Genomic DNA, 57,245 nt, shown 5'->3' on the forward strand with positions numbered 1-57,245 from the left:
GCTCGCACTTAGAGTCAATCGCGCCAATGGACAGTGGAATGATTATTGGGAAGAAAGAAAAGCGGCATGAAAACCTACACTTTTAATCGCACCCATTATCAGCGGCATTTTGGGTTTTGCGTTTTCTGTCGTCTTCAGATGCGTTGAGTAGGCGACGGTCAATCTCTTCACGGTGTACGCTGACATTTTTCGGTGCGTCAATGCCAATGCGGATACGTTCTTCGCTGCACGATAGGATTTTGATTTCGATGTCGTTGCCGATTATGATGCTTTCGTTAGGTTTTCTGGATAAAATGAGCATGTGATTCCCCCTGGTTGCTCCCTGTTAAATGTGTGACTAATCCTTGTCTGGTTGGGTGAGGAGCAGGGTGGAAAAAACCGCAACACCAACACAGACTGTGAGTATGAGGCGAACGTACAGGCTCAAATGCATTATTGTTATGATTATCGATTTGAGGCTTTGTTTGATTGCCCCATGCTCGCTCGGCTAGGCCGAGATTATGCGCTCTGTTTTGTCTTGTTATGATTATTTTCCAAAACAGAGCACGCTTATGAAAACACAGCCCCAGCGGAGTAAAAACCACGATGAAAGGCGGCATATTTTGGGTGCAAATTCTGTGCTCATTTTGCCTGGTAACGGCTTACGCTCAGACACTGTATCGAGGCAGGGCTTTGTGTTACAGTGGGCGCGCTCTAAAATTTGCTCAGGTTTTAAACCAAAAAACAATAAGATTTATTTTAAGGAGAACCCCTCTTGAGTATTTCTGAAGAAAAAATCTCAAGTGTTGATGACAGTGCACCCGATGGGGACTTGCTTCACTGGACGAATGACGATAATCAGCATGCGTATTACAATCAGCCGGCAATTAAGCAGGTTCTTCCAGGTTTTGCAGTGTTAGGTGGTTTGGATAGCGGCTGCGATATTGATGCGGTGTTTGACTATATTGCCAGCGCAAAACGTTTATTGGAGGTGGGCGCTGGGTACGGTCGTGTGGTCGATGCACTGCTGCGCCATAGCTTCACAGGTGCGGTGGAGGTGGTTGAGCGAAGTGATGTGTTTTGTGAAGAGCTCAAGCGTTTTGGTGATAAAATCACAGTCCATCATCAGGACGTTAGAGGCTTTAAGCCTGATGAGCCTTATGATGTTGTTTTATCCATGTGGTCGGGCATTTCAGACTTCCCAAGTGCTGAGCAGCCTGGTCTGGTTCAAACCCTGTCTGGTTTTTTGTGTGTTGGTGGCAGATTGATCTTGGATACCTCTGTGGCGGGGCAAAAGCCTTTGAATGCTCGTTTTGCTGCAGAGCAAGCCTATTCGATCTTAAAAGATGGTTGTTCGGCTAAGGGTTATATTCCTTCCGAGGTTGAAATGCTGGCGTATGCCAAAAAGGCCAGTTTGGCTATGGTTCGGCATTTTACGTATATCACGGCTGCGCAACGCCAGCGTAAGTTGTACGTGTTTGAGCGCGTGTAGTATTTACTTTTTACTGAGCTGGATGCAACCGTTAAGAAAGGGTGACTTTTTGGGTAGGGTTTTGATTTGGCATTGGGCCAGTGCCGTTTGAAAAGCGGGGTCTTGTTCGATCAGCGCATTGGGTGTCGCCATTTTCATGTCGGCGCTGGCATCGTAGTGAGCAAAACTGAATTGTGCCGCCTTCGCCATTTCATACAGTACGGTGTCTGAGATTTTTAAATCGCCGTCTTGAATGTCTTCCAAGTACTTGCTGAGCAAAGAACGCACATTGTAGAGGTCCGTGAGCGTGCTCGAACGGCTGCTGGATTTTTGCGAAAGTTTAATCGCGGTGTGGTAGTGAAAAGAGTAATAGGCGGGACCTGAATAGCTGTCAAGCACGTTGAGGCTGGCTGGGCCCATGATGATCGGTGCATAGCGGCAGCCGTACTCTTCTTCAAACACGCGTCGCAGGCCGTCCAGAGGCAGGGCGCTGTTGTCAGTCAGGGGTTTAAAGCCTGGCAAGGCGCCCATGCTCATGAACAGCAGATGGCTGGCAATATCGGCCACAAAGGGGCAGGGCTTGATGCCACGGCGTTCTTGAATGCGTGAAAATGTGAGGTCCAAGCAAAACTGGCTACGCCAGAATTCGCTGCTGTTCCAGGCGAGATTCGAAATATAGGTTTTGAACTTATGCCATTCTGGCCGGTGAATGGACTCGATCCATTTTTTGCTGAAAAACAGGACCTCAGTGGTCCAAGGTTGCTCAAAGCTTGGGTGGCTGGCAATGTCTCGAAAGACCGGCCAGTGATCGACCAGGTTTTTGGGGGTGTCGGATTTAATAGCGTATTTTTTTTGAATTTTATTGAAGGCCGCAATTTCGCTGACTTTGGGCAATAAAAAGGTGCTGCGTGCGCCCGCCGTCATGCCCCATAGTGGGATGGGTGTATAAAATAGAAATTTCTTTTTATAGTATTCTAGAACACCCCAAACCCCCATGACCGTGCCTGGTTCAATGAGGCTGTAGGTGATGACCCGGTTTTCGGTGGGAATAAATAGCTCCATGCTATTGTTGAGCACCAAGGTCAAAGGGTTGGTGTCTTTGATGTAGTTGAGCTTTTCACGCGTATCTTGGCTGATACGGGGATCATTGATGTCTACCAGTTGCCCATGAACGTCAGGCAGAAATAATTTGCCATGGATGAGTATTTCACTGCCGTAAGGGTATTTTGCAAGAAAGAGCGTGTGCTGAGCATCGGGCTTGAGCTCATCGATAATGGCTGCGAGCTCAGGGTTGACTGAGGCTACGGTTTGACTGATTTCGGCCCAGGTCACTTCTTTCAGGGAGGCGGTTGAACTCATAATATTCCATTTCAAGCTCGGCGAGGCCCAGCCTAACATAAGGTTCAAAAGTTTTGTAGGCAAATTTGCTCCCCTTTTTGGGTGTCGACAGGGTGTGCTTGATCCGCTTACAATAGCCAGCTGTATTTTTCTAAGGAAATCCCGCTCCATGAATCCTAACGCGCGTGCCATTACGACACTGTGTTTTGCTGAGCTTGTCGAGCGTTTGAGTTATTTTGGGCTGTTTGCCGTCATCATTTTAAAACTTGATGTGGTTTTTCATTTGCACGATGCCAGAAGCTTTGCCATTTTCGGTTTGTTTACGGCTTTTTCATACACCCTGCTGGTGTTGGGTGGGTATATTGCGGATAAGTGGTTTGGCGCGCGTTGGTCTATTGTATTGGGTGGTATTTTGTTGATTGTGGCCAACCTTTGCTTAGCCACGAACACGCCTGATCTTTTTTACATGGGGCTTTCCTTGTTAACGGTTGGCACTGCGCTGTTTAAGGTCAACTGTACCAGCTTGGTCGGGGTGTTATGCGTGCAAGAAAAATCTGCGCGCGAGCAAGCCTATACCTGGCTCTACACGTGTATGAACATCGGCGGCACCTTGGGGCCCATTGTTTACGGTTTGATTATTGCCTTGCTGGGGTGGTCTGAGTGTTTTTGGTTGAGTGCTGTGCTTATCGCTGTGGCGCTCGGCTTTTTTTGTCGCAACGATGCAATTAAAGCCTGCGAAGGTCCGGGTAAAAAATCATTGTTGCCTTATGGTGTGCTGATACTGCTGGTCGTTTGTGTGTGCTTGGGTTTTTTGTTTCATACCTTATCGACGGCGACCATGGTGCTGATGTTTGTTGTGGCTGTCGTTGTATTGCTTTATAGCGGTATGCGAACAAAAGCCGGGCATAAAAAATCATTTGCAGCCTTGCTATTGTTGTACTTGGCGTGCGTGGCTTTTTTTGCCTGCAGTCTTCAGGTGGGCAGCTCAATTACCTTGTTTATTCATCGTGCAGTGTCTTTGTCTATTTTAAGTTTTCATATTCCTACGCCGTGGTTTACGGCTTTAGATCCTTTGTTTGTTGTGCTGATGGCGCCGGTGTTTATTGCGCTTTGGCGAGCGTTGGCGAAACGAGGTCGGGAGCCTTTTGTGAGTACCAAGGTTGCTATCGGTATTGCATTGGCGGCTATCGCGTTTTTGATCTTGTACCTGGCCTCACGTGCGAGTGCGCATAGCACAATGTATACGAGTATTTTTTGGTTGGTCATGGCCAATCTGTTTTTGGGTGCGGGGGAGATTTGCTTGAGCCCCGCGGTGTTATCCTGCCTACATGATTACGTGCCACGTTCACTGTACAGCACAATGACGGGCGCATGGTTTTTGTTTATCGCCTTGGGCGGCTATTTTGCGGGCGAGCTTTCAAAGTTGACCACGGTATTTTCTTATGGCCAGGCCTTCTTGCTGGTGGCGGCTTTCGCGGCGGTCTCGGCCGTGCTGGTCTTGCTTATGAAGCCTTTAGTGGTGTCTTTGGGTTCGCGATAGACGCCTTTTTGAAAATCCGCTACGCTATCCGGCAATGTGGTATTAGGAGTATTTCAGGTGTTAAAAAATAATATCGTCGGTCGTTTGTTGCACGCGTGCTTTGCGGTTGCAATTGTGTGTCAGTTGATGAGTTCGAAAATTATGCACCATGCGGCATTTGCTCGGTTTTTAGATCTAACACAGGGCCAGGGGTTTTTGCTGCATAAAACCATCGGCCTATTTGCCTTAGGCTTTGTGCTGCTGTATTGGCTTTGGGTGCTGACGTTGCGCCGCGATAAGTTGCACCATCTTTTTGCTTGGCTCACTCGTAAGGGGCGCGCCAAGGTGGCTGCCGACAGCTTGTCTATCCTTCGAGGGCGCTTGCCAGAAGATTCTGAGGGTGGTTTGGCCGGACTGGTTCATGGCCTGGGTTTGCTTTTGGTGACCTTTGTCGGTCTTTGTGGCTTGATTTTATTTTTCTTTTTGCCTTTGCATCAAGCCTGGGTGCACGATGTGAAAGAAACCCATGGCGATTTTGCTTCTTGGATTTGGTGGTATGTGGCCGGTCACACGATGATGGCCATCTGGCACTCTTTCGCGAAGCGCCGGTCTTCATCGTAAACCATTTGCTCAGTTGCCCTAAATACAGTAGTATTATGGGCGTGAAACCCATCATAAGGATATGATCATGGTACGCCGCGTTATGTTCATCGCGCCAGGTGAGCGACAAGATAAGCTCGCTGCAAACTGTGCGAAAGAAATTCATCGTTATTTTCCTGATTGGTATTTGTCTGCGCTGGGCGGCGAGCAGCTGCGAGCAGCCGGTGCTGAAGTGTTCATGGATTATGCGCGCATAGAAAATGCACGAAGCCTGAATACCTTGTCTATGGTGCCGCAGTTAAACAGTGTGATTGTATCGATTAAGCGCCGCATACTGCAGGCGCACCCCGATTTATTGGTCGTTATCGGCATGACACCGCAATTTCTCGCGATTTCTCGTTTTGCCAAAACGCATGGTGTTAAGGTGTTGGGTGTGATGTTGCCTAAACGCTGGTGCTGGCGTGCGAGCGACATGGCGCGATTAATTGACTCGGTAGATCATGTGGCGTGCGTGTATCCTTATATCAAAAATGCCTTGAAAAACACCGGCGTGGCGTCGAGTTTTATCGGCTTGCCGCTGCCACCACTAGAAGCCTCGACGCTGAGTCGTGATCAAGCCCGCGAAGCGTTGAGCTTGTACAGCGACAAACCGGTGGTGGGTTTGATGCCGGGCAATACGCTCAAAGAATTGAAGCGTTTTTTACCGATGATGTTAAGCGTGGCCGAAGATCATCCGGAGTGTCGTTTTGTTTTAGCTTTGGCGCCGAATTTGTCTAAGGCGCATTTGAAGAGCTTCAAACCCGATCTTCGTGAGCTCGGCGTTTGGATCGTGAAAGAGCAAACGGATGTGGTGTTAAAAGCCAGTGATGTGGCACTTTGTACGAGTGGCCGCATCAGCTTGGAAGCGGCACGCATGAAAACACCGGTGATTGTGGTGGAGAAATGTTTTGGCTTGAGAAAAGACCGCTTTGTGACCAGTGGCATGGCCTCACTGTGCAATTTGCTGGCCGATAAACCTATTGTGCCAGAGCTGTGTCAGCAAAAAGCTAATGCGCGTGCGATGTCAAAAGTATTGGGTGAACTTTTGGATAATGCGGTGTCGCGTGAGACGATGGTTGCGCATTTTGAAGCCTTGTCTGACACTTTGCAAACCAAGCGACCGGTAGCGCACAATTTGGCAGCCCTGGTTGGTAATCTACTTGGCCAGCCTTTGTCTACCGTGGAAGACTCAGCCTTGGCTTGCGAGTTGGATTCGATGTAATACGCTGGTTTTATCGGTGTCACCAAAAATCTGCAAGTTTGCAAGTTCTTTGCCTTTCGCGTTATAAAACACCAGGCTCGGTGGTGCGAACACATGGTAGCGTTTTGCGATCGCCAAAGCCGCTTCGCTGTTGTGTGTTAAATCAATACGAATCACCATCATAGGCTTCAAGGCTTGTTGAACGTCGGTTTGACTGAAAACCTGTTTGTCCATGAGTTGACAGGCCACACACCAGTCGGCGTAAAAATCAATCATTACGGCTTTGTGTTCCATTTTGGCTTGAGCCAGTGATCGATTCAGTTCGGCCTTTGTTCTTGCTAGTTTTGCATGTAGTGTCATTTTTTCAGCCTGTAAAGGACGCAGTGGATTGCTGTGGCCTAAGCTTGCGCCCGTGAATAAGGCGATGGCATAGGCCAGTGAGAGCAAGCCCAATAGCCCTTTTAAAAAACGAAAACGCGGGTGTCGCAGGGCGATCCGCGCGCAATAAATTGAAAAGGCGAGCGCAAGCAGGCCGTAAAGTATTAATGTGATGGATGAGGGAATCACGCGATCCAGCAGCCAGGCAGCCAATGCGAGCAAAATAAAGCCTGAGAGGTGCTTGACGGTGTTCATCCAGCCACCCGTTTTGGGCAGGATTTTTAAACCTGCGAGGGCGACCAGCAGCAGTGGGATGTTCATGCCGATCGCTAAGCTAAATAAACTCATGCCGCCCAGGGCCAAATTACCCGTGTTAGCAATATATAGCAGGATGGCAATCAACGGTGCGCTCACGCAAGGTGATAACACCAGCGAGGTCAGCGCGCCGAGTGTGACCGCGGTCACTAGGCTACCGGCTTTGGTTTTGCGTGTTAAACCTTGTAAGCGATTATCTAAGCCTTGAAAAATATTGAAGCGCAAGACATCAAATTGTGCGAGTGCCATCACAAGGATGATCAAAGAAAACAAGCCGATTAACCAGGGTGTTTGTAGTAAGCCTTGCAAACTGTGGCCCAAGCTTGCCGCAACGATGCCTAGAACGCTAAAGCAAACGGCCATCGAAAGCGTGTAGGCCAAGCCCAGTGTGAGCGCATGCCAAAAACCTTGTTCATGGCCGGTGATGATTTTCCATAAAATCGGCAGCATGGGTAATACGCAAGGTGTGAAGCTTAGTAAGATACCTAAACCTAAAAACGATAACAGTATCATCAGCGTTGAGCCTTTAAAGCTTTCAGGGTTGTGGGCGTTTATCGTTTGGTCTTTTGCATTCTTAATGATGGCGGTGTCGGTATTGAGATTAAACTTCACGAGTTTGGTCACGGGCGGGTAACAATAATTTTTACCTTGGCAGCCTTGATAGCGGACATAAAAACTCACAGTGCCGTTGCCTGCATGTTTAATCGGCAGATAAGCATTCGCATAAAAGCTAAATACGGGGTGCCCGTCAATCTTAAGCTGTTGAATGCTGTCGTTGGGCGGAACGGTCGCTTCGCCGATTTGCCCGTTGGAGTTTTTGGCTTGTGTGACGGTGATACGTTGTTGATACAGCATGAACCCGGGTTTGATTTCCCAGTGCAGCATAAGCAGTGTGTCGTTAACTTTTTGCGCTGAGAGTTGAAAGGCTTGATCAGCGGAGAGTTGTTTTTGTGGCAGTGGGCTGAATAAATCCGTTGCCCAGGCTGTCAGTGGTAATATCAATACTAATAAAATCAGTGCGCGGGTTTTGTTCATGAAGCAGCTCGCTTTGTGTTACGAATATGAATAAAAATAGCCGGCAAACACAGAATCACCAAGCCTGCGATTAAAAAACTTTGATAGACGGTGCTGCTGCCGGTTTTCAATTGTGAGGGCGGCATAAAGCCTAAAATGATACCTGCAATGCTTGCGATGATGCCGGCACCAGCCACAAGCCAAACAACACTTAAGCCGCCGGGTATACGATACGGGCGTGGTGTGTCTGGTTCTGAGTAGCGCAAGCGTATGACGGCTGAAAACAATAAAATATCCATGATGAAAGTCATGATCGCAGACAGTGCCGTGAGCAACCAGTAGGAGCTTGCCACCGTTGGCATGAATAAAAAGACGCAAGTCAGTAGTGTGGCGATGAGGGCTTGAAGAATTAAAATCACGTGCGGCACATTGTGGCGGTTCGTGCGTTTTAAGAGCCTTGGTAAATGGCCGTCATGCACGGCAGCGTGCAAACCTTTGCAGGGCGCGATCACCCAAGTGTTAAGCGAGGCGGCTGAGCCCACAATGATTAAGCAAGCAAATACCGGCACCAACCAGGCTAAATGAAAGCGGCTGAGAAACACGGTGAGCGCTTGCATGATGCCGGTGACAATGCCGATGCTGTGATTTGGCACAATAATCGCAATCGCTAATGTGCCAAACACTGAAGCAATAATGATAATAAAACTGGCCATGAGAATGGCGCGAGGAAAGTCGCGTTGAGGATTTTTCGCTTCATGAATATGAAACGCAGCCACTTGCATACCGGCATAGCCTAAGATTACGCTCACTAATAAGACTGCACTGTGAGGCGTAATGGAAGGAAAGAAGCTGGTCTGATTAAATTGTATATGAGTTGGTAAGCCCTTAAATAGCCAGATTAAGCCCAAGAGAATGATCAAAACGGTGGGCAGCAGTGTGCCAAAGATCAAGCCGATACTCGATACCCAGCTCGACACTTTAACGCCGTAAAGATTGATCCAAGTCGTGAGCCAAAAAATACTGAGCGTCATGATAATCATATAGAGTTTATTGTGCGCTAGTGCGGGCATGAAAATATACGACACGGTGGTGGATATAAAGGTGAGGTTCATGGGAAACGCCACCACGGTGTTAATCCACTCTAACCAGACGGCTAGAAACCCAGAGCGTGCACCGAAGGCTTGGTTCACCCAAGCATAGGTGCCGCCGCGCTTGGGAAAGCTTGCGGCAAGCTCGGCACAAACCATGGCTGAAGGAATAAAAAACACCAATGCGGCGAGAATAAAAAAGAAGGTGGAGGAGAAGCCGTATTTTGCCATGATCGGCAGCGAGCGAATATTGTAAATCCCTGCAACAGTGATCATGGTCAGTGCAAACACACCGAGCTGTTTTTTAGGTAGGGGCATGGTTTTTCTCGTGTCAGTGGCGCAAAGTGTGCGCGAAATCAGCTTGCGGGTCAACTTGGATGAACCCCAGAGCATTGTCAATCAGTATCACTTCGGTATGATGACGGCAAATCATCAGGGGGTGGTATGCCATTTTCAGTGAAGTTTTGCCGTTTTCGTTTTTTCGTTTTTTCGCTTGTCGGTTTGTCGGCTTCAGGCTTTGCCAGCGTGCCGATCGCTTCGCCCTATATTAATCTAGGCGGCTTTGCGCAATGGTATATGCCAGGGGGTGGTGATCATTACGGCGTGAACCATCAAAGTTATTTTAGGCGCGCGCGCTTATTTGCCGATGGCAAGATGAATGCGCATTTTAGTTATAAAGTGGAATACGATTTTGCGTATTACGGTGAGTGGCGAAATATTTGGGTGAACTACAAGCGCGGCGATAATAATCTGCGTGTGGGTCAGCAAAAAGTGCCGTTTAACAGTGTGTACGATCAGAGTCCCGAGCATCGCTGGTTTGCAGAAATGGCCTTGCCGGTGCAAGCGTTTAACCCGAACTTTCGCCGGGGTGTGGCGTATCGTTTTAATCATCGCGACTGGCAAGCGGCTGTCAGTGCCTTTGCGCCGGGCACGCAATCACAAGCGAAAATCAATCACCCTTATGGTTCAACCCAGCGGTTTGTCTGGGCGCCTTGGCATGAAACCGGGCGCGTATTGCAATTGGGCCTGGGCAACTGGTATCAGCGTATTGATCATCGCAGATCGTTTGGCTATGGCACGATTCCAGAGGCTACCGGTTATGTGCCTGTGGCCACGATTAGAACTGGCGCCATCAGCAATGTGAACCACTTTGATGTGGCAAGTGCTGATGCGCAGTGGGAATACCATCGCTTTGCGAGTGAGATGGGGTATCTGTACAATCACACCAGCCGTACTGGCGCGCCTAATCTTGATTTTACAGGTTGGTACGCGCAATTTGGTGCGTTTATCGATGATAATACCTTCACCTATTCATCTGCTGGCGGCGTGTTTGGCGCGCCAAAATCGATGAATCATACCGTGCAAGCGATTGTGCGTTTGAGTGAGTTGGATTTAAACAGCCACGATATTCACGGCGGTAAAGAGCTGGATACCACAATAGGCTTAAACAGCTATTTTTATAAACACCTGCGCCTAGGGCTAAACTATGTGTTTGCCGATGTGCGCGACTCACAAACCACCACAAACGGTGGCGATAATATTGTTATCGCCAATCTGCAATTAATGTTTTAAGCGGTTGAAGACCATGTGCTGGCCTGCGATGCCTCGCTGAGTGGTTCGTCATTTTCTTCGTCAAGGGTTTCGGCGCTCAAATCGACCTGTCGCTGGGTTGTAGTGGCATAGGGTGATCGCTTTTAAAAAGTTCTTCTTCAGGAAGGCGAGTAATCGGCGTCATTGGGTTCTGTTGATTGAATAAACTCGCGGCTTCTTGAGCCTCAAGTGCTTTGAGTGAGTCGAAGACATTACCTTGATTTTAATCGGCCGCTTAGCGTAAGCTAGCGGCATTCTTTTTTCCCTTTTGTGTGACTATGGTCGTCTGTTTTTGGCTGGGCGTGGCAAGCCTATGGCTTTGGGCTTGCTTGCCTGCATTTTTTTATGGTTTCGTCTTGTGTGTGCCGGCAGCGTTGGCGCTGTTTCAAAACCCTGCCTGGCTTAAAGCGTTTGGGGTTTTCGCTTTGGGTGTGGCTTGGGTTTTAATCGTTGCGCACCCTGCAATGCCTGCGCGCATTCCGCCTGCAGATTTGGGCAAGCCTGTGTTGCTGAGTGGCTGCGTTTCAGGCTTGGTGAGTGATTACTCCGATCATGCCAGCTTTACTTTTCAAGCCCAGGCCGTGGCCGGTAAGCCTTTGGCGGCCACGCTTCACTTGAGCAGTTGGGGGCGGCGATATCATTTCAAACCGGGGCAGTGTTTTAAGTTGATGGTAAAGCTTAAGCCAATACACGGCAGCTTAAACCCCGGTGGTTTTGATTATGAGCAATGGGCCTTTGAGCAAGGCTTCTCTGCCACAGGCTATGTGAAGCGGGTGCTGGCTTACGAGGGTTTTGGTTCTCGTGATGAGTTGACACGCTGGCGGCAAGCCTTGCGTGATCGTGTTTATCAAGTGTTAGCTCACACGCAGGCCGCAGCACTCATGGTGGGTATTACGCTGGGCGATAAAAGTGGTTTGTCAGCTGCGACGAAGCAAGCCTTTCAGTTGACGGGTACGAGCCACATGCTGGCCATTTCCGGTTTGCACGTGGGCTTTGTGGCCTTGTTGTGTTTTTGGCTAGTGCGTTATGCACTGTGTTTTGTTCCAATGCTATTGCGCTATTGTTCCCGGCAGAAGCTATCGGCTATCGCAAGCTTACTGTTTTCTTTTTTGTACGTCGCCTTTTCAGGCTTTAGTGTGTCGGCGGTGCGCGCCTACATCATGCTGATGCTGGTGATGTTGTTTGTTTTGCTCGATAAAAAGCTCGAGCCTTGGCGTGCTTTTCGTCTCGCGTTGTGGTTTGTGCTGATTGTGATGCCTTTGTCGGTGCTGTCGCCGAGCTTTTATTTATCGTTTGGGGCTGTGTTCATCATCCTGTTGTATGTTGCCAATCGTCTTTTACCTGTGAAAGGGTGGCGCGCGGTATTGAGCCTGCAGTGCGTGATTGTGCTGGCCATGCTGCCTTTGAGCGTGTGGTATTTTCAGCATGTGTCTTTGATTTCGCCGCTGGTGAATCTGCTTGCGATACCTTATATGGGGTTTGTGTTATTGCCCTTGTCCTTACTCACCATCATCGCGATTAATTTTAGCTTGCCGTTTGCAAAGCTAATCGCAGTGTGTGCGAGCTTTTGTGCGAACGTGTTGCTTAAGACTTTGATGACGGTTTCGCAATGGCCTGGGCCCGTTTGGCATATGGGTTTGCACAACGAGTGGGGCTTTGTGTGTTTGTTGTTGTGTGTGTTTGTTTTTTTACTGCCGCGTGGGTTTGTGTTTAAGCCCTTGGCTATTTTGCTTTTATTGCCGGCTTTTTTTTCAATGCCATCACTCGCGCCAAGTCAGGCAAAGTTTGCTTTTTTGGATGTGGGCCAAGGTTTGGCGGTGGTCGTGCGCACTGCACACCATGCGCTTTTGTTTGATACCGGTCCACGTTATTCGGCTGAGGATGATGCCGGTGTTCGCATCATTGCGCCGTATCTTCTGAAAGAAGGTATTCATCACTTGGATACGATTGTCTTAAGTCATTGGGACAGTGATCACTCGGGTGGTTTAAACAGTTTGGCCCCATTGTTTCACCCAGAAACCGTCTACGCCTATCGTGATTCGTCTCGCTTTGGTGCGGTCATCAGCTGTCGACGCCAACATTGGGTGTGGGATGGTGTGCATTTTCAATTATTTGCCCCTAAGCAGTCATTGCGTGAAAGTAACAACCAGGCTTGCCTGCTGAAAATTACTGTTGGCCGGCATAGCGTGTTATTGGTGGGGGATGTGGAGAAAAAGGCTGAGCAGGCATTGGTGTCGCAATACGGTGAGGCTTTAAAAGCAGACCTGACGTTGGCGCCGCATCATGGCAGTAAAACGTCCTCAAGCTGGCGCTGGTTGCGAGCTGTCTTGCCGCGGTGGGTGGTTATGCCGGTGGGGTTTTGGAATCGCTTTCATTTTCCAAGCCCTCAGGTGGTTTTGCGCTATCATGCTTTGGGCGCAAAAATTTTAAGGTTGGATCACTTGGGGTGTGTATCGGTGTTTTTGGGCCCGGCGGGCTTGGGTCATTGGCGCTTTTATCGAACCGATCAGGCTCGTATCTGGCGCCGCCAATGAGCGCTACACGTCCCTTTTGAAGTGTGATACATTACCGCCATGAAAAAACACCACGCTACAGGCCACGATGCCACTTTGCCGCCCGCGGGTTTTAAACTTTATGGGCGAATTCTTTCGTTTGCACGCGGTTATTTTTTGATTTTCTTTTTGGGCGTGATTGCCAATGCACTGTATTCCGGTGTGGATGCCACCATGACCTACATGCTGAAGCCGATTGTGAATAAGGGCTTTGTGGCGCGTGATGCGCATTTTTTGCTGTGGCTGCCTTTGATTATTATTGCGCTGGTGTTTTGCCGGGCGACATTTAACTATTTCAGTACCTATTTCATGGCCTTGGTCTCGCGCAGTGTGGTCATGAACATGCGCAAAACCATTTTTCGTCATTATTTAAAAATCCCTGCGTATTATTATGATAACAACAGTACAGGCGAATTGTTGTCTTTGATGTTATATAACGTGGATCAAGTTGCACGCATCACTTCGACGGCGATCATCCAAGTGTTTCAAGCCATTTTTTTGGTGTTGGGTCTTTTGGTGGTGATGCTTTCGGTGAGCTGGAAATTGACCTTGATTTTTTGCGTGATCGGTCCGCTGATGGCGGTGGTGATCAAAAGCAGTAATCGCCACATGCGAAGACACAATCACGGCTTGCAAAAAGGTATGGGCCATGTCACCAATATTGCTGAAGAATCGATCACCGGTTATCGCGAAGTGCGCACCTTTGGTGGTGAGCCCTATGAGATCAATCGCTTTGATGAGGCCGTGAAAAAAAATCGTAGCCGTGAGCTTAAAATTGCTGTCTTGCAGGTAGTGAATACCTCAGGCGTGCAGCTGCTCGGTTCTTTGGCGCTGGCCTTGGTGATTTATTTAGCAACGTCTCACGCGAGTACGCAGATCAGTACAGGCTCCTTTGTGGCTTTAGTCGCGGCGATGATCGCACTGTTAAAACCTTTGAAGCAGTTGACGAATGTGAATAATATTTTTCAAGCCGGTTTTGCCGGCGCGCAAAGTATTTTTCGTTTCTTGGCCTTGGAAACGGAGCAAGATACAGGCACGCTGTCGCCTGCGCGTATTCAAGGCAATATTGAGTTTGATATTCAATCCTTTATTTATCCTAAAACAGAGAAAGTGGTTTTGCGCAATATTCGCTTTTCTGTTCAGGCCGGAAAAACTTGTGCTTTGGTGGGACGATCAGGCAGCGGTAAAACCACCTTGGTTTCACTCTTGCCACGTTTTTATGAGTTAGCTGATACCTCAGATATTAAGCTCGACGGTCAAAGCGTTAAAGCGTTTACCTTGAGTGTCTTGCGCGAACAAATTGCGGTGGTGTCACAGCATGTGGGCTTGTTTAACGACACCATTTTTCACAATGTGGCCTACGGGGTGATGCGTGAAAAAAGTGAGGCCGAAGTGATTGAGGCTTTAAAGCTTGCGCACGCTTGGGAATTTGTCGAGCCTTTGCCAGAGGGTATTCATACTTTGGTGGGTGAAAACGGTTTATTGTTGTCTGGTGGGCAGCGTCAGCGTCTGGCCATTGCGCGTGCGATTTTAAAAGACGCGCCTATTTTAATTCTAGATGAGGCCACGTCAGCGTTGGATAACGAATCCGAACGCTTGATTCAAAAAGCTATGGATCGCTTAATGGTGGGGCGCACGACGATCGTTGTGGCGCACCGCTTATCAACCATTGAAAAGGCCGATCAAATCATGGTGTTGGATGCGGGTGAGCTCAAAGAGCAGGGTACCCATGAAAGCTTGTTGGCCCAGGGCGGCTATTATCGCAAGCTTTACGATATGCAGTTTCAGGATTAAGTGATGCTGCGCGGTTTGTTAGAGCAGTCACTGAATCGTCTTTGGTATGGCCGTGCAGGCTTTCTCGCGTATCTACTCTGGCCGTTTTCTTGTGTGTTTTCTTGCGCTGTGTTTTTTCGCCGTGTTCTATTAAAGCGTTTGGCTTTTCATCCGGGTGTGCCGGTCATTGTGGTGGGTAATATTACCGTCGGTGGTACGGGTAAAACGCCGATGGTGATTGCGCTTGCTCAAGCGTTGCGCGAGCAAGGGTTTAAACCCGGTATCATCAGTCGTGGCTACGGCGTGACCATCAAGCATTCATTTATCATGTGCGCAAACGATACAGCCCAGCAAGTCGGTGATGAGGCACGTGAAATGTTTGAAGCCAGCGGCGTGCCAATCGCTGTCGGCCCCGATCGCTGTGCCTCGGCTCGGCTTTTGTGTGAGCAGGGTTGTGATGTGATTGTCAGTGATGATGGTTTGCAGCACTACCGTTTGGCGCGGGATGTTGAGTTTGTGATGATTGATCCTGCTCGAGGCTTGGGTAATGGTTTGTGCTTACCGGCAGGCCCCTTGCGTGAGACAGCTAGTCGTTTGAGGCAAGCTGACGCCGTGCTGTCTTTGGGCGGCGACTATCCGGGGGCGCATTCCTTGAGCTTGGAGCCCGTGGCGCTTAGGCGTGTGGATGGCCAAGCCGATGTGTTGTCATTTGAGCAAGCCCGAGAGCATCGTTGGCAGGTTATCGCCGCGATTGCACACCCGGCAAAATTTCTAAAGACGCTAGATAATGTCGGTATCGGGTATGATTTGGTCAAAACTCTGCCAGATCATGCGAAATTTTCCCCCGAGGACATTGACTTGGCCCCAGGTGCATACGGTATTATGACGCGCAAAGATGCGGTCAAGTGCCGACCGCTCGCCAATCAGCATCATTGGTATCTTGAGGTGTCAGCCAAGCTTGATGCTTTCGTGATGAATACGCTGCTGAAGAAACTGAAGAAAAAGGGTGGGTAGAGTGAATCGATTGAAGCGTGTCGTGATTTTTTGGGGCGTGATGTTGCCGAGTTTGGCTTTTGCGCAATCGGCTGATACGGCAACGCCGAACAATGCCCAAAAACCCGCCATGATTAAAAGCACTCAGCCGTTGGTGACCCTGCACTTACCGGCCAATCCAACAACGGGTTATTCTTGGTATCTTGTGAAATACCCCCATGCCTACTTCCAAGTCTTAAAACATCTGTACCTTGCGCCGAGCACAAAAAATGTTGGAGCGGGTGGTTATGATGTTTGGCAGTTTAAAGCCAAGCCGGGTGCCTTTGTGGTGCCGCGTGTGTTCAAAATTCGTATGATGTATGCCCGCGCGTGGGAGGTTGGCGATAACACTCCGGTAAAAACATTTTACGTTGTGACGCAGTCCTAATAAACGATCAAGATAAAGGTTAAAGTGATGGAAAAAATCTGGCTAAAAAGCTATCCGAAAGGCATGCCGGAGACGGTGAATGTATCACCGGACGTCTCTGTGATTGATGTGTTTAAGCAAAGCGTGAAGCGTTATGCTAAATCGCCTGCGGTGAGTAATTTTGGTGTTGAGCTCACGTATGCTGAGCTTGATCGTCGCAGTGATCATTTTGCCGCCTTTTGCCAAGATGAGCTCAAGCTTCAAAAAGGTGATCGCTTGGCGATTATGATGCCCAATTTGATCCAGTACCTTGTGGCCTTATACGGTGCTTTCAAGGCTGGCCTTGTGGTTGTGAACGTCAACCCGATGTACACAGCCCATGAGGTCGTGCATCAATTAAACGATGCGGGTGCTACGGCTTTGTTGGTCTTGGAAAATTTCGCACACACGATAGAAGAGGCCAAGCCTCATTTAAAAACGGTGAAGCATTTTATTGTCACCGCTGTGGGCGATGAATTTCCTTGCCTTAAGCGCTCGGTGTTTAATTTTGTTGCCCGCCACGTAAAACGCATGGTGCCAAAGTACAGCTTGCCTGGCAGCGTCGACTACCGTCATGCGATGAAGCGTCATGCGGTGAAAAGCTTTCACTGTGTTGAGCTAACGGGTGATGATCTCGCATTTTTACAGTATACCGGCGGCACGACAGGTGTGGCCAAGGGTGCGATGCTGACACACAGCAATATGGTGAATAATCTCACGCAAGCAGCAACCTGGAGTGGACATTTCTTAAAGCCGGGTAAAGAGATTTTGATCACAGCCTTGCCGCTGTATCACATCTTCTCTTTGCTGGCCAATGCGCTCACGTTTATGCGTTTTGGTGCCCTGAATGTGCTCATCACCAACCCGCGCGACATCAAAGGTTTTGTGAAAGAAATGAGGCGCTATAAGTTCACGGCGATCACGGCGGTGAATACCTTATTTAATGCCTTGGTGCACAATGAGGAATTTAAACAGCTGGATTTTAGTCAGCTGCATTTTGCGATGGGTGGTGGCATGGCGGTTCAGCACGCGGTGGCTGACGCTTGGCAGAAAGTCACCGGTGTGCATATCTTGGAAGCTTACGGTCTCACTGAAACCTCCCCGGCAGCTTTAATTAACCCGGTGTATTGTCGCGCCTATAACGGCAGTATTGGCTTGCCGATTCCCTCGACTGAAATTAAGGTCATCGACGAAGAGGGGCGTGAGTTGCCACCAGGTGAGCCGGGTGAGCTATGTATTCGTGGCCCGCAAGTCATGAAAGGCTATTGGAATATGCCTGAAGAAACCAAAAAAGTGTTGTCTGAGGACGGTTGGCTGCGCACAGGTGATGTGGCTAAGATCGATGAAAAAGGCTTCGCGTATATCGTGGATCGTAAAAAAGACATGGTGGTTGTGTCCGGTTTTAATGTGTACCCGAATGAAGTGGAAGCCGTGATTGCTGAGCATCCTAAGGTGCAGGAAGTTGCGGTCATTGGTGTGCCACACCCGGTGACGAGTGAAGCCGTAAAAGCCTTTGTGGTGTTAAAGCCGCATCAAAAACTAACCTCGAATGAGTTGATCAGCTTTTGTCGTCATCATTTAACGCCGTACAAGGTGCCGAAAATTTATGAGTTTCGCACGGAGTTGCCTAAGAGTAATGTGGGTAAAATTTTGCGTCGCGCACTTCGAGAAGAGACTACATCGGCATGACAAGGCCTTGGCTTGCTCATTATCCGAAAGACATACCTAGCGTTGTGGATACTGCCTGCTTTTCATCGCTTGCGGATTTATTCAAGGATGCGGTCGCGCGGCATGGCTCGGCTATTGCTCTTGAGAGTCTCGGTCATACTTTAACGTTCCTTGAGCTTGATGAACGCTCCACCGCATTGGCGGCCTATTTTTCCTGCACATTGGGCCTTAAGTCCGGTGATCGTATTGCCTTAATGTTGCCAAATTGCATGCAAGCGGTGATTGCGATGATTGCAGCATTCAAAGCAGGCTTGGTTGTGGTTAACGTGAACCCTCTCTACACTGTGCGAGAGTTGGTGCATCAAATGAACGATGCGAAACCAAAGGCCATTATTGTCTTGGCCAATGTGGCGAATACCCTGGCTGACGCGCTACCGCAAATTCATATCGAGCATATCATTATTAGTGAGCTGGGTGATGCTTTTCCTGTGCATAAAGCTTGGTTGGTCAATGCGGTGCTTAAATATATCAAGCGCATGGTGCCCCATTTTTGCATTCGCTCCACCATTAAATTTCGCCAAGCCTTAGCGCGTGGTCGCAAACAGCGCGCAGCGTTTAAGCTTGCCAAGCTTAATCAAAACAGTTTGGCTTTCTTGCAATACACAGGCGGGACTACCGGTGTTGCAAAAGGTGCGATGCTTTCACACGGTAATTTGGTCGCGAATGTGATTCAGGCGTACACCTGGATTCACTCGACGATTAGCGGGCAGGGCGATGTCGCGATAACCCCTTTGCCGCTTTATCATGTGTTTTCTTTGGTTGCGAGTTGCTGGGTCTACTTGCATGCGGGTGTGCACAATGTCTTGGTGACCAATCCTCGCGATTTACCCAAGCTTGTGGATTTATTTAAAACGCATCGGGTGAAAGCTTTGATGGGTGTAAACACTTTGTTTAATGCGCTGGCGAACAATGAAGACTTTGCCAAACTTGATCATTCCTCTTTAAAGCTTGTGATTGCAGGCGGCATGGCGCTGCAAGCACCCGTAGCTAAGCGTTGGCATGCTGTGACAGGTAATCATATTATTGAAGGTTATGGTTTAACGGAAACCTCGCCGATTGTTTCCATCGGCCTGCTTGATGGGCAAGGCTTTACGGGCAGTATTGGTTTGCCTGTGCCCTGCACGGATGTGGCAATATTCAATGATACCGGTGAGACATTGCCGGCGGGTGAAGTGGGTGAGTTGTGTGTGAAGGGCCCGCAAGTGATGCAGGGTTATTGGCAGCAAGAAGCGGAAACTGCGAATGTTTTTTGGTCGAATGGCTGGTTGCGTACCGGTGATATGGCTAAGCTTGATGAAAACGGTTTTATTTATATCGTTGATCGCAAAAAAGACATGATCACCGTCGCGGGGTTTAATGTTTACCCGAATGAAGTGGAAGCGGTGATTGCTTCGCACCCCAAAGTCTTGGAAGTGGGTGTGGTCGGCGTGCCTAATCGCATCACGGGTGAGTCGGTGATGGCCTACGTTGTCGCTGCGGATAAAAGCTTAACGAAAACCGAGCTTAATGCGTTTTGTCGCGATAACTTGGTGTCGTATAAAGTGCCGCGGCGTTTTAAATTTATGGATGAGCTGCCCAAATCCAATGTCGGCAAAATCTTGCGGCGTGAGTTGAAATCCTAGGCGCTTCTCTAAGCGTTTAATACTCTCATTGCTGTTGCCTGCGCATCGTATCCCAGGGGCCGTCTTCTGCCTTCTTGTTCTCTTGTGTTCCTGCGCTCGCTTTTTTTTGGTCTCCCGTTTCTCTTCTGCAGGGACGCTTTTCGCCATCCATGGCCGCTCCCTTTCGGCATCCATGCCTCCAGAGGCCCTGCAGAAGAAAAACCCTCGCCCAAAGCAGCGAGCGAGTTGCAGCGAAGCGTTGGTGGAAATAATGGCACAAAAAGGCTTGTGATTAGCTGCGATGATACTTAGCCTGATGCGCTTGTTGCTGCTTAAGATTTTCGTCCATCGGCCTTATGCATAGTTCTAAGGTATCAAACCACGCGCAAATCGTTTCGCAAGGCAAGTGCCCGTGCTTGCCGGAAACAGAGTATTCGCAAAACAACACATTGTGAAATGTCATTTCATGAATGGCTCTGATTGATTCTTGTGAGTGCAGTGTGGCGATTTTTATCGAATTGACCATTTCCCCTTGTGTGCACTGTTGAAACAAGACGCTGCTGGTTTTATCTAAGGGTTTGCTAAAACGCAGTGTTTGAAAATCCGCTTTAGGTTTTAGTGAGTTGAGGGCGGGCTTATCGAGTGAATAAGTGTGTCGTTGCGCTGAACATTCAAAATCATGTAAGTAAATACCGCCATGAATGTCGCGTTGCTGAACATCGCCTTGTGTAAAAGGTGTGATCAAGTAATAAGGCATAAAAAAGTCTCCTTGAAAGTTTTTTGAGTGGGGTTAATATCGGTGTTCTATTCTTTTTTGATATTTCCCCATGGTTTATGAAGCTTTGCACGCCTTGTATTGGCGTGTGGATGGTGTCTTGCGAGAGAGTGTTCGCAGGGTGTTATCTGATAAACAGTTCGAGGCATTGTCTCAGGCTTGGCATGCATTAAGGCAGTGTGAATTCATTGAAGACGGCGTGTCGCGTTGTCGAGTGTTCAATGTGCCTGTGTTTGAGTTTGAGCGTTTGCTGTGTGATGGTCGTCATTTAAAGCGCGTGTTGGTCAGTGGTGCGTATCAGCGAGCAGGAGCGGTAGGTTTGATGTGTCTCATTGTACAGTCTGCCTTAATAAAATCAATGCGTGATCGCAGTATGCTTGCCCCATTAATCTCGCTGTCTCGTGAATCTCATTTTTTACTGTGTCTGCCGATGTCTGATGTGCGTGAAGACAGCGTATGTGGTTTGCAGTCTGAGGTGATCGCAAGATCGTTTTATTCTCATTATGAAAAGCCTGAGCATGGTTATACCTGGATCAGTGCGTGGCCTGCGTTGCTCTCATGTTTGTATCAGCGTGTGGGCAGCCAGGGTTATTTTACGCCGTCGCGCTATAGCCTGTCGTGTGAGCGGGGTGTTTTGAATCAATGTTGTTTTCGTTATATCTCAGGTGAGCTTTTGTGTGATCAAGCCTCAGGACTTTATTTGTCTGAAGGCTTAAGTTATTCGCTATCAAGTTGGTTGACTGGTCTTTTGTTTGTTCACGCATTAAAAATCATGCTGCGAAATAAAGTGGGTGTTTCGGTGTCGGCTCAAACGTTAACGCAGGACTTATCCTATTGGCTGATGGCGTATTGCCAGGATGAGTGCAGCAGTGAATCACGATGGCCTTTGCGTCACGCCGAGGTGTCTGTGCATGAACAGGCTGACGGGTTTAGGCTTGTCGTTAAGTTAGTGTTAAGTGATGGCGTGAAAATGAATGTTGAGTGGGTGGTGGATCATGAAAACCGGGCCTTATGATCGTTATTATGATGTGATACTGCGTCAGCACACAGTGCCATTGCCGGCGATGATGGTGCTTGCACCCTCAGCAATCGATGAACCCATGGCGATTAATTGTGAGGATCACTTTGAAGTGGGGGGTGCCATTTTTCGAGCCTTGTATCCTGTCAGTTGTCAGCCAATTGAATTGCTTGAGCTTGAGGTATTGCCGCAATCTCTACGCTTTCATTGTCGATCAACAGCGCATTCTGAGACTTGCTTGACGGCGTTTGATATGATGATCCGAGCAAGCCCTGAGCTAGCTTACCCCTGCCTTGATGCTTTGCTGCATCGTCGTGCTGACAGTGACTCTGATGAGGCGGGTCAGCTCATTGATTGCACCCTAAGAAGCAGTTTATCGGGTGGGCGCTTGTTGCCAAGCTCAGTCTGTTTGGCCAGTCCCTGGGTCTGGCTTCGAGAGCTGTTTCTATTCCCTGAAAAAGACCTGTGTTTGACGCTCACGCTTAATCCTATCATGGTTTCACCAGGTGAGGCGTTTAGTGTGTCGGTGCGGTTTTCCGAGCCTTTGCCTGAGCTACTTTTGAGTTTATCAGTGAAAGATTTTCTGTTTAACGCTTTTGCTGTTGCCAATCATTTTATCAAAGTGCCCGAAATGGCTGAGGCCGATTCGGGTGATGTCTGCTTTCCTTTGCGTTTTTTAGATGAACCCGGTGCTTCTCGTCTGTCGGTGCTTGATGTATGGGATGTTTGTTTTTCTGATGAGCAAGGGCAGGTTATCTCGAACATTTCCCCATTTTGTGCGCCGAACATATCGGTGGGTGATCAGCCTGTTTGGATCTTGCATCACGATACTTCTGTGTCTGAAGTGGCTTGGTGCAGTGAGCTGCGGCTGGAGTCATTTGAGAGCTTTTCAGGCCGGGTACAAATGAAGGCGCTCGTCACACAGCCTAATGTCTTGTTTAATCCTCAGCGTTCTTTTCGGGTTCAACACAAACCGAGTCAAACAATCTTCACGACTTGCGAAGTATTCCGCCCTTTGCAGCGTATGTGGCTCGCAGACAGGCTGAGATTTTCATTGTGGTATGCACTGGCAGGCTGGTCGATTTTATTTTCATACGGTGAACACCGCGAACGTCTGCTTGCTCTGTTACGCTGTTTTTTACCGGGGAATAAGTGCTGCGCCCTCGATGAGGGTGTCGTGTCTTTTCTGATGTCACCTGAGCATCACCGCGTAGATGCGGCTTCCTTGTCTTTTTGTGTTGCAGGGTTTCGCGCACGTTTGGTGGTTAATGAGCGTGTGCTGGGTGAGGATTTTGTTTACAGGCTGGCTTTGTTTTTACGGGAGTTTCTGTTCTCAAGTGTTTTAGCTATGCCAGTTCTGTGTTTTGAGTTGCATTACTTGGGAAAAAGTCAGCTTCGGGAGTGGTTAGCTGATGTCAGCATTTGAGTGCTATTGTTTGGCGCATGTACCAAGCCTATCTTTGACGGCTTTATACCGGCGCCTGCGTTATATGGGCTATGAGATTGATGTGTGTTTTGTCGATGCGCATGAGGCTGTTTGTGACATTCATTCGATCACCTTTGATAAACACCGTCGAGTGTTGATTCGAAGCTATCGTAAACTTTCTCGTCAATGTTTGGAGGCCAGTCTGGATTATGATGTTTTGGTCTCGAGCGAACAGTGTATTTGGCAAGGTATGGTATCGGATGAGTCACTCTTTGCGCTTGCGCAATTTGAGCGAAAGCTTTCGGTGGTGAAAAATTGCAGTCGTGAGACGCTGGCGCAGCGCTTGTCTGAGCTTTTCTCTGCCCGTTTTGCGAGCGTGTCGTCTTTTCATTTAGTGTCATACGATCACTCAGGCTCGGCCTGGCAGTTTCCAGATTTTTTGCTCGGTTCTTGGCGGTTGAGTCCTTGGTTGTCGTTGAAGGTGAGCCTTCAGGCTTGCCGAGAGCCCGGGGTGTTTGTGCGGCCAATTTTTTGCAAAGCGCTCTTAAAAAGCCTGGGCGTGCTTTTTCCTTTTGTGCGGGAGTGGGTGTTTGAGGTGAGCTTTTCGTCGACGTGTGCTTGGCGCTTGGGTGAGTCGGCTGGTGTGTTATCGGGCGCCCCTGGATTTTTTGTTCAAAAAATAAACGCATTTCAAGCCTGAAAAAGGGCTGTACATTGGCGCTAATCATGCTGATAATAGATTTTTTTAATGAGTCAATGGAGGGGAGTCTCATGAAAAAGCAACATCCTTGGTTTCACGTTTTATTTATTGCGATCGCTGTTATCGGTTTGCTCACCGACAAAGGCCTAATCTTCTTAGTGGGTCTAGTGTGTGAAATCATTTACTTGTGGCGTATTTATCAGCAGAAGAAAACGCCGGCTGCTTCAGACAAGCCTGCCCATAAAGCGAAGCCTGCTGCTGCGACTCACGACAAGCCAAAGGTGGAGAAAACGCATCAGCATCAGGCTCAGAATGAGTCAAAAGATCACCTGGCGGCGGGTCATCAACAACAAGACCATCAGGGTGAACATCATGATGATCAACACCATGATCAGCAAAAGTAACTGCTTGTGTTATGTGTAAAGGCCGAAGTGATTCTTTTCGGCCTTTTTCTTTTGTGGTTTGATAAATGAGTGAATTAGACAGTCAATCTCTCGGCGTCAAAGAGCAGTTTGCGCAGCAGCCTCGTGGCGTGTTGACCATGTTTGTCGTTCAACTATTTTCTGTGATGGGCTACGCGTATGTATATGCCTTGCTTCTCTTGCTTGCGGTGCGGGTTTTTGGCTTTGGTGATCATCAGGCCTTTGAGCTGACCGGCGCATTTAATGCTTTAAACTTTGCAACCAGTATTTTTGGCGGTTACTTGGCCGGTCGTTTCTTAGGTTACCGTTTTTCCACCGGTGTCGGTTTGTTTGTCGCCGCCGTTGCACTGGTTATTTTGTTGCTGCCACACCACTTGGCGCTTTATTGGGGTTTGTCGTTTCTAGTGTGCGCCGAAGGGATGTTGATTCCTTCTTTATTTGTTTTATTGGGTCGTTTGTACCCGCAAAATGACCCGCGTCGTTTGTCAGGGTTTATGCTGATTTATGTGGGGATTAATGTCGGCGCTTTTTTGGCTGAGGCTTCATCAGGCGCAATTAGCCATCAGTTGGGTTATGGCTATGCCTTTTTTCTTGGCGCCTTATTTATGTTGGTCGCGCTGTTTGTATTTTTATTGCAGCACCGCTTGTTCAATGGTGCGGGTTTTGCTCCTCGCTTTGCGAAGCAGCGCCCAGAAGCGATTAAGCGCTCGCGCTTGACCGGCATGTGCTGGCTTTTGATTTCTTTGCCGGTTTTGGCGTTGATGCTGCATTTTGCTGTCTTAACACACTTTTTTTTAATGGCCTTGGGTGTGGCGGCTGTTCTATTTGTACTGCACCTTGCAAGACTTGAGGGTGAGATGTATCGCAAGCGCCTTTATGCGTTTGTACTGCTCTTATTAATTTCTTTTGTGTTTCTTGTCTTTTATATGCTGATTCCTTCGGTCTTGGTGTTGTTTACCGTGCGAAATGTGAACCATGTTATTTTCGGTATGAGGGTGCATACCACAAGTTTTCTTGCTTTAAATCCATTTTTCGTGGTGATTCTTGGCATGTTGTTGGTTTTATTTTACTTGCCGAGGCTTCGGAGGAACTTTCGTCAGTCTTTGCCGTTAAAGTTTACTCTGGCCTGTTTTTTGATGGCTTTGTCGTACTTCGTTTTGGTTGTGGGTATACAGCTGGCCAATGTTAAAACGGGCCTCGTGAGCCCTTGGTGGGTTGTTGGTTCATATTTTCTGCAAACCTTGGCCGAGCTTTTTGTTGTGCCGACAAGCTTCGCCATGATTGGTGAGCTGGTGCCGATTCGTCTTGAGGGTTTGTTGATGGGTATTTGGCTGTTTTTAACGGGTGTGGCCTCAAGCACGGCCGTGGTTTGTTCGGGCTTGATTCGCATGCCGGCGCATATTACCACGCCTTCTATTACCAATGATCTCTACAACCAGGCTTTTTTGATTTACGGTAGTGTGATCATCGTGATGGCTTTGGCGTCTGCTTTGTTGATTCCCTTTTTGCAAAAATTGCTGCGAGATCCCTCAACAGCTTAGTGCTGTCGTGATACACTGCACCTTTCGATGCTTGAGAGAACTATGCGAACTAACGATATTAGCCAAAACCTGAAAAAGCCTGATGAAATCGAGAAAATGCGTATCGCTGGTCGCTTAGCGGCTGATGTGCTCATGATGATTGGACCGCACGTGCAGCCTGGGGTAACCACAGAAACTTTGGATCGCTTATGTCACGATTATATTGTCAACGAGCAGCAGGCGATTCCTGCTCCTTTGAATTATCATGGTTTTCCTAAATCAATTTGCACCTCGATTAACCATGTGGTGTGTCATGGTATTCCTAATGACAAACCGCTTAAAAATGGTGACATCATTAATATTGATGTGACGGTGATAAAAGATGGGTATCACGGTGACACCAGCAAGATGTTTCTGGTTGGCGATAAAGTCTCTGTTGCGGCAAAGCGTGTTGTGAAAGTTGCTCAGGAGTGTTTGTACCTTGGGATTGAGAGGGTTAAGCCTGGTGGCAGTCTAAAAGCAATTGGTGCGGCGATTCAGGCCCATGCTAAGCAATACAATATGAGCTCAGTGCAAGAGTTCTGTGGCCACGGTATTGGTTCGCAGTTTCATGAAGATGGGTTTAACGTGCTGCATTACGATGCGCCACATATTCCAGAAACGATATTGGAACCCGGGTTGACATTCACCATCGAGCCCATGATCAATGTTGGTAAGCGACAGGTTAAAGTGTTGCGTGATGGTTGGACGGCGGTCACAAAAGATCGCAGTCTTTCTGCGCAATGGGAGCACACCTTGCTGGTAACGGACAATGGTGTTGAGGTACTGACCTTGCGTCCTGACGAGAGCCTATAAGCTTTATCTGTTTGAATCGGGTTTGGTGTTTGTGGTATACAGGAGCCTGACTTCATAAGAGACATTGAGTGAAGGGTTTGTTTTTTTGGCAGCGTTTATTGTTGGCGGTTGTTGCGATCGCCACCTCCGCTTTGCTATTGAATGTTGCGACCGATGTCACCACGCTTTGGTATACTGCCTGGCTTGCGCCTGCGCCGCTTTTGCTGTTTGCTTACTATGGCCGTTTTTGGGAAGCTTGGCTGGTGCTCTTTCTCTCATTCAGCCTTGGCAGTGCAAGTTATATTCTGTTTTATCAAAATTTGTTACAAAGCCATCTGCTTTGGATAACGCTCTTATCCTCCGCGGCATTCGCCTTCTTTCTGATGTTGACTTGCTGGATTTGCCGAAACTATGCACGCTGGTGGATGGTCTTTATCCTGCCTTTGGTTTGGGTGTCTTGTGAATTTATGCAGGCCCGCCTGACAGGTTTGGGTACCTTGGGCGATTTGGCTTATACCCAAATTGGTTTTCTGCCCATGCTGCAAATTGCGTATTTAACGGGTATTTGGGGCGTGAGCTTCATGGTGGTGTTGCTCTCTAATGCGATAGTTTTTTCTATTTTTATGATGAATAAGCCCGGAGGGCGCTTTTTGTGTTGGTTGTTGCCTTTATTGGTGGTTTTGTCCTCCTTAGTCTTTGGCATGGCGCGCATCAGTCAACCTCAGTTGCAAGATCATGTGCATGTCGGCTTGATTGTGTTGCCACATGATCAGCGTAATTTACCCGTGGCGCAAAAAATTCAGCGTTATGGTGAATTAGTGAAAAGGCTTAATCGAGATCCTGTTCAGGTGGCGGTCATGCCTGAGCAAACTTTAACGCTCAATGACCATAATTGGGTTGAAGGTTTGGCAGGCTTTTCGGCCATTGCTAAGCGCTATAAAACGAATTTAATTCTGGGGGTGGACCGTCACTACCGAGCTCGCAAGATGCGCAAAGAAGTTTGGTTTATTAACGCGCAGGGTCAGCTGGCGGGCGTTTATGATAAGAATGCGTATTTGCCTAAAGCCTTATCACGTTACCACGAGGGCAACCGTTTGCTGGTTTTAAATAAGCCCTCTGGGCTTTGGGGCGTGGCCTTGTGTTCCGACATGGATTTTCAAGACGTGGCTCGTCGCTACAGTCGTTCGGGTGTGGGGCTGATGTTTGTCTTGGGGCGAGATAGCAATCTTCACGACGCGTATATTGAGACCGGCGGCGATATTTTTCGAGGTGTTGAGAATGATTTTGCTGTCGTGCGCGTGGCGCAAGGCGGCTTGGTGACGGTATCTGATGATCGAGGGCGTATCTTAAGTCTTGAAAAAGTTCGCCAAAAAGAGTCGACCTTGCTTAGGGTGTATGTACGCCTGGGGCGGGGTAAGAGTGTTTATGCTGATGCCGGCGATTGGTTTGCCTATGTCTGTTTGGTCCTTTCATTGCTGTTCTTGTTTCGATACCTTTCTCTAGAGCTGCCAAAGAATAAATGAAGTTAAGTTTGCAGATCGCTCGGGCTGCTTTATACTACTGTACTCCGTAGCGGTGGCCTTCATGGTAAAGTTAGAATCGGTATTACAGTTTGCGGCAGGTGATGAGCGTTATGAGCGCATTAATGCTTTTCCTGTCACGGTGTATGCGAAGGACGGTACGGGCCGTTATCTCGCGGGTAATCACTGTATTTCACGCTTGGCGGGCTTAAGTTCTGTCTCTGATCTATTAGATAAAACGGATCGTGAGCTTTGCTGGGGTGCGAGTTTTGATACCTTGATCGCCAATGATCATGAGGTTATGGATCGAGGTGAGGCTTTGTTTCGTATTGAGCCTGTGGTGGATGCTCTGGGGCATGCGGTGAATATGTTGTCCTTGAAGCTGCCTGTTCAAAACTTGGCCGCAGAGTGTGTCGGTGTGCTGGGTATTTCTTTGAACCCCCTGGATTACAGGGCTTCAGACTTTTTTGATATGGTGGCCCAAATTGCTCAAAGCTTTGGTGCCAAGCAAGACTTACCTCAGTTTGCTCAGGCTGGTGCAGCGCCTGTGGTCGATGCTCGAGAAATCCTGTTAAAACGTTTAACCCCTAGAGAACAAGACTGTGTGCGATGTTTGGTCAAGGGCATGAGCGCCAAGGAAACCGCGCAAGTTTTGAATTTGTCGTATCGCACCATTGAAGTCTATTTCGAAAAAATCAAATCCAAGCTCGGTGTGCACAAGAAAACCGAGATTCTAAGCTTGTTGTATGACAACGAAGCCTTACTGCTTAACGAAACGTCGTTTAAATGATCTAGCCCCGATTTTTTGTTCTGGTGTGGTATGTCTTCTTTGTGGGTTGCTTTGGGCTTAACTGCATAAAAGCGCTGTTCAACTCAGGCGCTTTTTGCTAGCATGCATTGCTAATTTCATTAGCAGGAGATCAGACCATGATCCGCCTTTCGACCGATGCCCTGACCTTTGATGACGTGCTCTTGTTGCCCCGCGAATCTCATGTGTTACCCAAGGATGCCAAGCTCGGCACCCAGCTTACGCGCGGTCTGCGCCTCAATATTCCTTTGTTGTCTGCGGCTATGGATACCGTGTCCGAGGCGCGTTTGGCCGTGGCCTTGGCGCAGGAAGGTGGTTTGAGTGTGATCCATAAAAACATGAGCCTAGAGGCGCAAGCCGATGAGGTTCGACGGGTGAAGCGCTTTGAAAATGGCGTGATCAATGATCCGATCACGGTGGGCCCTGATTGCCGTGTGGGGGATCTCATGGCGCTCACGCAAAAGAATAATTTTTCTGGTGTGCCGGTGGTTGATGGCGATAATGATCTGATTGGTATCGTCACCAGTCGTGATATGCGCTTTGAAACCAACTTCGAGCAGCCTGTAAAAAATATCATGACGCGTAAAGAGCAGCTCGTCACGGTGCGCGAAGGAGCGAGCAGTGAAGAGGTCATCGCCTTGATGCATGAGCATCGTATTGAAAAAATTCTAGTGGTGAACGAAGCCTTTAAACTGCGTGGCATGTACACCGTTACCGATATTCTAAAGGCTAAAGAAAAGCCGCAAGCGGCAAAAGATAATCGCGGGCGCTTATTGGTGGGTGCGGCCGTGGGGGTGTCGGATAAAGAAAAGGCGCGAGTAGAAGCTTTAATCGCAGCGGATGTGGATGTGATTGTGATCGACACGGCGCACGGTCATTCAGCCGGTGTAATTGACCAAGTGGCTTGGGTGAAAAAACATTTTCCGAATGTGCAGCTTATCGGTGGCAATATTGCGACTGCTGATGCCGCTAAAGCGTTGCTCAAAGCGGGTGTGGATGCGGTGAAGGTTGGCATCGGTCCTGGCTCTATTTGCACCACGCGCATTGTCACGGGGGTGGGCGTGCCACAAATCACGGCTATTTCCAGTGTGGCGAAAGCTTTAAAAGGCAGTGGTGTGCCTTTGATTGCCGATGGCGGTATTCGTTTTTCAGGCGATATTTGTAAAGCGATTGCCGCTGGTGCGAACACGGTGATGGTGGGCAGCTTGTTTGCTGGCACAGATGAAGCGCCAGGCGAGACGATTTTGTATCAAGGCCGATCCTACAAAACGTATCGCGGCATGGGCTCTTTGGGGGCGATGACGCAAGGCTCTAGTGATCGTTATTTTCAATCGAATGTGGCCGAAGATAAGTTAGTGCCAGAAGGCATTGAGGGTCGCGTGCCGTATAAGGGCAGTATGTTGGGTGTGGTGTCTCAACTGATGGGTGGTTTGCGATCGTGCATGGGGTATTTGGGGTGTGAAAGTATTCCTGTGCTCCAAAACAATGCGGAGTTTGTGCGTATCTCTGCAGCCGGCATGCGCGAAAGTCATGTGCATGATATTACGATCACCAAACAAGCGCCGAACTATTGGGTGGAATAAACGTGCAACACGATACGATCATTGTTTTAGATTTTGGTTCACAGTACACACAGCTCATTGCCAGGCGTGTGAGAGAGCTTGGTGTGTATTGCGAGCTGTATCGTTATGATGTCGATGAGGCTGTGATACGGGCGTTATCCCCTAAAGGTATTATTTTATCCGGTGGGCCAGAAAGCGTGACGCTGGATCATACGCCACGCTCACCGCAATGGGTGTTTGATTTAGGCGTGCCGGTGCTTGGTATTTGCTACGGTATGCAAACCATGGCGGAGCAATTGGGCGGCAAGGTTCAAAGCGCTGCGGTTAGTGAGTTTGGTCATGCTGAGATTCAGCCCATGGCGGCGAGTCCTTTGTTTGGTGCGCTTAAAAATTTGAATGTTTGGATGAGTCATGGCGATCAAGTAATAGAGGTGCCGCCAGGTTTTTCGGTGACGGCAAAAACCGCTGACGTGCCGATTGTTGCGATGGCCGATGAGTCGCGCAAACTTTACGGCGTGCAATTTCACCCCGAAGTCACGCACACACCCGATGGCCAAGCTTTTTTGTCTGCTTTTGTACAAGAGCTTTGTGGTGCAGGTGCAAACTGGACGCTGGACAATATTATTGATACGCAAATTGCGCTGGTGCGCGAAAAGGTCGGGCGCGATCAGGTGTTGCTCGCATTATCTGGCGGCGTGGATTCATCGGTGGTTGCCATGCTCTTGCATCAAGCCATTGGTGAACAGTTGGTCTGTGTGTTTGTCGACACGGGGCTTTTGCGTTATCAAGAAGCCGAGCAGGTGATGGCAACGTTTTCTGAACATCAACATATTCGTGTCATCAAAGTTGATGCGCGCGAGCGTTTTTTTGAGGCTTTAAAAGGCGTCAGCGATCCTGAAGAGAAGCGCAAAGTGTGCGGTAAATTGTTTATTCGGATTTTTGAAGAAGAGGCGAGCAAGCTTAAAGGGATAAAATGGCTGGCGCAGGGTACGATTTACCCGGATGTGATTGAGTCGGCGGGCAACAGTACCCAAGCGGCGCACGTGATTAAATCACATCATAATGTGGGCGGTTTGCCCGAAGACATGCATTTAAAACTGATTGAGCCATTGCGTGATTTGTTTAAAGACGAAGTGCGCAAACTCGGTGTGAAGCTGGGCTTGCCGCACGCCATGTTGTATCGCCACCCTTTCCCGGGGCCGGGGTTAACGGTGCGTGTCTTGGGTGAGGTGAAGCCTGAGTCTGTCGAGATTTTGCAAAAGGCAGATCATATTTTTATTGAAGCACTGCGTGAGCACAATTTATATGACGCTGTTAGCCAGGCGTTCGCGGTATTTTTACCGGTGAAGAGTGTGGCGGTAAAGGGTGATGCGCGCGCGTATGAGTACGTGATTGCTCTGCGTGCGGTGGAAACAGTGGATTTCATGACAGCCACTTGGGCAGAATTGCCGCACAGTTTTTTAGCGAAAGTCTCCAGCCGCATCTGCAATGAATTAAAGCATGTTTCTCGCGTAGTGTATGATATTACGGGCAAGCCACCGGGTACGATTGAGTGGGAATAAATGAAACCGCGTGACGAAGAATTTATGCACGAAGCCTTGGCGCAAGCGCGCTTGGCTGAACTCGCCGGTGAAGTGCCGGTCGGCGCGGTGCTGGTGAAAGAGGGTCATATCATCGCCAAAGCCCATAATCAGCCGATTAGCGAATGTGACCCCACAGCCCATGCCGAGATTCAGGTTTTGCGCCAAGCTGCTAAAGCCTTGGGTAATTATCGCCTGCTGGACACCACCTTGTATGTAACCCTAGAACCTTGTGCAATGTGCGCCATGGCTTTGGTGCATGCTCGGGTTAAACGGCTGGTGTTTGCGGCTAGCGATCCGCGTACGGGTGCTTGCGGCAGCGTGTTTCAGCTTGCCAGCAATGAAGCCTTGAATCATCGTTTGAGTATTGAGTCAGGTGTGTTGGCAGAGTCAGCCTCATCACTGCTTCAGGCTTTTTTTAAGTCGCGACGCTAGAAAGCCTTTTTTATTGCCGCTACAATGAGTCATCTAAAAGGATCGTGTTCAATGACAGGGACCATCGAGTTTCAACAAACCAGTGCTGAGCTCTCTGTTGTATTGGCAGGTGAGATGACTAAGGCGACGGTGCCGGCTTTGTGGGCTGAGTTGCTTGCTCATGCCAAAATGCCTCACCCGGCCCAGCTTTCCATTGATGTGTCCGCGGTGTCTCATTACGACCTTGCGGGCCTTATTCTCATTGACTCTATCCCCAGTTTTTTTTCGGCGCCAAAGCCAGTTATTCAGGGTGCAGATCAGGCCTTACTCGATGGCTTAAAGCGCGTTGAACCCGAGGTAAAAAAAGCCGAGACCCTGGAAAAGAAAAAAATATTTGCCAGTATTCCAAGTGATATGGGTCGCGCAACTTTGTTTATTGTGGATCAGGTTTGCCAGAATTTAATTTACACGGGCGCAGTTTGTCATTTTCTTTGGCAGGCGATTAGGCGTCCGAAGCTTTTACGTTGGCGTGATGTGTTTCGTGTCATGGAAGATACGGGGCCGAATGCCTTGCCGATCATTGCTTTGCTCGGTTTTATTATTGGTTTAATTTTATCGTTTCAAGCCAGTGTTCAGTTGCAAAAATTTGGTGCGACGATTTTTGTCGTAAACCTTGTGGGCATTAGCTTGGTGCGTGAGCTCTCGGCCTTGTTCACAGCGATTATTTTAGCGGGGCGCACGGCCTCTTCGTTTGCGGCTGAAATTGGCACGATGAAGGTTAACCAAGAGTTGGATGCGCTGTCGACCATGGGCTTATCTTCTGTGCGCTTTTTGGTCATACCGCGCGTTATTGCAGTGACATTGATGCTGCCTTTGCTCAGTATCTTTATGAGTTTTTTTGGTTTGCTAGGTTGTGCGGTGTTTATGCGGGCAACAGAAGTGCCTTGGGAGATTTTCTTGCGCCAGCTTGAAGGCGCAGTAACCATGGGTGATTTTTGGGGTGGTTTGTTCAAGGCGGTTGTGTTTGGCATCTTGGTTGCAGCGATCGGCTGTGCCAATGGCTTGAAAACCGGCAATGGTGCAAGCGCAGTGGGTCAGTCCACCACGCGTGCGGTGGTGGGGACTATCGTCACATTGATTGTGGTCGATGGTTTGTTTGCGGTTTTATTTTACTGTTTGAGTTTATGAGCAAGACGATGATTACAGTGAACGATTTGGTCGTTAGCTTTGGCGAAAAGCGTGTTCTGGACCGTATTTCCTTCGATGTAAGGCCTGGCGAGGTGTTTGTCATCCTCGGTGGTTCTGGTTGTGGTAAATCGACTTTATTGCGTCACTTAGTGGGTTTGCGTGAGCCGCAAGGTGGACAGATTATCATTAATGGCCATGATATTACGACTGACAGCTTAGAGAATATGGATAAGGCGATTGAAAGTTTTGGTGTGATGTTTCAATCGGGCGCATTATTTGGCTCAATGACCTTGCTTGAAAATGTGCGTTTACCGCTAGAGGAAAAAACCGAGCTGCCACGCAAAGTGATGGATGAAATGGCGGCCCACAAGCTGCGTCAAGTGGGGCTTGGGGATTTTTTGCATTATGTGCCGGCTGAAATCAGTGGTGGGATGCAAAAGCGTGCGGCCATTGCACGTGCGATGGCGCTGGATCCGCCCATGTTGTTTCTGGATGAGCCGTCTGCTGGTTTGGACCCCATTACCTCGGCTAAGCTTGATGAGCTGATTCTAGAGCTTTCAAAAACTTTGGGTGTCACTTTTGTGGTGGTTTCGCATGAATTGCCGAGTATCTTTGCTATTGCAGATAGGGTCATTATGTTGCAAGATGGAAAAATTGTGGCCGAGGGCGATCCGCGGGATCTGCGAGATCATTGTGAACAACCTTTTGTGCGACAATTTTTTCATCGCGAGTCAGATAAGGCCAGTGTGAATGGATAGCCGACGAGAAACAGATTATTTTCGCATAGGGGTGTTTGTCGTCATTGCCATCGCGTTGATCGTTATCGCCATTTTTGCTTTTACGGCAGGTAATTTATTTTCTTCACGCCTTTATGTGGAAACGTATTTCAATGAATCAGTGCAAGGGCTTTCGCCGGGTTCTGTTGTCAAGTATCGCGGTATTGATATTGGTGAAGTGAAGAAAATTAAACTCGTTTCGGCTGAGTACAATTTGCCTGAAAATGAAATGAATTCGAAGTTCGGCCGTTATATTTATGTTCTACTTTCTTTGGATCCGCATTTTATGCCGGGGTTAACGACGAAAGAGTTGGCTGATACCTTGCGTGAAGATGTGGATGAGGGCTTGCGCGTTAAGATGAGTTTGAAAGCCTTAACGGGGGGCGCGTACGTTGAGCTTAATTTCGCAGATCCCGGTCAAGCGCCGATGCTGCCGATTTTATGGAAGCCACGTTATTTGTACATTCCCTCTGAAACCAGTACGTTGACGCGCGTGGGTGACAGTGTGCAGGATATTTTAAACGGTTTGAGCAAGGTGGATTTCCAGCGTTTATTCACGAATATGCAGGACTTGGTGACGCGAAGTAATACCTTGGTCACAAAAGTCGATAACCTGTTGGATCGCACGCAAGATGGTGTGGTCGCCACGGTGAATAATACACAAGCGATTACGTCTAGGCTTCGTAGCAGCCCGTCAAGTTTGTTGTTTAGTAAGCCTCAGCAAGTTAACCCGAGGGATTTATGATGCGATGGTTAATGCTACCGGTTTTGTTGGCAAGCGTATTACTTTCGGCTTGTGTGAATTTTGGCGATAATTTGGCGCCGCAAAAAACCTACATGCTCGCTGTGCCTGCCCGTCAAACCCCTGAGAAAACACTCACGAAAGCGACACTCTCTGTGTCAGAAATATCAGCGGCCGCACCGTATAATATGAACTCTTTTATTTACCGTGTGAGTCAGTCGCAATATCTTAGCGATTATTTTCATGTGTTCATGGTGAATCCGGGTGAGCAAATGACGGACTTGTTCTCGCGTTATTTTGCTGGTCAAGGTTTGTTTGAGAATGTCAGCACATCGGGCACGCAGGTGTTAAACCCTGACTATACCCTGCAAGCGCGCATTTTGGATTTGTATGCCGATTATCGTGATCGTACCCATCCAAAAGCAGTGTTGTCTTTGCGTGTTAAGTTGTATTATGGTCAAAATCATTTATTGAAATTAAATCATGTCTTCACGGCAATCACGCCCTTGTCGGATAAAACCAATCCGGCTTTGGTGAAGGCTTGGGATGCGGATTTGTTGAAGATTTTATCCCAATTAAGTGTCCGTGTTCGACACGTAGTCCTTGAGTCGTAGCTATAGCCCACCTCATACTGTGTTGCAAGCTCATTCATCATCGGTCATGTGTTTCTCTGATAACCTGGGAACACAAAACCCGCCTGGCCTTGAGTGTTGCGTGTCCTCATTTCAAGGACGCCATAAACCCATCCCTGGGGGCTCTGGGTTCGGCTTCCTGCCTCACACAGCCTTGAAATGAGGACACGTAAATCTAGCGGCCAGGCTACGTAAGACGGTATAAAATAAAAAAGAGATTGATAAAAAAAGCCGGTCAGTGACCGGCTTTCGAGATTATTTCTTGTCGCCTTTCTTTTTCTTGTGATCAATGCGCTCTTTAATGCGCGCAGAACGACCACTGCGTTCACGAAGGTAATACAAGCGAGCTTGGTTTACATCGCCTAAGCGGTCAACACTGATGGTGTCGATCAAAGGGCTGTGTGTTTGGAATGTACGTTCAATGCCTTGGCCGGCAGTGATTTTACGAACGATGAAGTTAGAGTTCACGCCGCGGTTACGTTTGCTGATGACAACGCCAGTAAAAGCCTGTAGACGCTCACGCTCACCTTCTTTCACTTTGACTTTCACAGTCACTGTGTCGCCTGCGCGAAATTTAGGGATGTCGGTACGCATCTGTTCTTGTTCAAGTTGTTGGATAATGTTGCTCATTACTGTTTACCTTGTTCGTCAATAAATTCGTTTAATAACGTCGTTTGCTCTTTGCTCAATGTGAGCTTATCGAGCAGGTCTGGCCGCTTGAGCCAGGTCATCCCGAGAGCTTGTTTTTCACGCCAACGCGCGATCGCCCCGTGATTGCCGCGCAATAATACATCAGGAACCCCTTGATCTGCAAGCTTTTCTGGTCGAGTGTAGTGAGGATATTCCAACAAACCTTGGCAAAAGGAGTCTTGCTCGGCTGATGTGTTGTCGCCTAGGGCGCCGGGCATCAGGCGCAGGCAGGCATCGATGACGGCCATGGCCGGAATTTCACCACCGGTGAGGACAAAGTCGCCGATCGAAAGCTCGGCATCAATGTCGGTTTTTAAAAGCCTGGCATCAATGCCCTCATAACGACCGCAGAGTAGTATCCACGGACCAGATTTACTCATTTTTTGAGCAACGCCTTGTGTGAATGGCTCGCCTTGGGGGGAGAGGTAGATCACCTTGGCTTGTTCGCCAAGCGAGGTTTTTGCCGCAGTAATCGCTTTGCGCAAGGGCTCAACTTTCATGAGCATGCCGGGCCCGCCACCATAAGGCTTGTCATCCACTGTGCGGTGTTTGTCGTCGGTATAGTCTCTAGGGTTGAAAAAATGCAGCTCGGCGAGAGGTTTGTCTAAAATTTTGCCGGTGATGCTGTGCTTGAGGGTTTCAAACATCTCAGGAAACAGCGTAATCAGGCCGATGTTAAGCATCGTCTTGTGCCTCATCCCAGTCAACACAGATGCGTCTCGCTTTTCGGTCAACCTGGGTGATGAAATCACCCAGGATGAAGGGGATCAGTTGGCGTTGTTTGCGGTTGGCTGATTTCACGGCTAGGATGTCGTTAGCCCCCGTGTTAAAAAGCTCATCGACAGCGCCCAAAAGTTGCCCATGCTGGTCGATGACTTCAAAGCCTTTCAGCTCGTGCCAGTAATATTCTCCTTCATCGAGGCTGGTTAGTGCGGTTTCTGGCACCCAGATTTCTCGGTTAGTGAATTCGCGGACCTGATCACGGTCATCAAAGCCCCGGATGTGGGCAATGATTTGGGAGCCTTTGGCTTGGCATTGTACACATTCGACGGCTTTGTATTCGCCATGTTTGGTTTGTATAAACCAAGGGTAGTCAATGATTGCCGAAGTAGGTTCGGTGTGAGATTGGACTTTGATGTCGCCCCGGATGCCAAAAGGGGCACAAAAGCGCCCCATGATCAAATAATTGGTCATTATGAAACTTATGCCGCTACAGTGGCTTTTTTCGCTTGTTTCAATAATTTGGCCACACGCTCAGACATTTTCGCGCCTTTAGCGATCCATTGCTCCAATAGATCAACGTTTAATGATAATTCTTGTTCTTGGCCTTGAGCGACAGGGTTGAAGAAACCCAATTTTTCGATGTTGCGGCCATCACGTGCATTGCGGCTGTCAGCTACAACGATATGATAGAAAGGCTTCTTTTTGGCGCCACCGCGTGAAAGTCGAATCGTTACCATGATATTCCTCGTTTAAGATATAAGCTCTCGTAGAAAGGCGCCCATTCTACCAGATTTTTTTAATTTTGGAAGCCCGAATCGCTGTCGAACTGTTGATTTAAGCGGGTTATGAGGTTCTGATTGCACACCAAAATGCCTAATTCACGGTTGTGGTGGAAAGACGTGCTCGTGAAATTGTTTGAGCCTAGGTAGGCGATGCGATCGTCACTGATGATCAATTTGGCGTGTAAGGTCGGCGTTTGCAATGGTAAAACTGTGATGCCTTCATCTTTCAGTGATCGTATCATCACTCGATACCCTGTGCTTTGCTTTGGGCGGGTGAGCAGGGTGATGCGCACACCGCGTTTGGCGGCATGCTTGAGTGCACGAATAAAAGCAGGGTCGCCAAAACCTGGGGCGTAGAGTTTGAGTGAATGCTGGCTGCTGTCGATAAGGCGCAGAATATCCCGTCCATGGTTTTCTGGGCTAAACACTAAAGGCGATGCGCTCAGTGTGGGTGTTCGCTCAGACCAGTCGGCTTGAAAAACGGTCTCGATTTGCCCGACAAGCGCAGGCTTCGTGAGCTTAAGGTAAAGGTTGCGCTGTGTGTAAAAGCCTGAGTAGGTGAAGTTGCCTGTCATTAAAAAAGCCGTTTTTTTGTCGATAATGAGGGCTTTTTCGTGAAGATTGGTGAAGTACTGGGGTGCCGTTTTTACAGCGATGTGCTCTTCACGCAACCAGCGAATGGCTTTTTGGTTCGTGTTTGTCGCGTTATACGGCGCTTTGTCGAGCAGTACCTGGATGTTGGCGCCATGGTGTTTTGCCTGTATTAATGCCCGAATAATCTGTCTATCCGTGAGCGTGTAGGTAATGACTTGCACCGATTGTTTGGCGCGCTCAATGGCTTGCGTCAAAGGTTGTGCGTGTGTTTGTGGTGTTACCCAAAGTGGCAAGTCAGTGTTTTCGCAGGGCAACGCGAAGCCACAGGCGCTCGCGCATAGAGCTGCCAGGGTGTAAAGCCAAGTTTTCATGAGGTTTATTTCGTGAGGTTTGTGTGAGCATAGTAAACGACGCGAGCCTTGCGCTGTCAAGTTTGGTTTGTTTTTCGCGACGGTGATTACTTTTACACCGTCTTTTGGTAGACTCTGCTCTCCAGTGTTTTGGGCGGTTTTATGCATCATCTCGATACAGTTACCTTTACCTTGTTTTTGATTTTTTCAGGTGCCGCGATCATTTCAACAGCAGCATTGTTCACGCGCCAATCGATGTTGGTCGCCTATATTGTGTTAGGTGCGCTCTTAGGCCCCTTTGGTTTTAATATTTTGAAAAAGGTGGAGATCGTTCAGCAAACCGGCGATATTGGCATCATGTTTTTGTTGTTCTTATTGGGTCTAAATCTTCACCCTCAAAAGCTTGTGCAAATGTTTTCAAAAATGACCTGGGTGGCCTTGGCGAGCTCTGTGGTTTTTGCGCTGATTGGTTTTGGGCTTGGTGTGTTGTTTGGCTACGATGTGACGACGTCTTGGGTGATCGGCTTGGGTATGATGTTTTCGAGCACCATTATTGGTTTGAAGTTATTGCCTACAACGGTGCTGCACCATCAACATACGGGTGAGGTCATGATTTCCGTGCTGCTTTTGCAGGACATTATTGCGATTATGGTGTTGATGATTCTGGAAATGGTGTCCCAAGGCCATGTGTCGTTTGGCCGGATCAGTTTGTTTATTGTTGCGCTACCTTTGCTCTTAGTGTTTGCATTTTTTATGCAGCGTTTTGTCTTAATTAAACTTTTAGCTAAGTTTGATCGCGTGCATGAATACATTTTTTTGCTGTCCGTGGGTTGGTGCTTGGCCATGGCGATTCTAGCCGAGGTCTTGGGTTTGTCTGCCAATATTGGCGCGTTTATCGCAGGTGTAGCCTTGGCGGCGCACCCCATCTCGCAATATATTTCGGAAAACCTAAAACCCTTGCGTGATTTTTTCCTAATTATGTTTTTCTTCTCGATTGGTGCGCAGTTCGACTCGCATTATTTGCCTGAAATTTTAGCGCCTGCCATTTTGTTGGCCATCGTGATGCTGGTGGTCAAGCCTTTGGTGTTTCGTTTTTTGATCCATCAAGTCAAAGAAACCAAACCCGTGGCCTGGGAAGTCGGTGCCCGCCTAGGGCAAGCCAGTGAGTTCACCTTGTTGCTCGCCTACTTGGCGTTAAGTACAGGCCTAATTTCAGCGCAAGCTTCCTGTCTAATTCAAGCAGCAACGCTGATTACGTTCATTGTTTCATCCTACGTCGTGGTCTTGAGGTATCCCTCGCCACTGGCATTCTCTGATAAACTGCGTAGAAACTAAACTGGCGTCGATAAACTATGCAAAATCTTCCTGTAGCCTGGGTTGAAATGCGAAGCATTGAAAACCCGGAAAATAGAAACCCGGATTATCGCCCCTTCGGTGCTCAATCCAGCCTACATTTTATGGCTAATGTCATTGCGAGCGAACGCCAGTGAGCGCGGCAATCTGGTCCATTAATCTTGGGATTGCTTCGTCGATTCGCTCCTCGCAAAGACGGTTGCTACGTCCAACTTGGGGGCTATTATGGAGTTGATCAACGGTTGGCTGGATGGCATCAAGCATCAATATTCTCCAAACTACGATGCGCGTGATGAGCGTCCGACACTGGTCGTGATTCACTGTGCCAGCTTGCCCTTGGGTGAATTTGGTAACGGGCTGATGGAGAAACTTTTTATGGATGAAATCACTGCGAAGACCCATCCAGAGCTCGCCCACTGGCTTGCTGGTCGTGTCTCGGCGCATGTTTGGATTGATCGCCAAGGCGAGCTGACTCAGTTCGTCTCTTGTGATGACAAAGCCTGGCATGCGGGGCGCTCAAGTTTTAACGGGCGTGAAGCCTGCAATGATTTTTCTATTGGGATTGAGTTGGAAGGCTGTGATCATTTGCCGTATACTGACGCACAGTATGTCAGTCTCAATGCAGTGTTGAAGGCGCTCAAGGCGGTGTACCCCATTAAGGCCGTCGTGGGGCATGAGCATATTGCGCCGGGGCGTAAAACAGACCCGGGGCCGTTGTTCGACTGGTCTCGCGTCATTAAGTGATAGGAAGTGTATGCGTTTTTTAGTATTAGCCGTTGCTTTATTTTTAGAGAAAACTTTTTCATTAAGCCAATGGCGTAAACGCTTTTTTGTGAACTCCTTATACCTTCGCCGCGCTGAGACGGTTTTTTCAAAATACGCTTTTTATCGAGGCTATATTGGCGTGTTGTGTTTGGTGGTGCCAGCGGCTGTAGTCGTTTTGCTGCTTGAGATTCTCATTTTTCGCAACCTGCATGGGCTTTTGTTACCTATTTTTAATTTACTCGTGGTGATGTACTGCTTGGAAGGCTGTGATTTTCGTTGCCAGTATTCTTTGGATACGCAGATGGAGAAAAGCCAATATCAATTTACCCTGATTTTTTGGTTTATGCTGTTGGGCGCGTTCGGTGCTGTGTTTGCCCGCTTATTACAAACCTTGAGCGAAGAGGGCGATCATCGTTTGCGTGAGGCTGCCAACCGCCTGTACGCCTATTTAGCCTGGGTGCCTTCGCGCCTGCTGAGTCTAAGCTTTGCATTGGTGGGTAATTTCAGTGAAGTGTTAAATCGATGGGCGGCTGATGCAAAATCTGCCGGTAATCACGAGCTGTTGTGTGCTAGCGCGAGCTTGGCGATGAATGAGCAGTATGAAACAGTTAAGTTATCGCAGTTAGTGAACCGAGCCTTGTTAATTTGGCTTGCGGTTTACGCGATATTAATTTTGATATAGGAGAAAAAGATGACAACAAAAACACCGATTACAGTGGCCTATGGTGACGGTATTGGCCCGGAAATTATGGCCGCTACACTGCGCATTTTAGAGGCTGCGGGTGCGAACATTGCGCCTGAAGTGATTGAGGTTGGTGAAAAAGTCTATCTTTCTGGTAATACCACCGGTATTCCGCAAGCAGCCTGGGATTCATTGGCGCGCACACGTGTGTTGTTAAAAGCGCCAATCACGACGCCACAAGGCGGCGGCTACAAAAGCTTGAACGTGACCTTGCGAAAGTCTTTGGGTTTGTATGCGAACGTTCGCCCTTGCCGTTCTTTGTCGCCGTTTGTGCCGACAAACCATCCTGATATGGACTTGGTGATCGTGCGAGAAAACGAAGAAGACTTGTACGCCGGTATTGAGCATCGCCAAACCGATGGCGCTTATCAATGTTTAAAAATTATCACACGTGAAGGTTGTGAGCGCATTGTGAAATACGCGTTTGAATATGCTCGTAAATTTAATCGCAAAAAAGTCACTTGCATGATCAAAGACAATATCATGAAGATGACGGATGGTTTGTTTCATCAAGTGTTTAAACAAATTGCGCCTTTGTATCCTGAAATTCAAACGGACAGCATCATTATTGATATCGGCACCGCGCGCTTAGCGTGCAAGCCTGAGTTGTTTGATGTGATCGTCACGGAAAACTTGTACGGTGATATTATTTCCGATGTGGCGGCTGAAGTGGTCGGTTCTGTCGGTTTGGCCGGTTCTGCGAACGTCGGCGACAAGGTCGCGATGTTTGAAGCGATTCACGGCTCTGCCCCAGATATCGCGGGCAAGAAAATTGCCAACCCATCGGGCTTGCTAAACGGCGCGATTCAGATGCTGATTCATATCGGTCAGCCAGATGTCGCGGCGAAAATTGAAAATGCTTGGTTAAAAACCTTAGAAGATGGTATTCACACGGGCGATATTTACAATGAAAAGTTAAGTAAGCAAAAAGTGGGTACGGATGGATTTGCTGATGCGGTGATTGAGCGCTTGGGTCAGGCGCCTAGCAATTTCGAAAAAGCGCAGTATGAATCTAAATCGTGTGAGCCAGTGCAGTTGCCTGTAGCGCCTATGCAAGAAAAACGCTTGGTGGGCGTGGATGTGTTTATCAATGTGAACATGTGTAACCCAGAAGCTTTGGGCGAACAGGTTTCATCTTTGGTGAGCACGCTACATTTGAAAATGATTTCTAATCGTGGTGTGAAAGTCTACCCCGATGGCCAGGCTGAAACACATTGTTCGGATCACTGGTGCTGCCGTTTTCAGAAAGACGAGTCTTTTTCAACGATTGCGCCACACGATGTGTTAAGCGTGATGCGTGAGTTGATTGACGGCGGTGTGGATGTGATCAAGTCAGAGAATCTGTATTTCTTTGATCAAGATCGTGGGTTTACGTTGGCTCAAGGTGAGTAAGTGAAACTGGATTTTTTCGACTATTCTATTTCGAACCCGAAGCATTAGGGCCTGTTTATAATTCATTTTTGCAAGCGAAAACTGAGGGGGTTGAGACCAAATTGTTTATTATTCGAGGCGAATAGCCAGTCCTATTTAACGAGAAGAATGAACAAATTGGACCAACTTTACTCAGTTTACAGCGTGAAAATGAATTATAAACAGGCCCTAAGGGCTTTGCTTACTTTTTTAAAGCAAAACACTCCGTAGGCTAGCACTAAAAATCCGCATGATAGTAACAGTGGGCTCATGGCGTTATAGAGTGTGATCCAGCCCGCTAAAAATCCCGTGATGGCAAACGCGAGCGACAAGGCAGAGTCGCTTACGCCCATCACGAGCCCCTGTTTATTATCTGCGTTCTCATTTGAAAGCAGCGTAATTAGTGTTGAGTAAACATTCGCCGTCATAATGGTCACGGGAATGGCTAGAAGGCACTGCTGCCAAAGTTTATGTGCAAAAAATGCGAGCAACAAACTGACGATGCCTAGCCACAAACTGAAGCTCAATAATTTTTTGGGTTTTAAAAGACGTGCGCAAGCGCGCAGTACAAACATTAAGCTCAGTGAAAGCATTAAACCAATATAGGTTGAGAAATAACCGACTTCGCTACCATCCAAGTGAAACGCTTGCACGGCGGTCACGGCAATGCCCTGGTAATACAGGCTCCAGCTGAGTTCAAAGAAGAAAAAAATTGTGAGCAAGTGTTGATTAGGACGATGGCTTAGAAATTGCTTTAAGCTTTTTCGCAAAGGGATGTGGGATAAGTCGCTGTGTGTTTCTTTCAGGTAAAACACTAATAATAAAAAATTAAGCGCGGTTAGGCCGGCTGCAGCATAAAATGGGGTGCTTAAGCCAAACCAGTGCACATAGTGTGCATTGGATAAAACGCCGCCGAGTAGGGGGCCTGCTAGTAAGCCTATGGTCATGGCGAGCGCGATTACGCCAATGTTCAAAAGCTTTGCTGTACCGCTTGAAATATCGGTCATGGCGGCTTGTGCAACAGCTTGGCTGCCTGTTGTGAAGCCGCCGATGATGCGCGCGATGATCAGCAGGCTTAAACTCATCCAACGAAAGCTGATGACGTACATCACATACGCGATAAAGGTGCCGAGTAAGCAATACCCGAGTAGGGTTTTTCGGCCGAAACGATCCGAGCAATAGCCTACAATGGGTGCGCCAAAAAAATACGCGAACGGCGGTAAAAATAAAATAATGCCAAAGAGTATATGTCGCCGCTCTAATGATGCATGCGCGCCAAAGATGCTGGCGCCGGTTTTGGTGAGCAAAGGGGCTAACACGGGCAGTGTCATGCCAAAACTCATGCCGTCGATGATGATTAATAGAAATAGGGGGATAATGCTTTTCGCATGGTTCATAAAATTCTCCTCATACCGTTCCGTTCGGATACAGTTGGTGTTGGTCATTATAAGCGTATTTTTGAGAAAGCCAAGTTGTCTTAAAGCTTGTGTGGCACCCAATAGACAGGCGGGTTTTTGTGGAAGGGAAGGCAGGCGGGCTTATTCGCTCTCGCCAAAGCGATTATGAATTAGCGCTTTCACGGCGCCAAAAGCCGCTTGCTCATCGTCACCTTCAACTCGCAAGGTGAGTTCTGTGCCGCAAGGAGCGCCTAATAACATTAGGTTCATAATGCTTTTCGCATCAGCGGTTTTGTCGCTTCTGATTAGTTCGATTTTGCTATTGAATCGTTGACAAGTGTTAACCAACACATTGCTCGCGCGAATGTGTAGGCCAAGTTTGTTAATCAGGGTGATGCGTTCTTCAATCATTCAATGACTACATCGGCTTGGCAAAGTGTGAGTAGGCGATAGGCCTCCTCAATGCCGTGGGTGTCATTGAGCTGGGCAATGCGCGTTTGGCATTGAAAGCATTCAGCCAGGCAGCTCAAGACGCTGATGTGTTCTTGTTTGTTGTTTTCAGGCATCACTAAGCCGAACAACATGCTGACGTTGTGTTCATCATGGTTGTCAAAGGCGATGGGCTCGTGCAACTTGATGAAGGCGCCAATGGGTCGTTCAACCTGAGCCAGACGCGTGTGAGGCACGGCAATACCTTTGGTGATCACAGTGCTGCCCAGGCGCTCTCGGGCTAGAAAACCATGAAGGATGTCTTGGTGAGTCACACCCTCCAGGTTTAAATCTTCAGCAATCATTTTGCTTAAAAGCTCAAGGGCACGCTTTTTGCTGCTGATGTGGCAGTCCACCAACACGCGGTGTGGGGAGAGGATATCTTGAATTTTAGTCACGGTGTTTGCTGATCTTTTCTTTATGCTCAACGACTTGGCGATTCAAAATCTTCATCATTTCATCGATGGATTTGTACATATCGTCAGAGCTGGCTTTGGCGTGAAATTGATGGCCAGGCACGGCGATAGTGATCTCTGCGATATTGTCGAGTTTTTCAACATGAATGGTCATGTGTGCGCTGGTGATGTGGTCAAAGTGGCGCTGCACTTTTTCAAAACGTTGATTGGTGTGATCCTTGATGGCATCGGTTACGTCGATAGTGTGGCCAGTGAATGTGATGTGAGTCATTGTTGCTCTCCTTGTTATCGCTACGTGGGCCGATTATAACAAGCTTATTTGCGGCCTGTCACTCATTCTGTTTTAGAGTTCAGTTTCAAAATAAAGCGCCGTATTTTCTTGGCTTAATTTTGCTCATCTAGGGCTGCGGGTTGAGCTGAGTTCCTTAACTTTTTTTGTTGTTTGACTATTTCTGATTTCACCGGGTTCAAGCGATGGGCTGTGTGGGGCGCGCTTTAGATCTGAGTTGTCGTTTGAATCGCTGGGGATATCATCAAGATTCAAATCGACGCCACCAAGACAGCATGAGTTCAGCCGTTTTTTGCCCAGTAGTCCGTTTTGTGGGTATGCGACGTGCATGAGTGGGCTTGGCGGCGGCGCCGGGCGTTCGTGCTCTCTTTGCCTTGTGTCTGGCTTGAAGGCTTGTGGGTCGATAAACGCCAATAGTGACTGACTGTTCTCTTTCGGTTCGCTGCTGCAGAGCTCACTGAGTTGCTGGCCTAGGCTAGCCCATGTTTCGTTGCGTGGTTCAATGTTTGCCAATCTTAGGGCTCTGGTGATGAGGGGGGAGAGGTCATCTTGTGAGAGACCGCTGATGAGTTTGTCTTCAATTATCGTATTGAGGTTGAACAGTACGCGGGTCATGCTGCGGCAGTCTAGTGTTTGATTTGGCCTGTAATTTTCGGCTAGAGTTTTTATTAACGCTTTGGGATTGTGTACTTTCTCGTTACGGTATTTTAACCATAAGAGAAGTAAGTGGGATGCTTTGACAGGATGGGAGTTGCTTATTAGTTCTCTTGTGGGTAGGTCGTTTAAAAACAGCAGGTTTTCATGGTGTTGTGGTTTTTTGCTCGCTATGAATATGAAGATGTCGCATAGGTGCGAATAAGTCTGAGTATCTATGTCGCCAGTAGGCCTGTTCAAGAGAAGGCGGTTAATATAGGTCAGCACCTGCTTCACATAGGCCGTATTAATGGTTTCAAGCGGTTCGGGTTTATTGCCTTGAAAGCGCTGAATGTAGTGAAACAGCTGGTCGGTGTGATGCTGGGGATTGGGTGTTTGATAAGTTGGCATAAAGTTGACTCTTATTGCTTTATTCTGGTCCAAAATTATACAGATATTAAACCAAAATGAAAAGAAAAACGAGTTTAGGGATGCGCTCTAGATCGCAAACTGATCGCCCAAGTACACATCGCGCACTTGCTGATTGCTGAGGATGGTGTTGGTGTCGCCTTCGCAGAGAATTTTACCTTCGGACATAATATAGGCATGATCACAGATATCTAAGGTTTCACGCACATTGTGGTCAGTAATCAATACACCAATATTTCGCACTTCACACAGGTGGCGAACGATTTGTTTGATGTCGATGACTGAGATGGGATCAACGCCGGCGAAGGGTTCGTCCAGGCAAATAAATTTAGGATCGCGAGCCAGTGCGCGGGCGATTTCGACACGGCGGCGCTCACCGCCTGAGAGTGTCATGCCGATGTTGTTACGAATATGCGTGATGTGAAATTCTTTGAGTAAGTCTTCAAGCTTTTCTTGGCGTTGCTCGAGTGAGAGTTCTTTACGAAGCTCCAAAATGGCCATGATGTTATCGTGTACCGATAGTTTTCTGAAAATAGAGGCTTCTTGCGGCAGGTAGCCCAGGCCTTTGAGTGCGCGTTTGTGAATGGGTAGCTTGGTGATGTTTTCACCGTCGAGTATGACATGGCCCTGGTCAGCTCCGACTAGACCCACGATCACATAAAATGCGGTGGTTTTGCCAGCACCATTCGGGCCTAAAAGGCTCACAATTTGGCCGCTTTTGACGTTGAGCGATACCTCGTTGACCACCGTGCGGGCGGCGTAAGATTTGTTGATGCTATTAACGACTAATTCACTCATAGCCGGACATTCTAAAGGAGGAATTGAAATTTGGCGATGCTTTTCTGTTTGGGGGCTGAGTTTTTAGCGCTTTTGAGCTATGCTTGCGCCCAGGTCTTTGGAGGCGATTGAGAACGCTATGCTGTTAAAACTTGTGAACATGAGCTTGCGCTATGCCGATCGAATTTTGCTCGATGGCGTGAATCTGCAAATCGAAAAAGGCGATCGTTTGTGCTTATTGGGCCGTAATGGTTCGGGTAAATCCAGTTTGTTGAAAATCATTACCGGCGAGGTTCAGCCGGATGCCGGCAATATCGAAGTAAGGCAAAATATTCGGATTGCAGCCCTAGCCCAAGATGTGCCGCGCGCACAAGACGCGAGCGTGTTTGAGGTGGTCTTGCAGGGGTTTGCTGAGGCTGCGCCCCTATTAACTGCGTATGAAAAATTAAGCCGAAACTTGCAGCCTGAGCGCATCGGCGAGTTTGAAAAACTGCAGCAAGCCATCGAGGCGAATGATTGGTGGCAGCTTCAGAACAAGGTTCAAACGGTGCTTTCACGTTTGGGTCTTGATGGCGAGGTGAATTTTTCAGGTTTATCGGGTGGCTGGAAGCGCCGCGTGTTGCTGGCGCAAGCCTTGGTCACCGAGCCGGATATTCTTTTGCTCGATGAGCCTACCAATCACTTGGATGTGGCGGCGATTGAATGGCTAGAGAGTTTCTTGCAACAATATCAAGGCGCGGTGTTATTCATTTCGCACGATAGGCGTTTTTTGGAAAAAGTGGCTAATCGCATTGTCGAATTGGATCGCGGGCATTTGCACGCTTACCCCGGCAGTTACCCAGCTTTTTTAGCACACAAAGAAGAGTTTCTGGCGGCGCAAGAATCTGAGAATGCTAGGTTTGATAAAAAATTAGCGGAAGAAGAAGTGTGGATTCGCCAGGGTATTAAAGCCAGAAGAACGCGCAATGAAGGGCGTGTGCGCGCCTTGAAAGCGATGCGTGAAGAGCGCACGTTGCGTCGTGAGCGACAAAAAACGGCAGCACTTGCGATTGATGCGGGCGATAAGTCGGGCAAACTTGTGATCGAAGCTGAGCATGTCAGCGTAAGCTACGATGAGGTGAAACCTATTGATAACTTTAGTTGCAGAATCATGCGTGGCGATAAGATTGCCATCATCGGCCCTAATGGTTGTGGTAAAACGACACTCTTGAAAATTTTACTCAAAGAGCTTGAAGCAGATGCGGGCACTGTGCGCCACGGCACACAGCTTGAGATTGCGTACTTCGATCAGCTGCGCGATCAACTTAATTTAGATGAAACCGTGCTGGATAATGTTGCCGGCGGTAGGTTGTTTATTGAAGTGAATGGCAAAAATCAACATGCCATTAGTTACTTGCAGGACTTTTTATTTCCCGCTTCGCGCGCCATGCAGCTCGCGAGAGTTTTGTCGGGCGGTGAGCGCAATCGCTTATTGTTGGCAAAGCTCTTCACAAAACCTGCGAATGTTTTGGTGTTCGATGAGCCCACTAACGATTTGGACATTGAAACCCTGGAGTTGCTGGAATCATTGCTGGTGGATTATAAAGGCACCGTGTTGTTAGTGTGTCACGATCGCGCTTTTGTCGATAATGTGGCGAGCACGGCGTTTGTGTTTGAAGGCCATGGCAAAGTGCAAGAATACATTGGTGGGTATACAGAATCGAAGCAGCAGCGTGCGGTTGAGGCAAAAAAGATTGCAGAGCCCAAGTCTGTTGAGAAAAAGCCAGTCCAAGCTAAAACGAAACTGAGCTATAACGAGCAGCGTGAGCTTGAGCAATTGCCTGCTGACATTGAGAGGCTCGAAAATGATATTGCTTCGCGTCACGAAGCCATGGCGCAAGCTGATTTTTATCAGCAGCCTGCAGATACACTCGTTAAAGCCAGCGACGAGCTGAAAGCACTGGAAACACGTTTGGCTGAAAAGTACCGGCGTTGGGAAGCCTTGGATCAATAGGCAACGTCCCTAAAGTCGTCGCCGGTTTTCAGGGCCGCATGCATAAAGGATTTGGCCCCACTTTGGCGAGCAGTCAGCACAAGAGCATAGCCGAGACTACAGGCTCGGCGAAGCGGGTGAGCGAGACAAGGCGGGGGCAAATCCAAAAGCATGCGGTGCAAACGCGGCGGGTATTTAGTCCATCACGTGCTTGGGCGAGTTTTTACTGCTGACATGATATTTAGCATGTGCTTGAGACAAGAAATCCACTTTGTCTGTTTTAAGGTTTGCAATCATGCCCACGGCGTGGATCACAGAGCCTTGTTGATACACGACGACAGGGGCTTGTGTTTTTGCGAGTTGCGTGTCCGGGTAGTAGTTCAGTGTGGATGTTTGTATCTCGGTTTCTTTGCTGCCGGGGCCAGGCAGTTGTTTGATCACGACATTATCTTGCAGATGCAGGTAAGTGGCTTGCGGGTTTTTTTTGTTTTCATAGTAGTCGCCGAAATTGGCTGTGATGCGCCAAGGCACATGTTGTTTGTCGTAAGAGAAAAAAACCGGTGAGGTTAAATGTAGCTTGTCTTCTTTTGCATAATGATCAACGGTGGGTGAATTCACTTTGCTTTTGAGCTGGCCATCTGTATTGGTTGAAAAGCCATGCGTTTGAGTCATATACCAATCGGGCGGCTGTTTTTTATTGGCTTCGTTTTTTAGCTTGGATGAGCCGCTGGTGGTCAGTAGATCGCGTGCGGCGATGAGTGTGAGCAGGGCGAGTGCAATGACTAATGTGATACGGCGCCAGCTCATACGATGTAGCCTCGTGTGGCTAAGTACTGTTGGATGACGGTGTCGTAGTTGTTTTGTGCGTGCAAAATCATTTCACAAGCTTCTCTGACAGCACCGTGGCCACCCGCGTTTTGAGTGATCCATTGTGCATGTTGCTTGGCAAGCTCACAAGCGTTCGGCACGGTAATGGCAAGTCCTGACAGTTGTAAGCAGGGGATGTCGGTTAAATCATCACCCATGTAGGCGCACTCATTGGCTGAAAGATTTAAGGTGTTTTGTAAGGATTCAAACACCGGTTTTTTGATGTCTTGTCCCATGAACACGTGTTTAATGCCAAGCTCTTGTGCGCGCTTTTCCACCATGGCTGAGCGACGCGCGGTGATGAGCGCGACGCTCACACCAGTCTGCATCAGCAGTCGAACACCCATGCCATCGTGCGTATGAAAGCGTTTAAGAGTTTCTCCAGACTCGCCGTAGAGTAAGCTGCCATCTGTAAGGATGCCATCAACGTCTAACACCAGTAGCTTTATGTTTTTTGCAAGGGTTAAGTCGTTATGGCTCATTTACACTACTCCTGCGTGAAAAAGGTCGTGAATGTTCAGCGCACCTACGATGCGATTTTTTTCATCGCAGACGACAAGCCCTGTGATTTTGTGAGATTCCATCAGTTGAGCGGCTTGTGCAGCTAGCATGCCGCTTTTGGCAACCACGCCACCTTGTGTCATCGCTTCTTGGATGGGGGTGGTTTTTACGTTAATGTCTTTGTCGAGCGCGCGTCGTAAGTCACCATCGGTGAAAACGCCCAACAGTTGTTTATTTTCGTCAACCACCGCCGTAAAGCCAAGTTTCTTGCTGCTGACTTCTAAAATGGCATCGATCACTTTGGCTGAGGGTGAAACGCAAGGGATGGTTGGTCCGGTGTGCATGATATCGTCAACGCGCAACAGTAGTCGTTTGCCTAAGTTGCCACCAGGGTGTGAGCGTGCGAAATCTTCTTTGGTGAAGCCGCGAGCGTTGAGCAAGGCAATGGCCAGCGCATCGCCCCACATGAGCGCGACCGTGGTGCTTGATGTGGGTGCAAGGTTGTGAGGACAGGCTTCTTTGTCGACATGGCCGTCAAGATGCACATTGGCATGTTTTGCAATACTCGAGTGCGCGTCGCCTGTGATGGCAATCATGGGAATGTTAAATCGTTTAATTAAGGGTAATAGCGTGATGACTTCAGGCGTGTTACCTGAGTAGGAAAAAACCAGCACCACGTCTTGTACGGTGATCATGCCAAGATCTCCGTGGCTGGCCTCACCGGGGTGCACAAAAAAAGCCGGTGTGCCGGTGCTGGCCAATGTGGCAGCCACTTTGTTGCCAATATGACCTGACTTGCCCATGCCTAGTACAATGACACGCCCTTTGCATGCCAGCATAAGTTCGCAGGCGCGGTCAAACGCGCTGTCTAAGCGTTCAGGCAGGCTGTTGGCGGCCTCGAGCTCTGTTTTGATGGCTTGTAAACCAAACTCACGAAATGTCATGGGGTGTCCTGATTCTTTTGTGGAAAAAAGGTGTCTTTTTTCAATCATGAACGCTAATATACCAACTTTGGTTTGGTTTATTAAGTCAATTCTTTAGGGAACGTTTTTTGTGACAGACGGGGGTAATATCATTGAGGTCAAGGACTTGACCTTTAGGCGTGGGCGGCGAAAGATTTTCAACCGTATTTCCATGGTGATTCCTCGCGGGAAAATTATTGCTGTTATGGGCCCAAGTGGTACTGGTAAAACGACCTTATTGAAGCTTATCGGTGGACAATTGGCTCCTGAGCACGGTCATATTCTATTCAATGGTAAAAATGTCCACGAGCAATCGCGCCACGATTTGTTCGAGCTTCGCAAAAGCATGGGCATGTTGTTTCAAAGCGGCGCCTTGTTCACCAATTTAAGCGTGTATGATAATGTGGCTTTCCCTTTGCGCGAGCATACGAACTTATCCGAAGCCCTAATTCGCACGTTGGTACTCATGAAATTACAAACGGTGGGTTTGCGCAATGCGCGATTTTTTATGCCGAATGAATTATCAGGTGGTATGGCCCGGCGTGTGGCATTTGCGCGCGCGATTGCGCTCGATCCTGAGGTGATCATGTACGATGAGCCTTTAACAGGGCTGGACCCGATCTCGATGGCCATGCTGTTACGCTTGATGAAAAAAATTAATGAGACCTTGGGTTTGACTAGTATTATCGTTTCACATGATGTTAAAGAGGTCGCAGGTATTGCTGACTATATTTACGTCTTGTCTGAGGGTAAAGTCATTGGCGAAGGTGATGGCCAGACGATGTTGAAAAGCAACAACCCTGAGGTGAAACAATTTATGCACGGCTTGCCCGATGGCCCGGTGCCGTTTCATTACCCAGGCTGTGAGTATTTGCGTGACTTGATGGGGGATGAAATATGACCTTTGTCGAGAGTTTGGGCCGCATGGCAATTTATTTTTGCTGGCGTGTCGGTGTAGCAGGGCTTATTCTTTTTCGTTCGATTATTCGAAAGCCTGACTTTAAACATGGTTTTGTTGAGTTAGTCGGCCAGCTGTATTCCGTGGGTGTGTTATCGCTTGTGATTATTGTGGTCTCGGGTTTGTTTATTGGGATGGTGGTTGGCCTTCAAGGCTATAATACGCTCGATAAATTTGGCGCCACACAAGCGCTGGGCCAGCTTTTGGCTTTAAGCGTGGTGCGCGAGTTAGGTCCTGTGGTTACAGGTTTGCTGTTTGCTGGTCGTGCAGGCTCTGCGCTTACTGCGGAAATTGGTTTGATGAAGGCGACAGAGCAATTGTCCGGCATGGAAATGATGGCTGTTGACCCTTTGCATCGCGTCATCGCGCCGCGTTTTTGGGCCGGCTTTATTAGTATGCCCTTGTTGGCGATTATTTTTTCGGCCGTGGCTATTTATGGCGGTTATTTGGTCGGTGTAAAGTGGTTGGGTTTGGATGCCGGCTCGTTTTGGTCGAACATGCGAGGCTCAGTGGCATTTGGCGCCGACCTGATGAATGGGGTCGTCAAAAGCATTGTGTTTGGTTTTGTGGTCGTTTGGATCGCCGTGTTTCAAGGGTATGAGTGTGTGCCCACTTCAGAAGGCATTGGCCGTGCCACAACACGCACGGTGGTGTTTTCATCACTCGCTATTTTAGGCTTAGATTTTATATTAACCGCAATGATGCTCGGGGGCTGGTAGCATGCAAAAGCAACGTGTGACTGAAATGGTCGTGGGAATATTTATTATTATCGCGATTTTGTGTTTTATTTTTTTGGCGTTTAAGGTCAGCGGCTTGACGTCTTTTTCGCATGCCAATACCTACAGGGTGAAAGCTGAGTTTCAAAACATTGGTGATTTGAAAGTGCGTGCGCCAGTGACCATCGCAGGTGTGGCCATTGGCCAGGTTTCGCACATTGATTTAGACCCGGAAACCTATCAAGCGGTCGTGACAATGAAAATTGCTCAGAGAGATCAAATTCCTGTGGATTCGACAGCGAATATTTTCACGGCAGGTTTGATTGGTTCTAACTATGTGAGTATTACGCCAGGCTTTAGTCCGGTGTTTGTTAAGAACGGCGGCAATATCTTGCGCACGAACCAAGCAATGATTTTACAAGACGTGATTGGTCAGCTACTGTTTAGTTTAAAGGGCGGTGATGATAAAGCCGATGATAAAGCGAAAGCATCGACATCAACAGTGAAGGATGGGGTAAAATGAGACGTTTGAAAAAAATTATTTGCACAGTGTTGTGTGGCTTAAGTGTCTTAGGATTTTCGGCCACGCCTAATCCGACCACTATGTTAAACACTATGACTCAGCAATTGTTGTCATCGTTAAAGCAAAATCGCGCCAAACTCAAAAGCCATCCGACCTTTGTTTACAGCTTGGTCGATAAGATTTTATTGCCGCATGTCGATAAAGTCACAATGGCGCAATCAGTGCTGGGTCGACAAGGTTGGATGCGGGCTACGCCGGCTGAGCGCAAAGCCTTTACGGATGAATTTACCAACACAGTCATTCGCACGTATGCATCAGCACTCAATGCGTATACCGATGAAACGGTGAAGTATTTTCCGATTCGCGGTGGTTATGAAGGCAAGCAATTTGTGCAGGTCAACAGCCAAATTGTGCGCCCGGATGGTCCGCCAGTGCCAATCATCTACAGCATGATTTTAAAGGGTGAGGCTTGGAAAGTGTTTGATATGAATGTGGAAGGCATCAGTCTTTTGCAAAGCTTCCGTTCGCAATTTTCCGCACAACTGTCACAAGGCATGAGTGTGGCGAGTATTATTTCAAACTTGAAAGCACACAATCAAAAAATTGGCGTGAAGAAATCATAATCTATGGCTGAGTTAAGCTTTGACAACAACACGCTGTCGCTCAAAGGCGATATCACTTTTCAAACGGCCACCGCGTGTTATGAATCGGGCCTTGCCCATTTTCAAAAAGGCCGGGCCTTAGTCGTGGATTTCTCTGGGATCGAAAAAGTCGACAGCTCTGCTTTGGCTGTTTTGCTCGCCTGGCTTAAAGAGGCTAAAATCCGCGAGGTCGCGCTCAGTTATCGCGCGCTACCCGCCTCGCTTAAACAACTTGCCGCCTTGTGCGAGTTAACCATGGTGTTTAATACGCTCTATACCTAAATATCTAACGCGCCGAAAGACCTCCTCATTATGCAACAACGCCCCTTTGTGCGTGTCCTGCGCCGAAAAATGCCCCCGTTAAGAAAAGCATAAGAAAAGTATGGCATACTGATTTCAAACGCCAAGAGGATAATAATATGCCAAAACGTAGGGTTAAAGAGAAGAAGGCTAAAGAGAATAAGGCTAAAGCACTCGAAAAAGAAATCAAGGCACTTAAGCCTGCTTTTCACAAGTGGGCGAGGGCGATGTGCCGGCATAACGCTGCTGGAGACCCCACGCACTGGACCGCCACGCCTCGCCCTACTGCGGACTTGGCTGTTGTAGCCATGCTGGAAGCTTTTTACGCACTTCAAACTGCCTTGTCAAAGGCTTTGGCGGCTAGAGAGGATACTGAGCAGAATATTGAACAGAATGCTCGTTCAGCCCCTGGTAATCCCCCTTCCTTCGAGACACCCATTGGTTTTTGGAAGCCGCCAAGGCAGAAGCTCTCAGCGATTATGAAGCTCCCAGCGATTGAAAGGACAGCAGCGTTTGCTCAAGAACTGTATGATCTTACTCAACAAGCAAGCAGGCTCGCCGGACAGGTTGCTTCTGAGGGCGTTAACACGGAAGAGCAGCGTTCTGCTATTTCCGATGCGCTGACTGGGCTGATTAATTTTATGGAAGAGGCCGTTGAGCCTGCACGCAAGGCCCTCGATTTCATGAGAGATTTTCTTTTGAAAAGTGTCGGCAATGTTCAAGCGCGTAGCAATGCTCAACCACCGTCCACAGCCGTTGCTTTAGAGACACCTGCCGACGCGCTGTCGAATAATGATGCTCGTCTCGCTGGGCTGCTTGCAGAGGCTGTGACGACGCTCAGCGCTCTGGCTGACCAGCTTGATGATGATGGCGTTGTCTCTGAGACGATGCGTGCTACTGTTAAACAAACCATTGCTGATATACGCTGCTTCCATTTGATCGCTTTTGGTTATTTGCCAGAGGTTTTAGCTGCCCCTGATCGTTTGGCGCTTCAGGCTAGTCTTGAGGCTCAGTCTGATGATTCTTGCGATAATCCGTTCAAACTGCTTAAAGCTCACATTACGAACTTCTCAAGGGAAGCGCTTAAGCTGTCTATGGCTCATCTTCCTTCTGCTCTTGATCCTGATCTTGAGCCTGATCTTTCTGCTGCTGTTGGAGATCAGAAGTTTATGGGGAGGTGTCTTCTTGTGGCTGGGGTTTTTTTGGGTCTGAAGAGTTCTCTAACGAGTTTTCAACAGGCGAGTTTTCAACAGGCGAGTCTTCTGCAGGCTGATAGCGAGGCCGCCGCGAGAGCCTGTGACTATGGTAGCGATGACGATGACAGTGATGATGCCTCCTCCCAGGCGCGCAGCAATGGTCAACCACCACCGTCCACAGCCGTTGCTTTAGAGACACCTGCCGACGCGCTGTCGAATGATGCTCGTCTTGCTCGGCTGCTTGCAGAGGCTGTGGCGCTCAGCGCTCTGGCTGACCAGCTTGATGATAATTTGTTTTCTAATGGCGTTGTCTCTAAGGTGCGTACTGCTGTTGCACGAGCCATTCAAGCCATTAATGATATATGCCGCATCCAATCGACTGGTCCTGTGTCAGCTGTTCTAGCTGACCCTGGTCTTTTGGCGCCTCAGGCTCGTCTTAAGCCTCAGTCTGATGATTCTTGCGAGGATCTGTTCAAACGGCTTGAAGCTGGCGTTACGAGGCTTTCAAGAAAAGCGTTTGAGCTGTCTAAGTCTAATACTCCTTCTGATGTTGATTTTGCTGAGCGCTGTCTTCTTGTGTGTCAGGTTTTTTTGAGTCTGCAGCGTTCTCTACATAGTCTTCTGCAAGCTGAGCTAAACGCCACGAAAGTCTGCATTGCTGCCCTCCACAGTGCTGCTGCCCATGCTGCCCGCCGCAGCGAGGACGATGACAGCAATAGCGATGACAGCGATGATGACTATGACAGCGATGACGATGACAGCGATGACGATGACAGCAATAACGTCGGCAGCAATAACGTCGGCAGCCCCCTTAATAAGAAGGGTGCCTGATTTGAATCGCAAGAGGCGTTTGCCAGAAACGACTGAGTCCGCGTACAGGTGGTATTGTAAACTGCAAGAGGCGTTATGGCATCTCTGCGAGTGCTTCTGCCGCGAGAAAAACATTGATTGTATGGGTTTAGCAAACCTATTCTTTGCTCGAAAATCGCGTACTGTTTATTGGCCAGGATTTCCTGTTATTTTACTCTTTGGTTTTTTTAGGGAGATTGAGTGGTGGATTCGCGCAAAACGCGAGTTGCAGCGAAGCGATCCAAAAGCTGTCAATGCAGAGCTTAAAATAAGTCTCGATGCTTTATATGCCTCATATACCTCTATCAGGAAATCTAGACTGAGTAAGGAGCAGAATTTCTTTTTAATGGCTTTCGGGAATAGTTATCAGCATAGGGTGT

Annotated in this window: 58 protein-coding genes (1 of these 58 running past the window's edge); 39 read left to right on the top strand and 19 right to left on the bottom strand. The window is 48.3% G+C overall.

Translation table 11 applies throughout. The features are described from left to right. Positions 1-82: 82 nt before the first annotated feature. Positions 83-301, bottom strand: coding sequence for a carbon storage regulator (csrA, locus tag COV52_08755; GenBank protein PIR10369.1), 219 nt, complete (start codon positions 299-301; stop codon positions 83-85). 199 nt (positions 302-500) lie between these two features. On the opposite strand from csrA, the gene COV52_08760 reads away from it, so the two are divergent. Both COV52_08760 and COV52_08765 read left to right on the top strand, forming a co-directional pair. Further along, positions 501-758 carry a hypothetical protein gene (locus COV52_08760; protein PIR10370.1) on the top strand — a complete coding sequence of 86 codons (258 nt, stop codon included), beginning with the start codon at positions 501-503 and terminating at the stop codon, positions 756-758. Next, positions 755-1,471, top strand: a complete 717-nt coding sequence (locus COV52_08765) for a hypothetical protein (protein PIR10371.1) — start codon at positions 755-757, stop codon at positions 1,469-1,471. Before COV52_08760 ends, COV52_08765 begins: the two co-directional genes overlap by 4 nt. Positions 1,472-1,474: 3 nt before the next feature. On the opposite strand, the gene COV52_08770 is transcribed toward COV52_08765, so the two are convergent. Continuing rightward, the gene (locus COV52_08770; GenBank protein PIR10372.1) at positions 1,475-2,848 is read right to left on the bottom strand and encodes a hypothetical protein; all 1,374 of its coding nucleotides are present in this window, start codon (positions 2,846-2,848) and stop codon (positions 1,475-1,477) included. A gap of 109 nt (positions 2,849-2,957) precedes the next feature. Between COV52_08770 and COV52_08775 the strand changes: the two genes are divergently transcribed. The 3 genes from COV52_08775 to COV52_08785 all read left to right on the top strand — a co-directional run bounded on the left by COV52_08775 (position 2,958) and on the right by COV52_08785 (position 6,168). Then, positions 2,958-4,328 (top strand): hypothetical protein, encoded by a 1,371-nt coding sequence (locus COV52_08775; GenBank protein ID PIR10373.1) that lies wholly within the window; start codon positions 2,958-2,960, stop codon positions 4,326-4,328. A 36-nt stretch (positions 4,329-4,364) separates the two neighbouring features. Next, positions 4,365-4,928 (top strand): hypothetical protein, encoded by a 564-nt coding sequence (locus COV52_08780; GenBank protein PIR10374.1) that lies wholly within the window; start codon positions 4,365-4,367, stop codon positions 4,926-4,928. A 61-nt stretch (positions 4,929-4,989) separates the two neighbouring features. Then, positions 4,990-6,168 (top strand): hypothetical protein, encoded by a 1,179-nt coding sequence (locus COV52_08785; GenBank protein PIR10375.1) that lies wholly within the window; start codon positions 4,990-4,992, stop codon positions 6,166-6,168. Here the strand turns inward: COV52_08785 and COV52_08790 are convergent. Further along, positions 6,136-7,875: a hypothetical protein gene (locus COV52_08790; GenBank protein PIR10376.1), complete on the bottom strand. Its 1,740-nt coding sequence runs from the start codon at positions 7,873-7,875 to the stop codon at positions 6,136-6,138. The two genes, COV52_08785 and COV52_08790, sit on opposite strands and share 33 nt — an antisense overlap. Next, on the bottom strand, positions 7,872-9,335 hold the full coding sequence (locus COV52_08795; GenBank protein ID PIR10377.1) for an amino acid permease: 1,464 nt from the start codon (positions 9,333-9,335) through the stop codon (positions 7,872-7,874). The genes COV52_08790 and COV52_08795 overlap by 4 nt, the downstream gene beginning before the upstream one ends. Positions 9,336-9,386: 51 nt before the next feature. Between COV52_08795 and COV52_08800 the strand changes: the two genes are divergently transcribed. From COV52_08800 to COV52_08830, 7 genes are all read left to right on the top strand, one after another. Beyond that, positions 9,387-10,514: a hypothetical protein gene (locus COV52_08800; protein ID PIR10378.1), complete on the top strand. Its 1,128-nt coding sequence runs from the start codon at positions 9,387-9,389 to the stop codon at positions 10,512-10,514. A 296-nt stretch (positions 10,515-10,810) separates the two neighbouring features. Next, positions 10,811-13,066 (top strand): DNA internalization-related competence protein ComEC/Rec2, encoded by a 2,256-nt coding sequence (locus COV52_08805; protein PIR10379.1) that lies wholly within the window; start codon positions 10,811-10,813, stop codon positions 13,064-13,066. A 39-nt stretch (positions 13,067-13,105) separates the two neighbouring features. Next, positions 13,106-14,878 (top strand): lipid A export permease/ATP-binding protein MsbA, encoded by a 1,773-nt coding sequence (gene msbA / locus COV52_08810; GenBank protein ID PIR10380.1) that lies wholly within the window; start codon positions 13,106-13,108, stop codon positions 14,876-14,878. A gap of 3 nt (positions 14,879-14,881) precedes the next feature. Next, on the top strand, positions 14,882-15,871 hold the full coding sequence (locus COV52_08815; protein ID PIR10381.1) for a tetraacyldisaccharide 4'-kinase: 990 nt from the start codon (positions 14,882-14,884) through the stop codon (positions 15,869-15,871). Position 15,872: 1 nt separating this feature from the next. Beyond that, complete coding sequence (locus tag COV52_08820) at positions 15,873-16,277, top strand: hypothetical protein (GenBank protein PIR10382.1); 405 nt, start codon at positions 15,873-15,875, stop codon at positions 16,275-16,277. A gap of 27 nt (positions 16,278-16,304) precedes the next feature. Next, complete coding sequence (locus tag COV52_08825) at positions 16,305-17,984, top strand: long-chain-fatty-acid--CoA ligase (protein PIR10383.1); 1,680 nt, start codon at positions 16,305-16,307, stop codon at positions 17,982-17,984. After that, positions 17,981-19,645 carry a long-chain-fatty-acid--CoA ligase gene (locus COV52_08830; protein PIR10384.1) on the top strand — a complete coding sequence of 555 codons (1,665 nt, stop codon included), beginning with the start codon at positions 17,981-17,983 and terminating at the stop codon, positions 19,643-19,645. The genes COV52_08825 and COV52_08830 overlap by 4 nt, the downstream gene beginning before the upstream one ends. A gap of 271 nt (positions 19,646-19,916) precedes the next feature. Here COV52_08830 and COV52_08835 read toward each other — a convergent pair whose 3' ends face one another. Further along, a complete protein-coding gene (locus COV52_08835) occupies positions 19,917-20,381 on the bottom strand; it encodes a hypothetical protein (GenBank protein ID PIR10385.1) in 465 nt (154 codons plus the stop codon). Positions 20,382-20,451: 70 nt separating this feature from the next. On the opposite strand from COV52_08835, the gene COV52_08840 reads away from it, so the two are divergent. The 15 genes from COV52_08840 to COV52_08910 all read left to right on the top strand — a co-directional run bounded on the left by COV52_08840 (position 20,452) and on the right by COV52_08910 (position 35,523). Continuing rightward, positions 20,452-21,414: a hypothetical protein gene (locus tag COV52_08840; GenBank protein PIR10386.1), complete on the top strand. Its 963-nt coding sequence runs from the start codon at positions 20,452-20,454 to the stop codon at positions 21,412-21,414. Continuing rightward, positions 21,395-22,843, top strand: a complete 1,449-nt coding sequence (locus COV52_08845) for a hypothetical protein (protein PIR10387.1) — start codon at positions 21,395-21,397, stop codon at positions 22,841-22,843. The genes COV52_08840 and COV52_08845 overlap by 20 nt, the downstream gene beginning before the upstream one ends. After that, entirely contained in the window at positions 22,830-23,543 is a 714-nt protein-coding gene (locus tag COV52_08850; protein ID PIR10388.1) for a hypothetical protein, read from the top strand. Before COV52_08845 ends, COV52_08850 begins: the two co-directional genes overlap by 14 nt. Before the next feature lie 71 nt (positions 23,544-23,614). Further along, on the top strand, positions 23,615-23,947 hold the full coding sequence (locus COV52_08855) for a hypothetical protein (protein PIR10389.1): 333 nt from the start codon (positions 23,615-23,617) through the stop codon (positions 23,945-23,947). Between the two features lie 65 nt (positions 23,948-24,012). Beyond that, positions 24,013-25,506: a hypothetical protein gene (locus tag COV52_08860; GenBank protein PIR10390.1), complete on the top strand. Its 1,494-nt coding sequence runs from the start codon at positions 24,013-24,015 to the stop codon at positions 25,504-25,506. Positions 25,507-25,563: 57 nt separating this feature from the next. Further along, complete coding sequence (map, locus tag COV52_08865) at positions 25,564-26,340, top strand: type I methionyl aminopeptidase (protein ID PIR10451.1); 777 nt, start codon at positions 25,564-25,566, stop codon at positions 26,338-26,340. A 68-nt stretch (positions 26,341-26,408) separates the two neighbouring features. Then, a complete protein-coding gene (locus COV52_08870) occupies positions 26,409-27,842 on the top strand; it encodes a hypothetical protein (protein ID PIR10391.1) in 1,434 nt (477 codons plus the stop codon). 61 nt (positions 27,843-27,903) lie between these two features. After that, entirely contained in the window at positions 27,904-28,629 is a 726-nt protein-coding gene (locus tag COV52_08875) for a hypothetical protein (GenBank protein PIR10392.1), read from the top strand. Positions 28,630-28,769: 140 nt separating this feature from the next. Next, complete coding sequence (locus tag COV52_08880; protein PIR10452.1) at positions 28,770-30,230, top strand: IMP dehydrogenase; 1,461 nt, start codon at positions 28,770-28,772, stop codon at positions 30,228-30,230. Then, positions 30,227-31,771 carry a glutamine-hydrolyzing GMP synthase gene (locus tag COV52_08885; protein ID PIR10453.1) on the top strand — a complete coding sequence of 515 codons (1,545 nt, stop codon included), beginning with the start codon at positions 30,227-30,229 and terminating at the stop codon, positions 31,769-31,771. Before COV52_08880 ends, COV52_08885 begins: the two co-directional genes overlap by 4 nt. Next, positions 31,772-32,224, top strand: coding sequence for a tRNA adenosine(34) deaminase TadA (locus COV52_08890; GenBank protein ID PIR10393.1), 453 nt, complete (start codon positions 31,772-31,774; stop codon positions 32,222-32,224). A gap of 24 nt (positions 32,225-32,248) precedes the next feature. After that, positions 32,249-33,391 carry an ABC transporter permease gene (locus tag COV52_08895; protein ID PIR10394.1) on the top strand — a complete coding sequence of 381 codons (1,143 nt, stop codon included), beginning with the start codon at positions 32,249-32,251 and terminating at the stop codon, positions 33,389-33,391. Continuing rightward, entirely contained in the window at positions 33,388-34,149 is a 762-nt protein-coding gene (locus COV52_08900) for a polyamine ABC transporter ATP-binding protein (GenBank protein ID PIR10395.1), read from the top strand. The genes COV52_08895 and COV52_08900 overlap by 4 nt, the downstream gene beginning before the upstream one ends. Then, complete coding sequence (locus COV52_08905; protein ID PIR10396.1) at positions 34,142-34,912, top strand: hypothetical protein; 771 nt, start codon at positions 34,142-34,144, stop codon at positions 34,910-34,912. Before COV52_08900 ends, COV52_08905 begins: the two co-directional genes overlap by 8 nt. Then, entirely contained in the window at positions 34,909-35,523 is a 615-nt protein-coding gene (locus tag COV52_08910) for a hypothetical protein (protein PIR10397.1), read from the top strand. Before COV52_08905 ends, COV52_08910 begins: the two co-directional genes overlap by 4 nt. Before the next feature lie 273 nt (positions 35,524-35,796). Here COV52_08910 and COV52_08915 read toward each other — a convergent pair whose 3' ends face one another. From COV52_08915 to COV52_08935, 5 genes are read right to left on the bottom strand one after another with little or no spacing between them, the layout of a single operon-like run. Beyond that, positions 35,797-36,171, bottom strand: a complete 375-nt coding sequence (locus COV52_08915) for a 50S ribosomal protein L19 (GenBank protein ID PIR10398.1) — start codon at positions 36,169-36,171, stop codon at positions 35,797-35,799. After that, complete coding sequence (locus tag COV52_08920; protein ID PIR10399.1) at positions 36,171-36,914, bottom strand: tRNA (guanosine(37)-N1)-methyltransferase TrmD; 744 nt, start codon at positions 36,912-36,914, stop codon at positions 36,171-36,173. Before COV52_08920 ends, COV52_08915 begins: the two co-directional genes overlap by 1 nt. Continuing rightward, positions 36,907-37,425, bottom strand: a complete 519-nt coding sequence (locus COV52_08925) for a ribosome maturation factor RimM (GenBank protein ID PIR10400.1) — start codon at positions 37,423-37,425, stop codon at positions 36,907-36,909. The genes COV52_08920 and COV52_08925 overlap by 8 nt, the downstream gene beginning before the upstream one ends. Before the next feature lie 8 nt (positions 37,426-37,433). Beyond that, entirely contained in the window at positions 37,434-37,691 is a 258-nt protein-coding gene (locus COV52_08930; GenBank protein ID PIR10401.1) for a 30S ribosomal protein S16, read from the bottom strand. A gap of 59 nt (positions 37,692-37,750) precedes the next feature. Further along, positions 37,751-38,851 (bottom strand): hypothetical protein, encoded by a 1,101-nt coding sequence (locus tag COV52_08935; protein PIR10402.1) that lies wholly within the window; start codon positions 38,849-38,851, stop codon positions 37,751-37,753. On the opposite strand from COV52_08935, the gene COV52_08940 reads away from it, so the two are divergent. The 4 genes from COV52_08940 to icd all read left to right on the top strand — a co-directional run bounded on the left by COV52_08940 (position 38,843) and on the right by icd (position 42,932). Beyond that, the gene (locus COV52_08940) at positions 38,843-40,015 is read left to right on the top strand and encodes a sodium:proton antiporter (protein PIR10403.1); all 1,173 of its coding nucleotides are present in this window, start codon (positions 38,843-38,845) and stop codon (positions 40,013-40,015) included. The two genes, COV52_08935 and COV52_08940, sit on opposite strands and share 9 nt — an antisense overlap. Before the next feature lie 243 nt (positions 40,016-40,258). Continuing rightward, positions 40,259-40,777 (top strand): 1,6-anhydro-N-acetylmuramyl-L-alanine amidase AmpD, encoded by a 519-nt coding sequence (locus COV52_08945; protein ID PIR10404.1) that lies wholly within the window; start codon positions 40,259-40,261, stop codon positions 40,775-40,777. Between the two features lie 10 nt (positions 40,778-40,787). After that, positions 40,788-41,480: a hypothetical protein gene (locus COV52_08950; protein PIR10405.1), complete on the top strand. Its 693-nt coding sequence runs from the start codon at positions 40,788-40,790 to the stop codon at positions 41,478-41,480. A gap of 9 nt (positions 41,481-41,489) precedes the next feature. Further along, a complete protein-coding gene (icd, locus tag COV52_08955) occupies positions 41,490-42,932 on the top strand; it encodes an isocitrate dehydrogenase (GenBank protein PIR10406.1) in 1,443 nt (480 codons plus the stop codon). A 194-nt stretch (positions 42,933-43,126) separates the two neighbouring features. On the opposite strand, the gene COV52_08960 is transcribed toward icd, so the two are convergent. The 6 genes from COV52_08960 to lptB form a co-directional block, all read right to left on the bottom strand. After that, positions 43,127-44,395, bottom strand: a complete 1,269-nt coding sequence (locus tag COV52_08960) for a hypothetical protein (GenBank protein PIR10407.1) — start codon at positions 44,393-44,395, stop codon at positions 43,127-43,129. Between the two features lie 93 nt (positions 44,396-44,488). Continuing rightward, on the bottom strand, positions 44,489-44,758 hold the full coding sequence (locus COV52_08965) for a phosphocarrier protein HPr (protein ID PIR10408.1): 270 nt from the start codon (positions 44,756-44,758) through the stop codon (positions 44,489-44,491). Next, on the bottom strand, positions 44,755-45,276 hold the full coding sequence (locus COV52_08970; GenBank protein ID PIR10409.1) for a hypothetical protein: 522 nt from the start codon (positions 45,274-45,276) through the stop codon (positions 44,755-44,757). The genes COV52_08965 and COV52_08970 overlap by 4 nt, the downstream gene beginning before the upstream one ends. After that, a complete protein-coding gene (raiA, locus tag COV52_08975) occupies positions 45,227-45,523 on the bottom strand; it encodes a ribosomal subunit interface protein (GenBank protein ID PIR10410.1) in 297 nt (98 codons plus the stop codon). Before raiA ends, COV52_08970 begins: the two co-directional genes overlap by 50 nt. 123 nt (positions 45,524-45,646) lie before the next feature. After that, the gene (locus COV52_08980) at positions 45,647-46,585 is read right to left on the bottom strand and encodes a hypothetical protein (GenBank protein PIR10411.1); all 939 of its coding nucleotides are present in this window, start codon (positions 46,583-46,585) and stop codon (positions 45,647-45,649) included. Between the two features lie 87 nt (positions 46,586-46,672). Beyond that, positions 46,673-47,401: an LPS export ABC transporter ATP-binding protein gene (lptB, locus tag COV52_08985; GenBank protein PIR10412.1), complete on the bottom strand. Its 729-nt coding sequence runs from the start codon at positions 47,399-47,401 to the stop codon at positions 46,673-46,675. Positions 47,402-47,519: 118 nt separating this feature from the next. On the opposite strand from lptB, the gene COV52_08990 reads away from it, so the two are divergent. After that, positions 47,520-49,373: an ABC transporter ATP-binding protein gene (locus COV52_08990; protein PIR10454.1), complete on the top strand. Its 1,854-nt coding sequence runs from the start codon at positions 47,520-47,522 to the stop codon at positions 49,371-49,373. A gap of 174 nt (positions 49,374-49,547) precedes the next feature. On the opposite strand, the gene lptC is transcribed toward COV52_08990, so the two are convergent. From lptC to COV52_09005, 3 genes are read right to left on the bottom strand one after another with little or no spacing between them, the layout of a single operon-like run. After that, positions 49,548-50,159, bottom strand: a complete 612-nt coding sequence (lptC, locus tag COV52_08995; GenBank protein ID PIR10413.1) for an LPS export ABC transporter periplasmic protein LptC — start codon at positions 50,157-50,159, stop codon at positions 49,548-49,550. After that, a complete protein-coding gene (locus COV52_09000) occupies positions 50,156-50,701 on the bottom strand; it encodes a hypothetical protein (protein PIR10414.1) in 546 nt (181 codons plus the stop codon). Before COV52_09000 ends, lptC begins: the two co-directional genes overlap by 4 nt. Beyond that, positions 50,702-51,664, bottom strand: a complete 963-nt coding sequence (locus COV52_09005; GenBank protein ID PIR10415.1) for a D-arabinose 5-phosphate isomerase — start codon at positions 51,662-51,664, stop codon at positions 50,702-50,704. 190 nt (positions 51,665-51,854) lie between these two features. Here COV52_09005 and COV52_09010 point away from each other — a divergent pair, with 190 nt between their 5' ends. The 7 genes from COV52_09010 to COV52_09040 form a co-directional block, all read left to right on the top strand. Further along, complete coding sequence (locus COV52_09010; protein PIR10416.1) at positions 51,855-52,583, top strand: phospholipid ABC transporter ATP-binding protein MlaF; 729 nt, start codon at positions 51,855-51,857, stop codon at positions 52,581-52,583. Then, a complete protein-coding gene (locus COV52_09015) occupies positions 52,580-53,359 on the top strand; it encodes an ABC transporter permease (GenBank protein PIR10417.1) in 780 nt (259 codons plus the stop codon). Before COV52_09010 ends, COV52_09015 begins: the two co-directional genes overlap by 4 nt. 1 nt (position 53,360) lies before the next feature. Further along, positions 53,361-53,879 carry an outer membrane lipid asymmetry maintenance protein MlaD gene (mlaD, locus tag COV52_09020; GenBank protein ID PIR10418.1) on the top strand — a complete coding sequence of 173 codons (519 nt, stop codon included), beginning with the start codon at positions 53,361-53,363 and terminating at the stop codon, positions 53,877-53,879. Next, positions 53,876-54,502: a signal peptidase gene (locus tag COV52_09025; GenBank protein ID PIR10419.1), complete on the top strand. Its 627-nt coding sequence runs from the start codon at positions 53,876-53,878 to the stop codon at positions 54,500-54,502. Before mlaD ends, COV52_09025 begins: the two co-directional genes overlap by 4 nt. 3 nt (positions 54,503-54,505) lie before the next feature. Then, positions 54,506-54,802, top strand: a complete 297-nt coding sequence (locus COV52_09030; protein ID PIR10420.1) for a hypothetical protein — start codon at positions 54,506-54,508, stop codon at positions 54,800-54,802. Between the two features lie 137 nt (positions 54,803-54,939). Then, entirely contained in the window at positions 54,940-56,847 is a 1,908-nt protein-coding gene (locus COV52_09035) for a hypothetical protein (protein ID PIR10421.1), read from the top strand. Positions 56,848-56,968: 121 nt separating this feature from the next. Next, on the top strand, positions 56,969-57,245 hold the 5' end (the start) of the coding sequence (locus COV52_09040; GenBank protein PIR10422.1) for a hypothetical protein. Its footprint extends 2,447 nt past the window's final position; only the first 277 of its 2,724 coding nucleotides appear in the window; its start codon is at positions 56,969-56,971; its stop codon lies off the right edge, out of view.

The organism is Gammaproteobacteria bacterium CG11_big_fil_rev_8_21_14_0_20_46_22 (assembly GCA_002796245.1).
GTDB lineage: Bacteria > Pseudomonadota > Gammaproteobacteria > UBA12402 > UBA12402 > 1-14-0-20-46-22.

Bases quoted from the DNA above. Each gene is read 5' to 3' on its own strand.
- COV52_08790 (PIR10376.1), bottom strand. From the start codon at position 7,875: ATGAACAAAACCCGCGCACTGATTTTATTAGTATTGATATTACCACTG.
- COV52_09015 (PIR10417.1), top strand. From the start codon at position 52,580: ATGACCTTTGTCGAGAGTTTGGGCCGCATGGCAATTTATTTTTGCTGG.
- COV52_08905 (PIR10396.1), top strand. From the start codon at position 34,142: ATGGATAGCCGACGAGAAACAGATTATTTTCGCATAGGGGTGTTTGTC.
- icd (PIR10406.1), top strand. From the start codon at position 41,490: ATGACAACAAAAACACCGATTACAGTGGCCTATGGTGACGGTATTGGC.
- COV52_08845 (PIR10387.1), top strand. From the start codon at position 21,395: ATGAAAACCGGGCCTTATGATCGTTATTATGATGTGATACTGCGTCAG.
- COV52_09005 (PIR10415.1), bottom strand. From the start codon at position 51,664: ATGACATTTCGTGAGTTTGGTTTACAAGCCATCAAAACAGAGCTCGAG.
- COV52_08860 (PIR10390.1), top strand. From the start codon at position 24,013: ATGAGTGAATTAGACAGTCAATCTCTCGGCGTCAAAGAGCAGTTTGCG.
- COV52_08775 (PIR10373.1), top strand. From the start codon at position 2,958: ATGAATCCTAACGCGCGTGCCATTACGACACTGTGTTTTGCTGAGCTT.
- mlaD (PIR10418.1), top strand. From the start codon at position 53,361: ATGCAAAAGCAACGTGTGACTGAAATGGTCGTGGGAATATTTATTATT.
- COV52_08915 (PIR10398.1), bottom strand. From the start codon at position 36,171: ATGAGCAACATTATCCAACAACTTGAACAAGAACAGATGCGTACCGAC.
- COV52_09010 (PIR10416.1), top strand. From the start codon at position 51,855: ATGGTGATTCCTCGCGGGAAAATTATTGCTGTTATGGGCCCAAGTGGT.
- lptC (PIR10413.1), bottom strand. From the start codon at position 50,159: ATGAGCTGGCGCCGTATCACATTAGTCATTGCACTCGCCCTGCTCACA.
- COV52_08965 (PIR10408.1), bottom strand. From the start codon at position 44,758: ATGATTGAAGAACGCATCACCCTGATTAACAAACTTGGCCTACACATT.
- lptB (PIR10412.1), bottom strand. From the start codon at position 47,401: ATGAGTGAATTAGTCGTTAATAGCATCAACAAATCTTACGCCGCCCGC.
- COV52_08840 (PIR10386.1), top strand. From the start codon at position 20,452: ATGGTTTATGAAGCTTTGCACGCCTTGTATTGGCGTGTGGATGGTGTC.
- COV52_08825 (PIR10383.1), top strand. From the start codon at position 16,305: ATGGAAAAAATCTGGCTAAAAAGCTATCCGAAAGGCATGCCGGAGACG.
- COV52_08910 (PIR10397.1), top strand. From the start codon at position 34,909: ATGATGCGATGGTTAATGCTACCGGTTTTGTTGGCAAGCGTATTACTT.
- COV52_08805 (PIR10379.1), top strand. From the start codon at position 10,811: ATGGTCGTCTGTTTTTGGCTGGGCGTGGCAAGCCTATGGCTTTGGGCT.
- COV52_08760 (PIR10370.1), top strand. From the start codon at position 501: ATGCGCTCTGTTTTGTCTTGTTATGATTATTTTCCAAAACAGAGCACG.
- COV52_09000 (PIR10414.1), bottom strand. From the start codon at position 50,701: ATGAGCCATAACGACTTAACCCTTGCAAAAAACATAAAGCTACTGGTG.
- COV52_08940 (PIR10403.1), top strand. From the start codon at position 38,843: ATGCATCATCTCGATACAGTTACCTTTACCTTGTTTTTGATTTTTTCA.
- COV52_08835 (PIR10385.1), bottom strand. From the start codon at position 20,381: ATGCCTTATTACTTGATCACACCTTTTACACAAGGCGATGTTCAGCAA.
- COV52_08960 (PIR10407.1), bottom strand. From the start codon at position 44,395: ATGACCAACACCAACTGTATCCGAACGGAACGGTATGAGGAGAATTTT.
- raiA (PIR10410.1), bottom strand. From the start codon at position 45,523: ATGACTCACATCACATTCACTGGCCACACTATCGACGTAACCGATGCC.
- COV52_08855 (PIR10389.1), top strand. From the start codon at position 23,615: ATGAAAAAGCAACATCCTTGGTTTCACGTTTTATTTATTGCGATCGCT.
- COV52_08770 (PIR10372.1), bottom strand. From the start codon at position 2,848: ATGTTAGGCTGGGCCTCGCCGAGCTTGAAATGGAATATTATGAGTTCA.
- COV52_08930 (PIR10401.1), bottom strand. From the start codon at position 37,691: ATGGTAACGATTCGACTTTCACGCGGTGGCGCCAAAAAGAAGCCTTTC.
- COV52_08920 (PIR10399.1), bottom strand. From the start codon at position 36,914: ATGCTTAACATCGGCCTGATTACGCTGTTTCCTGAGATGTTTGAAACC.
- COV52_08895 (PIR10394.1), top strand. From the start codon at position 32,249: ATGAGTCATCTAAAAGGATCGTGTTCAATGACAGGGACCATCGAGTTT.
- COV52_08795 (PIR10377.1), bottom strand. From the start codon at position 9,335: ATGCTCTGGGGTTCATCCAAGTTGACCCGCAAGCTGATTTCGCGCACA.
- COV52_09030 (PIR10420.1), top strand. From the start codon at position 54,506: ATGGCTGAGTTAAGCTTTGACAACAACACGCTGTCGCTCAAAGGCGAT.
- COV52_09035 (PIR10421.1), top strand. From the start codon at position 54,940: ATGCCAAAACGTAGGGTTAAAGAGAAGAAGGCTAAAGAGAATAAGGCT.
- msbA (PIR10380.1), top strand. From the start codon at position 13,106: ATGAAAAAACACCACGCTACAGGCCACGATGCCACTTTGCCGCCCGCG.
- COV52_09025 (PIR10419.1), top strand. From the start codon at position 53,876: ATGAGACGTTTGAAAAAAATTATTTGCACAGTGTTGTGTGGCTTAAGT.
- COV52_08945 (PIR10404.1), top strand. From the start codon at position 40,259: ATGGAGTTGATCAACGGTTGGCTGGATGGCATCAAGCATCAATATTCT.
- COV52_08890 (PIR10393.1), top strand. From the start codon at position 31,772: ATGAAACCGCGTGACGAAGAATTTATGCACGAAGCCTTGGCGCAAGCG.
- csrA (PIR10369.1), bottom strand. From the start codon at position 301: ATGCTCATTTTATCCAGAAAACCTAACGAAAGCATCATAATCGGCAAC.
- COV52_08925 (PIR10400.1), bottom strand. From the start codon at position 37,425: ATGACCAATTATTTGATCATGGGGCGCTTTTGTGCCCCTTTTGGCATC.
- COV52_08990 (PIR10454.1), top strand. From the start codon at position 47,520: ATGCTGTTAAAACTTGTGAACATGAGCTTGCGCTATGCCGATCGAATT.
- COV52_08800 (PIR10378.1), top strand. From the start codon at position 9,387: ATGCCATTTTCAGTGAAGTTTTGCCGTTTTCGTTTTTTCGTTTTTTCG.
- COV52_08900 (PIR10395.1), top strand. From the start codon at position 33,388: ATGAGCAAGACGATGATTACAGTGAACGATTTGGTCGTTAGCTTTGGC.
- COV52_08830 (PIR10384.1), top strand. From the start codon at position 17,981: ATGACAAGGCCTTGGCTTGCTCATTATCCGAAAGACATACCTAGCGTT.
- COV52_08950 (PIR10405.1), top strand. From the start codon at position 40,788: ATGCGTTTTTTAGTATTAGCCGTTGCTTTATTTTTAGAGAAAACTTTT.
- COV52_08980 (PIR10411.1), bottom strand. From the start codon at position 46,585: ATGCCAACTTATCAAACACCCAATCCCCAGCATCACACCGACCAGCTG.
- COV52_08875 (PIR10392.1), top strand. From the start codon at position 27,904: ATGGTAAAGTTAGAATCGGTATTACAGTTTGCGGCAGGTGATGAGCGT.
- COV52_08785 (PIR10375.1), top strand. From the start codon at position 4,990: ATGATCATGGTACGCCGCGTTATGTTCATCGCGCCAGGTGAGCGACAA.
- COV52_08935 (PIR10402.1), bottom strand. From the start codon at position 38,851: ATGATGCATAAAACCGCCCAAAACACTGGAGAGCAGAGTCTACCAAAA.
- COV52_08815 (PIR10381.1), top strand. From the start codon at position 14,882: ATGCTGCGCGGTTTGTTAGAGCAGTCACTGAATCGTCTTTGGTATGGC.
- COV52_08850 (PIR10388.1), top strand. From the start codon at position 22,830: ATGTCAGCATTTGAGTGCTATTGTTTGGCGCATGTACCAAGCCTATCT.